Origin of the sequence: Flavobacterium sp. (assembly GCF_024305175.1) — a bacterium.
Taxonomy (GTDB): Bacteria; Bacteroidota; Bacteroidia; order Flavobacteriales; family Flavobacteriaceae; genus Flavobacterium.
In genome coordinates, this window is the sequence record NZ_JAMWYY010000012.1 from 1 (window position 1) to 57,671 (window position 57,671).

At 41.2% G+C, this 57,671-nt stretch carries 53 protein-coding genes and 1 pseudogene (1 of these 54 running past the window's edge); 30 read left to right on the plus strand and 24 right to left on the minus strand.

All coding sequences use genetic code 11. The annotated features are described in order from the left end of the window. The first annotated feature begins 19 nt into the window (after positions 1 to 19). Complete coding sequence (gene cphA / locus Q0K96_RS04540) at positions 20 to 2,653, plus strand: cyanophycin synthetase (RefSeq protein ID WP_297332820.1); 2,634 nt, start codon at positions 20 to 22, stop codon at positions 2,651 to 2,653. Between the two features lie 52 nt (positions 2,654 to 2,705). Here cphA and Q0K96_RS04545 read toward each other — a convergent pair whose 3' ends face one another. Next, positions 2,706 to 3,965, minus strand: coding sequence for an asparagine synthetase B (locus tag Q0K96_RS04545; RefSeq protein ID WP_297332821.1), 1,260 nt, complete (start codon positions 3,963 to 3,965; stop codon positions 2,706 to 2,708). Between the two features lie 235 nt (positions 3,966 to 4,200). On the opposite strand from Q0K96_RS04545, the gene ppsA reads away from it, so the two are divergent. From ppsA to gap, 3 genes are all read left to right on the plus strand, one after another. Next, a complete protein-coding gene (gene ppsA, locus Q0K96_RS04550; RefSeq protein ID WP_297332822.1) occupies positions 4,201 to 6,645 on the plus strand; it encodes a phosphoenolpyruvate synthase in 2,445 nt (814 codons plus the stop codon). 117 nt (positions 6,646 to 6,762) lie between these two features. After that, entirely contained in the window at positions 6,763 to 7,653 is an 891-nt protein-coding gene (gene lipA, locus Q0K96_RS04555; RefSeq protein WP_297332823.1) for a lipoyl synthase, read from the plus strand. A gap of 74 nt (positions 7,654 to 7,727) precedes the next feature. Then, positions 7,728 to 8,735: a type I glyceraldehyde-3-phosphate dehydrogenase gene (gene gap / locus Q0K96_RS04560; protein WP_297332824.1), complete on the plus strand. Its 1,008-nt coding sequence runs from the start codon at positions 7,728 to 7,730 to the stop codon at positions 8,733 to 8,735. On the opposite strand, the gene Q0K96_RS04565 is transcribed toward gap, so the two are convergent. The 3 genes from Q0K96_RS04565 to Q0K96_RS04575 form a co-directional block, all read right to left on the minus strand. Continuing rightward, entirely contained in the window at positions 8,729 to 9,541 is an 813-nt protein-coding gene (locus Q0K96_RS04565) for a purine-nucleoside phosphorylase (RefSeq protein ID WP_297332825.1), read from the minus strand. The two genes, gap and Q0K96_RS04565, sit on opposite strands and share 7 nt — an antisense overlap. Further along, entirely contained in the window at positions 9,513 to 10,541 is a 1,029-nt protein-coding gene (gene lpxK, locus Q0K96_RS04570; RefSeq protein ID WP_297332874.1) for a tetraacyldisaccharide 4'-kinase, read from the minus strand. Before lpxK ends, Q0K96_RS04565 begins: the two co-directional genes overlap by 29 nt. 69 nt (positions 10,542 to 10,610) lie before the next feature. Continuing rightward, on the minus strand, positions 10,611 to 11,021 hold the full coding sequence (locus Q0K96_RS04575) for a hypothetical protein (protein WP_297332826.1): 411 nt from the start codon (positions 11,019 to 11,021) through the stop codon (positions 10,611 to 10,613). Positions 11,022 to 11,219: 198 nt separating this feature from the next. Here Q0K96_RS04575 and Q0K96_RS04580 point away from each other — a divergent pair, with 198 nt between their 5' ends. Together Q0K96_RS04580 and Q0K96_RS04585 are read left to right on the plus strand one after the other, a co-directional pair. Continuing rightward, a complete protein-coding gene (locus Q0K96_RS04580; RefSeq protein ID WP_297332827.1) occupies positions 11,220 to 11,456 on the plus strand; it encodes a hypothetical protein in 237 nt (78 codons plus the stop codon). A gap of 87 nt (positions 11,457 to 11,543) precedes the next feature. Beyond that, complete coding sequence (locus Q0K96_RS04585; RefSeq protein ID WP_297332828.1) at positions 11,544 to 12,638, plus strand: Nif3-like dinuclear metal center hexameric protein; 1,095 nt, start codon at positions 11,544 to 11,546, stop codon at positions 12,636 to 12,638. A gap of 12 nt (positions 12,639 to 12,650) precedes the next feature. On the opposite strand, the gene Q0K96_RS04590 is transcribed toward Q0K96_RS04585, so the two are convergent. Then, a complete protein-coding gene (locus Q0K96_RS04590) occupies positions 12,651 to 13,181 on the minus strand; it encodes a DUF6584 family protein (protein ID WP_297332829.1) in 531 nt (176 codons plus the stop codon). Positions 13,182 to 13,335: 154 nt separating this feature from the next. On the opposite strand from Q0K96_RS04590, the gene Q0K96_RS04595 reads away from it, so the two are divergent. The 6 genes and pseudogenes from Q0K96_RS04595 (at position 13,336) to Q0K96_RS04620 (ending at position 18,029) form a co-directional block, all read left to right on the plus strand. Then, positions 13,336 to 14,115: a hypothetical protein gene (locus Q0K96_RS04595; RefSeq protein ID WP_297332830.1), complete on the plus strand. Its 780-nt coding sequence runs from the start codon at positions 13,336 to 13,338 to the stop codon at positions 14,113 to 14,115. A 40-nt stretch (positions 14,116 to 14,155) separates the two neighbouring features. After that, a complete protein-coding gene (locus tag Q0K96_RS04600) occupies positions 14,156 to 14,998 on the plus strand; it encodes an alpha/beta hydrolase (RefSeq protein WP_297332831.1) in 843 nt (280 codons plus the stop codon). 29 nt (positions 14,999 to 15,027) lie between these two features. Beyond that, on the plus strand, positions 15,028 to 15,852 hold the full coding sequence (rluF, locus tag Q0K96_RS04605; RefSeq protein WP_297332832.1) for a 23S rRNA pseudouridine(2604) synthase RluF: 825 nt from the start codon (positions 15,028 to 15,030) through the stop codon (positions 15,850 to 15,852). After that, positions 15,836 to 16,036 (plus strand): annotated as a pseudogene (locus Q0K96_RS04610) (zinc ribbon domain-containing protein YjdM); the annotation flags it as partial. The gene rluF and the pseudogene Q0K96_RS04610, both read left to right, overlap by 17 nt. 163 nt (positions 16,037 to 16,199) lie before the next feature. Beyond that, positions 16,200 to 17,096 (plus strand): AraC family transcriptional regulator, encoded by an 897-nt coding sequence (locus Q0K96_RS04615; protein ID WP_297332833.1) that lies wholly within the window; start codon positions 16,200 to 16,202, stop codon positions 17,094 to 17,096. 84 nt (positions 17,097 to 17,180) lie between these two features. Beyond that, positions 17,181 to 18,029 carry an SDR family NAD(P)-dependent oxidoreductase gene (locus tag Q0K96_RS04620; protein WP_297332834.1) on the plus strand — a complete coding sequence of 283 codons (849 nt, stop codon included), beginning with the start codon at positions 17,181 to 17,183 and terminating at the stop codon, positions 18,027 to 18,029. A 41-nt stretch (positions 18,030 to 18,070) separates the two neighbouring features. On the opposite strand, the gene Q0K96_RS04625 is transcribed toward Q0K96_RS04620, so the two are convergent. The 3 genes from Q0K96_RS04625 to Q0K96_RS04635 form a co-directional block, all read right to left on the minus strand. Beyond that, positions 18,071 to 18,955, minus strand: coding sequence for a tetrahydrofolate dehydrogenase/cyclohydrolase catalytic domain-containing protein (locus tag Q0K96_RS04625; protein ID WP_297332835.1), 885 nt, complete (start codon positions 18,953 to 18,955; stop codon positions 18,071 to 18,073). An 80-nt stretch (positions 18,956 to 19,035) separates the two neighbouring features. Next, a complete protein-coding gene (gene ffh, locus Q0K96_RS04630; RefSeq protein ID WP_297332836.1) occupies positions 19,036 to 20,376 on the minus strand; it encodes a signal recognition particle protein in 1,341 nt (446 codons plus the stop codon). Between the two features lie 517 nt (positions 20,377 to 20,893). After that, positions 20,894 to 21,361, minus strand: coding sequence for a hypothetical protein (locus tag Q0K96_RS04635; RefSeq protein ID WP_297332837.1), 468 nt, complete (start codon positions 21,359 to 21,361; stop codon positions 20,894 to 20,896). A 218-nt stretch (positions 21,362 to 21,579) separates the two neighbouring features. Here Q0K96_RS04635 and Q0K96_RS04640 point away from each other — a divergent pair, with 218 nt between their 5' ends. From Q0K96_RS04640 to Q0K96_RS04650, 3 genes are read left to right on the plus strand one after another with little or no spacing between them, the layout of a single operon-like run. Further along, a complete protein-coding gene (locus Q0K96_RS04640) occupies positions 21,580 to 22,101 on the plus strand; it encodes an RNA polymerase sigma factor (RefSeq protein WP_297332838.1) in 522 nt (173 codons plus the stop codon). 42 nt (positions 22,102 to 22,143) lie between these two features. Beyond that, entirely contained in the window at positions 22,144 to 23,034 is an 891-nt protein-coding gene (locus tag Q0K96_RS04645) for a FecR domain-containing protein (protein ID WP_297332839.1), read from the plus strand. After that, complete coding sequence (locus tag Q0K96_RS04650) at positions 23,031 to 25,568, plus strand: TonB-dependent receptor plug domain-containing protein (RefSeq protein WP_297332840.1); 2,538 nt, start codon at positions 23,031 to 23,033, stop codon at positions 25,566 to 25,568. Before Q0K96_RS04645 ends, Q0K96_RS04650 begins: the two co-directional genes overlap by 4 nt. A 62-nt stretch (positions 25,569 to 25,630) precedes the next feature. Here the strand turns inward: Q0K96_RS04650 and Q0K96_RS04655 are convergent, their stop codons facing one another. The 5 genes from Q0K96_RS04655 to argS form a co-directional block, all read right to left on the minus strand. Continuing rightward, a complete protein-coding gene (locus tag Q0K96_RS04655) occupies positions 25,631 to 27,013 on the minus strand; it encodes a peptide-N-glycosidase F-related protein (RefSeq protein ID WP_297332841.1) in 1,383 nt (460 codons plus the stop codon). 115 nt (positions 27,014 to 27,128) lie between these two features. Next, complete coding sequence (locus Q0K96_RS04660) at positions 27,129 to 28,787, minus strand: MBOAT family O-acyltransferase (protein ID WP_297332842.1); 1,659 nt, start codon at positions 28,785 to 28,787, stop codon at positions 27,129 to 27,131. A 1-nt stretch (position 28,788) separates the two neighbouring features. Further along, complete coding sequence (locus Q0K96_RS04665) at positions 28,789 to 30,204, minus strand: LysM peptidoglycan-binding domain-containing protein (protein WP_297332843.1); 1,416 nt, start codon at positions 30,202 to 30,204, stop codon at positions 28,789 to 28,791. Continuing rightward, on the minus strand, positions 30,194 to 31,669 hold the full coding sequence (locus Q0K96_RS04670; RefSeq protein WP_363317233.1) for a hypothetical protein: 1,476 nt from the start codon (positions 31,667 to 31,669) through the stop codon (positions 30,194 to 30,196). Before Q0K96_RS04670 ends, Q0K96_RS04665 begins: the two co-directional genes overlap by 11 nt. A gap of 15 nt (positions 31,670 to 31,684) precedes the next feature. Beyond that, entirely contained in the window at positions 31,685 to 33,469 is a 1,785-nt protein-coding gene (gene argS / locus Q0K96_RS04675) for an arginine--tRNA ligase (protein ID WP_297332844.1), read from the minus strand. 184 nt (positions 33,470 to 33,653) lie between these two features. On the opposite strand from argS, the gene Q0K96_RS04680 reads away from it, so the two are divergent. From Q0K96_RS04680 to Q0K96_RS04710, 7 genes are all read left to right on the plus strand, one after another. Next, the gene (locus Q0K96_RS04680; RefSeq protein ID WP_297332845.1) at positions 33,654 to 36,059 is read left to right on the plus strand and encodes a TonB-dependent receptor; all 2,406 of its coding nucleotides are present in this window, start codon (positions 33,654 to 33,656) and stop codon (positions 36,057 to 36,059) included. 238 nt (positions 36,060 to 36,297) lie between these two features. Then, positions 36,298 to 36,759, plus strand: coding sequence for a MarR family transcriptional regulator (locus Q0K96_RS04685; protein ID WP_297332846.1), 462 nt, complete (start codon positions 36,298 to 36,300; stop codon positions 36,757 to 36,759). Positions 36,760 to 36,797: 38 nt separating this feature from the next. Beyond that, entirely contained in the window at positions 36,798 to 39,188 is a 2,391-nt protein-coding gene (locus tag Q0K96_RS04690; protein WP_297332847.1) for a 3-hydroxyacyl-CoA dehydrogenase/enoyl-CoA hydratase family protein, read from the plus strand. Between the two features lie 40 nt (positions 39,189 to 39,228). Further along, positions 39,229 to 39,597, plus strand: coding sequence for a four helix bundle protein (locus tag Q0K96_RS04695; RefSeq protein ID WP_297332848.1), 369 nt, complete (start codon positions 39,229 to 39,231; stop codon positions 39,595 to 39,597). A 27-nt stretch (positions 39,598 to 39,624) separates the two neighbouring features. Next, positions 39,625 to 40,806, plus strand: coding sequence for an acetyl-CoA C-acyltransferase (locus Q0K96_RS04700; RefSeq protein WP_297332849.1), 1,182 nt, complete (start codon positions 39,625 to 39,627; stop codon positions 40,804 to 40,806). A 36-nt stretch (positions 40,807 to 40,842) separates the two neighbouring features. Then, positions 40,843 to 41,208 carry a four helix bundle protein gene (locus Q0K96_RS04705; RefSeq protein ID WP_297332850.1) on the plus strand — a complete coding sequence of 122 codons (366 nt, stop codon included), beginning with the start codon at positions 40,843 to 40,845 and terminating at the stop codon, positions 41,206 to 41,208. Between the two features lie 41 nt (positions 41,209 to 41,249). Further along, entirely contained in the window at positions 41,250 to 43,052 is a 1,803-nt protein-coding gene (locus tag Q0K96_RS04710; protein ID WP_297332851.1) for an acyl-CoA dehydrogenase family protein, read from the plus strand. Between the two features lie 77 nt (positions 43,053 to 43,129). Here the strand turns inward: Q0K96_RS04710 and Q0K96_RS04715 are convergent, their stop codons facing one another. After that, positions 43,130 to 43,285 (minus strand): lmo0937 family membrane protein, encoded by a 156-nt coding sequence (locus tag Q0K96_RS04715; protein WP_297332852.1) that lies wholly within the window; start codon positions 43,283 to 43,285, stop codon positions 43,130 to 43,132. Between the two features lie 20 nt (positions 43,286 to 43,305). Further along, positions 43,306 to 43,899, minus strand: a complete 594-nt coding sequence (locus Q0K96_RS04720; RefSeq protein WP_297332853.1) for a DUF4142 domain-containing protein — start codon at positions 43,897 to 43,899, stop codon at positions 43,306 to 43,308. Positions 43,900 to 44,128: 229 nt separating this feature from the next. On the opposite strand from Q0K96_RS04720, the gene Q0K96_RS04725 reads away from it, so the two are divergent. The 3 genes from Q0K96_RS04725 (at position 44,129) to Q0K96_RS04735 (ending at position 47,371) form a co-directional block, all read left to right on the plus strand. Then, positions 44,129 to 45,379, plus strand: a complete 1,251-nt coding sequence (locus Q0K96_RS04725; protein ID WP_297332854.1) for a hypothetical protein — start codon at positions 44,129 to 44,131, stop codon at positions 45,377 to 45,379. Then, on the plus strand, positions 45,372 to 46,088 hold the full coding sequence (locus tag Q0K96_RS04730; RefSeq protein WP_297332855.1) for a glycosyltransferase family 2 protein: 717 nt from the start codon (positions 45,372 to 45,374) through the stop codon (positions 46,086 to 46,088). The genes Q0K96_RS04725 and Q0K96_RS04730 overlap by 8 nt, the downstream gene beginning before the upstream one ends. 86 nt (positions 46,089 to 46,174) lie before the next feature. After that, entirely contained in the window at positions 46,175 to 47,371 is a 1,197-nt protein-coding gene (locus Q0K96_RS04735; protein WP_297332856.1) for an LETM1-related biofilm-associated protein, read from the plus strand. Between the two features lie 56 nt (positions 47,372 to 47,427). On the opposite strand, the gene can is transcribed toward Q0K96_RS04735, so the two are convergent. From can to Q0K96_RS04755, 4 genes are read right to left on the minus strand one after another with little or no spacing between them, the layout of a single operon-like run. Further along, positions 47,428 to 48,066, minus strand: a complete 639-nt coding sequence (gene can, locus Q0K96_RS04740) for a carbonate dehydratase (protein ID WP_297332857.1) — start codon at positions 48,064 to 48,066, stop codon at positions 47,428 to 47,430. A gap of 12 nt (positions 48,067 to 48,078) precedes the next feature. Further along, positions 48,079 to 49,710, minus strand: a complete 1,632-nt coding sequence (locus tag Q0K96_RS04745) for a SulP family inorganic anion transporter (RefSeq protein WP_297332858.1) — start codon at positions 49,708 to 49,710, stop codon at positions 48,079 to 48,081. 58 nt (positions 49,711 to 49,768) lie between these two features. After that, complete coding sequence (locus tag Q0K96_RS04750; RefSeq protein WP_297332859.1) at positions 49,769 to 50,050, minus strand: hypothetical protein; 282 nt, start codon at positions 50,048 to 50,050, stop codon at positions 49,769 to 49,771. Between the two features lie 58 nt (positions 50,051 to 50,108). Further along, a complete protein-coding gene (locus Q0K96_RS04755; protein WP_297332860.1) occupies positions 50,109 to 50,609 on the minus strand; it encodes a Dps family protein in 501 nt (166 codons plus the stop codon). 118 nt (positions 50,610 to 50,727) lie between these two features. On the opposite strand from Q0K96_RS04755, the gene Q0K96_RS04760 reads away from it, so the two are divergent. Further along, entirely contained in the window at positions 50,728 to 51,675 is a 948-nt protein-coding gene (locus Q0K96_RS04760) for a LysR substrate-binding domain-containing protein (protein WP_297332861.1), read from the plus strand. 52 nt (positions 51,676 to 51,727) lie between these two features. Here the strand turns inward: Q0K96_RS04760 and Q0K96_RS04765 are convergent, their stop codons facing one another. The 4 genes from Q0K96_RS04765 to Q0K96_RS04780 form a co-directional block, all read right to left on the minus strand. After that, on the minus strand, positions 51,728 to 51,925 hold the full coding sequence (locus tag Q0K96_RS04765; RefSeq protein WP_223054253.1) for a hypothetical protein: 198 nt from the start codon (positions 51,923 to 51,925) through the stop codon (positions 51,728 to 51,730). A 141-nt stretch (positions 51,926 to 52,066) separates the two neighbouring features. Beyond that, positions 52,067 to 52,729, minus strand: a complete 663-nt coding sequence (gene mnmD / locus Q0K96_RS04770; protein ID WP_297332862.1) for a tRNA (5-methylaminomethyl-2-thiouridine)(34)-methyltransferase MnmD — start codon at positions 52,727 to 52,729, stop codon at positions 52,067 to 52,069. Next, entirely contained in the window at positions 52,729 to 53,193 is a 465-nt protein-coding gene (locus Q0K96_RS04775) for a hypothetical protein (protein WP_297332863.1), read from the minus strand. The genes mnmD and Q0K96_RS04775 overlap by 1 nt, the downstream gene beginning before the upstream one ends. Further along, positions 53,193 to 53,825 (minus strand): DUF4920 domain-containing protein, encoded by a 633-nt coding sequence (locus tag Q0K96_RS04780; RefSeq protein ID WP_297332864.1) that lies wholly within the window; start codon positions 53,823 to 53,825, stop codon positions 53,193 to 53,195. The genes Q0K96_RS04775 and Q0K96_RS04780 overlap by 1 nt, the downstream gene beginning before the upstream one ends. A 201-nt stretch (positions 53,826 to 54,026) precedes the next feature. On the opposite strand from Q0K96_RS04780, the gene Q0K96_RS04785 reads away from it, so the two are divergent. After that, positions 54,027 to 55,097 carry a branched-chain amino acid aminotransferase gene (locus Q0K96_RS04785; protein ID WP_297332865.1) on the plus strand — a complete coding sequence of 357 codons (1,071 nt, stop codon included), beginning with the start codon at positions 54,027 to 54,029 and terminating at the stop codon, positions 55,095 to 55,097. A gap of 35 nt (positions 55,098 to 55,132) precedes the next feature. On the opposite strand, the gene Q0K96_RS04790 is transcribed toward Q0K96_RS04785, so the two are convergent. After that, positions 55,133 to 55,522 (minus strand): nucleoside triphosphate pyrophosphohydrolase family protein, encoded by a 390-nt coding sequence (locus Q0K96_RS04790; protein ID WP_297332866.1) that lies wholly within the window; start codon positions 55,520 to 55,522, stop codon positions 55,133 to 55,135. A 78-nt stretch (positions 55,523 to 55,600) separates the two neighbouring features. Here Q0K96_RS04790 and Q0K96_RS04795 point away from each other — a divergent pair, with 78 nt between their 5' ends. The 3 genes from Q0K96_RS04795 to Q0K96_RS04805 all read left to right on the plus strand — a co-directional run. Further along, complete coding sequence (locus tag Q0K96_RS04795; protein WP_297332867.1) at positions 55,601 to 55,789, plus strand: hypothetical protein; 189 nt, start codon at positions 55,601 to 55,603, stop codon at positions 55,787 to 55,789. A 108-nt stretch (positions 55,790 to 55,897) separates the two neighbouring features. Then, positions 55,898 to 56,335, plus strand: coding sequence for a hypothetical protein (locus tag Q0K96_RS04800; RefSeq protein ID WP_297332868.1), 438 nt, complete (start codon positions 55,898 to 55,900; stop codon positions 56,333 to 56,335). A gap of 87 nt (positions 56,336 to 56,422) precedes the next feature. Continuing rightward, positions 56,423 to 57,671, plus strand: the 5' portion of a protein-coding gene (locus Q0K96_RS04805; protein ID WP_297332869.1) for a sensor histidine kinase. The gene runs 530 nt beyond the window's last position; 1,249 of the gene's 1,779 nt are visible here — the first part of the coding sequence; it begins with the start codon at positions 56,423 to 56,425; its stop codon lies beyond the right edge, outside the window.

The following is a 57,671-nucleotide window of genomic DNA, read 5'->3' on the forward strand; positions in this document are numbered from 1 at the left end:
CGTTACAATCTATCCAAGCATGAAAATCAGGAAAATTCAGGTGCTTCGCGGGCCAAACGTCTGGAGCAACTACAGGAAAAAACTAATACAAATGCGTTTAGACCTTGAGGAACTGGAACATTATCCTACCGACAGGATACCCGGTTTCAGGGACAGGCTGCAAAAACTTATACCTTCATTAGTAGAACACCATTGCAGCGAAGGCAAACGCGGAGGGTTTTTCCTTCGTGTGGAACTGGGCACCTGGATGGGGCATGTTATAGAACATATTGCGTTAGAGATACAAACAATCGCCGGAATGGATGTGGGCTACGGCCGCACACGCTCTACAAATGAAGAAGGCGTTTATAACGTAGTGTTTGCCTATACTGATGAAGAAGCAGGGCTTTATGCTGCCCATGCAGCGGTAAGGATAGCAGAAGCGGTTATCAGTAATGAAGAATATGACCTTTATGCCGACATAAATAACATGAAGGAGATTTGCGAAAGTAACTGCTTGGGACCAAGTACCAAAAGTATAGTGGAAGAAGCAGTGAAAAGAGGAATCCCTTTCATTAGGCTTGGTAATGATTCTATGGTACAGTTAGGGTATGGTGCTAACCAGATGCGTTTTCAGGCAACCATGACCTGCAAAACAAGCGCCCTTGCAGTTGACCTGGCATGCGACAAGCAGCGTACAAAAGAATTATTAGGCAACGCTGCCATACCTGTGCCTAAAGGAGAATTATGCAGCAACGAAACTGAATTAGAAGAAACTATCAGTGCTATAGGTTATCCTTTGGTTATAAAACCTTTAGACGGTAACCAGGGCAAAGGGGCAACCATCAATATTACTGACCGGGATAAAGCGAGGGAAGCATTTGAACATGCGAAGCAATATAGCCGCAAGGTTATGGTTGAACGTTACATTAATGGATTTGATTTCAGGATACTTGTAATAGATAATAAATATGTAGCGGCAGCCAAGCGCATACCGGCACATGTTACCGGCAACGGGCACAACAGCATACAAACGCTGATTGACCTTGTTAATTTTGATACCAGGCGCGGTAACGGGCACGAAAATGTACTTACAAAGATTAAGGTTGACCACGATACTGAAGTAATGCTGGAAAAAGCAGGCTATACACTGGAAACAGTTCTTGGAAAGAACGAGGTGGTTTACCTGAAATCTACAGCCAACCTTAGCACAGGAGGATCATCTGTTGATGTGACAGAAGATATACACCCCGATAATATTGCCCTTGCAGAAAGGATTGCCCGTATAATTGGGCTAGATATATGCGGTATTGATATTATGGCACAAAGTCTGAGTGAGCCCATAACAGAAAACAGCGGAGCCATATTAGAGGTAAATGCTGCACCGGGTTTCAGGATGCACCTTGCCCCTACCCAGGGCAAACCGCGCAATGTGGCTGCCCCAGTAGTAGATATGCTATTCCCGCAAGGTAAAACCGGGCGTATACCTGTCATATCCATCACAGGCACTAACGGAAAAACCACAACTACCCGCCTAACGGCACATATAGCGCAGAACAGCGGCTTTACTACCGGCTTTACTACTACAGATGGTATATATGTAAATAATAAGCTGATGATGGAGGGCGATACCACCGGGCCTGCCAGCGCTCAGTATATATTAAAAGACCCTTCGGTTGAATTTGCCGTGCTGGAAACGGCACGCGGCGGAATTTTACGTTCGGGTATAGCGTTTGACCAGTGCGATATTGGTATAATAACCAATATAAAAGAAGATCACCTGGGGCTGAATGACATTCATAATTTAGAAGACCTTGCACGGGTAAAGAGCGTTGTAGTACATAGCGTTAAAAAAGATGGCTGGGCTATTTTAAATGCAGATGACGAACACTGCCTTGCCATAGCCGAAGATTTAAAATGCAACGTGGCTTATTTTACACTCGAACCTGAAAGCGAAACTGTTAAACAGCTTATCAGCAATGGCAAAATTATCGCTTTTGTAGAAAATGGCTATATAACCGTTAAAAAAGACGGTAAAGACATTCGCATTGCAAATGTGCACAATGTACCGCTAACACACGGCGGAAAAATAAAATTTATGGTAGCTAATACGCTGGCATCTGCACTTGCTACCTACCTGTGGGGCTTTTCTGTGAAGCAAATAAGCAGTGCCCTGCAAACCTTTACACCGGGCTATGAGCTTACACCCGGCCGCATGAACCTGTTTGAGCTGCGGAGTTATCATGTAATGGTAGATTATGCACATAATCCACATGGTTATGAAGCTATAGAAGATTATATCAAAAACATAGGTGCGCGTAAAAAAATAGGCATTGTATCGGGCATTGGCGACAGGCGTGATGAAGATATTATTGAATGTGCCTTTATAGCGGCCAGGATGTTTGACCACATCATTATAAGGCAGGAAGGAGACCTTCGCGGTAATACCGAAGAGCATATTAATGATATGATGCTACAGGGCTTACAAAAAGCAGGGAGGAATGTAACGCATGAGATAATATCGGATGAGGAGCAGGCGCTGCGCCATGCTCTTTTAATTGCCGAAGAAGGTGATTTTATTACCGCATTTGCCGAAGATATTAACCTGGTGGTAAGTATCATTAAAGAACAGCAGGCCAAAGAAGATAAAGAACGGTTGCAACACACCGCTTAAATAAAAAAAGCCTCCCGAATAGGGAGGCTTTTATTTATATACCTCTACACAATTAAGTCTTAAGTTTCTTTTTCTTGGCGGCAGGAAAAAGCACATTATTCAGTATAAGCCTGTAGCCGGGCGAGTTAGGGTGCAGGTCGAGCACTGTTGGTGCATCTCCTACCCTGTGCTGATAGTCTTCAGGATCGTGGCCGCCATAAAACGTAAACATACCCTTACCTTTAGTACCATGTATATAGCGGGCTTCATTGTTCTGCTTGTTCTCTCCCATCACTAAAATATTAGACTTTACCCTGTCAGCCCGAAAGGCCGTTGTCTGCCCCATAAAACCCTTAACCAGTTGCGTGTGGTTTTGGCACAGCATGGTAGGAACGGGGTCCCACTTGGCAGAATACTCCATAAGCGTAAAATAATCATTATCAGGCAATATACGCCTATCAGTAGTAGTATCAATATCCGAAAACTCATATACTACAGGATTCCGTTCCAGTATAAAATCCTTAAATGCAAAAGCGTTGTTGTAATCTATGCGCGACTGGTAATTCGGGTCGCTGGCATCACCGTCAAACATTGGCTCACAAATATCTACACCTTCTGCAGAAAGCGCAATATCAAAGCTATCGGTTGCAGAGCACATAGCAAACATAAACCCTCCTCCAATAACATAATTGCGAATCTTATCGGCAACCGCCATCTTTTCTTCAGACACCTTACTGTAACCTAATTTTGCCGCAAGTTCTTCCGCTTCCCTTTTCTGCTCAATATACCAGGGTGCATTGCGGTAAGCCCCGAAAAATTTACCATATTGCCCGGTAAAATCTTCATGGTGCAGGTGCAGCCAATCATACAACAGCAGTGCATCGCTCAAAACCTCTTCATCATATATAGTTGTAAATGGTATCTCGGCATAGGTTAATACCAGTGTTACGGCATCGTCCCACGGCTGTTTACCCGGAGGTGAATACACAGCTATTTTTGGAGCTTTCTCTAAAACAACGGTTTCCATGTTCTGAGACGGGCTGCTTATATCATCCATAATGCTGTTTGCCTCAGCATCACTCAGTATTTCATAACTAACCCCCCTAATCTTGCATTCGCGCCTTATTTCTTCGGTATCCGGCAGCAGGAAAGAGCCGCCCCTGTAGTTAAGCAGCCAGTTTGCCTTATAGCTTCTGTCTAATGCCCAGTAAGTAATGCCATAAGCCTTAAGGTGGTTTACCTGGCTGGTTTCATCCATAGGCAGCAGTATCATAGAGGCTTTTGCTCCAAAACAAACAAAGAGTAATAATAGAAACGCAATCTTTTTCATCATCTTTTTTCAGCAGTTTTATTCAAAGATAGCAAAATGTGTAATGTATATATACTTAACTCTGCTAAACCTGTTTTTAGTACTTAACTCTATAGATATTTTATAATGATATTACAGTAGTATTTTTAAGAATAATTTATTATAAATATAAACTAAAACGTTTTCGTAGTCAGAATAAAGCCAATACTTTTGAACATTTTTCAAACAAATCTGATTTCAAACCCAAACACACAACACTATGAATTTTACATTGCCTTTAAAAAGTGTCGGTATAAACGACATTGAAAACGTTGGCGGTAAAAACGCCTCATTAGGAGAAATGCTCCAGAACCTCACACAGCTCGGCGTTAGCATACCCGACGGTTTTGTAGTAACGGTAGATGCTTACCGTGCTTATTTAAACCACAACGGGCTGGAGCAGAAAATTACAGACATAATAAACACCATCAACCACGACAATATTGAGTCGTTGCGCAGGGGCGGTATGCAGGTAAGGCAGGCTTTTCTTAACGGTAAGTTTCCTGCCGAGATGAGGGAGGAAATCATTAACTGCTATCATAAACTGTCGGCGCAATACGGGCAGGATATTACCGATGTTGCAGTACGGAGTTCGGCAACTGCCGAAGACCTGCCGGATGCTTCATTTGCAGGGCAGCAGGAAACCTACCTTAACGTTCGTGGCCCGGAAATGCTTATGGACAGCATAAGGAAATGTTTTGCTTCGTTATTTACCGACAGGGCGATAAGCTACAGGGAGCGTTTTAATTATGACCTGATGCAGCTTGGATTGTCGGTATGCGTGCAAAAGATGGTGCGCAGCGACCTTGGTGCTTCTGGCGTGGCGTTCTCTATAGATACCGAAAGCGGATTTAAAGATGCTGTTATTATTAACGGTACGGTTGGGCTTGGTGAAATGCTGGTGCAGGGTGCTGTTTCGCCTGACGAATTTATAGTATTTAAGCCTGCACTTAAAGAGGGGTATGATTCTATTATAGAAAAGAAACTGGGTAACAAAGACAAAATGATGGTGTATGGCGAAGGCGGAGACGAGCGTGTTACCATTATACCTACTGAAGAAAAAGCAAGGAAACGTTTTTGCCTTACCGATGATAATGTGCTGAAGCTGGCAAAATGGGTAGTAATTATTGAAGATTATTATACCAAGCTGCGCGATAAATGGACACCAATGGATGTTGAATGGGCTATAGACGGGCTTACCAAAGAATTATTTATTGTACAGGCAAGGCCGGAAACAATACACTCACGCAAAGAACACAATACCATAACCGAATATAGTATTGATGATGCAAGCCGCCATGAAAAAGTGATTACTACAGGTATTGCGGTTGGCGATAAAATAGGTTCCGGAAAAGCTACTATAATCTATTCGCTCGATAAGCGTGTAACCGAAGGCCATGAGTTTACTCCCGGCGATGTACTGGTAACGGAGATGACTGACCCGGACTGGGAACCAATAATGAAGAAGGCATCGGCTATTATTACCAATAAGGGCGGGCGCACCTGCCATGCCGCCATTATAGCGCGCGAAATGGGCATACCGGCTATTGTGGGTTGCGGTAACGCTACAGAGGTTATTAAAGAAGGCATGATGGTAACCGCATCATGTGCCGAGGGTGATAAAGGTTTTATTTATGAGGGAGAAGTACCTTATACTGAAACTGAGTATGACCTAAGCCTGTTACCTGAAGTGAAAACAGATATCATGCTTAATGTAGCCTCTCCGGGGCTTGCGTTCCGTTTTTCGCACCTGCCCAATAAAGGTGTAGGGCTGGCACGAGAGGAGTTCATCATTAATAACTATATAGAAGTTCACCCGCTTGCACTGATGCAGCACCGCGACCTTAATGACAGAAGCCTAACCGCTGCAATAGAAAAGAAAATTACAGGCTATGCCAACGAAGAAGATTTCTTTATAGAAAAACTGGCAGACGGCATATCTAAAATAGCGGCTTCGTTTTATCCGCATAAAACCATTGTGCGTTTTTCTGACTTTAAAACCAACGAATATTACAACCTGCTTGGCGGTAAGTATTTTGAGCCGGAAGAAGAAAACCCAATGATTGGCTGGAGGGGTGCTTCCCGTTATTACTCAGATGCCTACAAAGAAGCTTTTGGCTTAGAGTGCCGCGCCATTAAAAAAGCCCGTGAAGAGCGTGGCCTTAAAAATGTGGTAGTAATGATACCCTTCTGCCGTACAGTAGAAGAACTGATAAAGGTAAAGGAAGTGATGAAAGAGTATGGCCTGGTGCGCGGCGAGCACGGGCTGGAACTTTACCTGATGGCCGAAATACCGAGTAATATACTTATGGCTGCAGAGTTCGCACAGCATATAGATGGTTTCTCTATAGGCAGTAACGACCTTACACAGCTTACACTTGGGCTTGACAGGGATTCGTCTCTTGTAGCACACCTGTATGACGAGCGCAACCCTGCTGTTAAACGCATGTTGGAAATGCTGATTTCAACCGCTAAAAAAGCAGGTGTAAAAGTGGGTATCTGCGGGCAGGGGCCTTCGGATTTTCCTGACTTTGCACAATTCCTTGTCGGGCTGGGTATAGACACTATATCGGTAACACCAGATTCTGTTATAAAAACGGTAAATGCCATAGCAAGCGCAGAGGCTTTAATGAATGATAAAGCGGAAGTTTTACAGGTAAACTAAATAGCACTAACAAATATTTTACATAAGCGTACCCAATGGGTACGCTTTTTTATTAGCAGGTAATGGTATGGGCTAATAGATAAATATCCCTTATCTTTGCAGCCTAAAGTTTTTGTTATGGAAACGATACTTGATACAGCAACACCAACAGCCCTTAACGGACAATTTACCCAAAAGCCCAAGTGGCTGAGGGTTAAACTGCCTACGGGTAAAAAATATACAGAACTTCGTGGACTTGTAGATAAATATAAGCTGCATACCATATGCACCTCGGGCAGTTGCCCTAACATGGGCGAATGCTGGGGCGAGGGTACAGCTACCTTTATGATACTGGGTAACGTGTGCACCCGTTCGTGCGGCTTTTGCGGGGTAAAGACCGGAAGACCCGAAACGGTTGACTGGGATGAGCCTGAGAAAGTGGCGCGTTCTATAAAAATAATGAATATTAAGCACGCAGTTATTACGAGTGTTGACAGGGACGACCTTAAAGACGGTGGCTCTATTATATGGGCTGAAACGGTAAAGGCTATTCGCAGGATGAACCCTGAAACCACACTTGAAACTCTTATACCTGATTTTCAGGGTATAGAAAGAAACATAGACCGTATTGTGGCTGTTGCTCCCGAAGTGGTTTCGCACAACATGGAAACCGTGAAAAGGCTAACACGTGAAGTAAGGATACAGGCTAAATATGAACGTAGCCTTGAGGTATTGCGCTACCTGAAAGCCAGCGGAATTAACAGGACAAAGTCAGGCATTATGCTTGGCCTGGGCGAAACTGAGGAAGAAGTGCTGCAAACCATGCGCGACCTTAGGGATGTTAACCTTGATGTGCTTACCATAGGCCAATACCTGCAACCCAGCAAAAAACACCTGCCTGTAAAAGAGTTTATTACTCCGGAACAGTTTAAGAAGTATGAAGAAGTTGGGCTTGAAATGGGCTTCCGCCATGTGGAAAGCGGTGCATTGGTGCGTTCATCTTACAAAGCCCAAAAACATATTCTTTAGCCAAAAGCCGAAAGTCATAAGGTAAAAAGCTAAATGTTATATTAACTCTCGTTTTCGCTACCAATTATACAACAATGAGCAAAACCAAAATAGCCATTAATGGATTTGGCCGTATAGGCCGTAACCTTTTCCGGCTTTTACTGGATAACCCTGATATAGAAGTTACCGTTATAAATGATATTGCCGATACCCGCACTATGGCTCATCTTGTTAAGTATGACAGCATACACGGCATATTACAGGGAGAGATAAGCCATACTGAAAACAGCATTATAATTAACGGCAGGGAGTTTAATTATACCCGTAAAAAAAACATACAGGATATTGACTGGAGCGCTTTTGATGTTGATATAGTGGTAGAGGCTACGGGTAAATTTAAAACCTATGAGGATGCAGAAAAGCACCTTACAGCCGGGGCTAAAAGGGTAATACTTTCGGCGCCGCCCGAAGATGACAGGATAAAAACCGTTGTATTGGGCGTAAACGAACATATACTTGACGGTACCGAAACCATATTAAGCAACGCAAGCTGTACTACAAATAATGCCGCACCAATGATGAAGGTGATAAACGACCTTTGCGGTATAAAAAAGGCTTATATTACTACTGTTCACTCCTATACTACCGACCAAAGCCTGCACGACCAACCACATAAAGACCTTCGCAGGGCGAGGGGAGCAACTCAGTCTATCGTGCCAACTACAACGGGCGCTGCAAAAGCCCTGACCAAAGTATTTCCTGAATTTGAAGGAAAACTCGGTGGCAGCGGCATACGTGTACCGGTACCCGACGGTTCGCTGACTGACATTACCTGTTATGTAAAACGCGAAGTAAGCATTGAAGAAATTAATGCTGCTTTTAAAACTGCCGCCGATAATGAACTTAAAGGTATTCTTGCCTATACCGAAGACCCGATTGTAAGTGTAGATATTTTAGGCAACACCAATTCCTGCCTTTTTGATTCGCAGCTAACCTCTGTAATAGATAAAATGGTAAAAGTTGTAGGCTGGTATGATAACGAGATAGGCTACTCCAGCAGGTTAATAGACCTTATTGCCTACATCAGTAAAAAGAATCAATAAGCCTTAATCAGTTCTGCAATAAGGGTGCGCACTTTCGGTTCGGCTTTTTTGGCTGCCTGTAACACTTCTTCATGGTTTACCTCAGCAATAGTATCTTCATTGCCCATATCGGTAATTACAGATACGCCAAAGCACTCCATATCCATATGGCGGGCTACTATAACTTCCGGCACGGTTGACATTCCAACACAGTCGGCTCCCAGCGTTTTAACCATCCTGTATTCAGAAAGTGTTTCAAAAGTAGGCCCTTGTAACCCGAGGTAAATACCATCTTTAACCTCTATGTTCAGGTTTTTGGCAACTTCTTTCGCTTTGTTGATCATGTTACGGCTGTAAGGCTCGCTCATGTTTACAAAGCGTGGGCCAAAACGCTCATCGTTTTTACCCCTCAGCGGATGCTCGGGCATCAGGTTAATATGGTCATAAATAATAACAATATCCCCAACATGGTAATAGGGGTTTACCCCGCCTGATGCATTGCTTACAATAAACCTGCTAACGCCAAGGTACTTCATTACCCTGACGGGGAAAGTAACCTCCTGCATGCTGTAGCCTTCATAATAATGAAAGCGCCCCTGCATGGCGACTACTTTCTTTGAGCCTACTGTCCCGAAAATAAGCCTGCCTTTATGCCCTGCCACAGTAGAAACAGGAAAGTTAGGTATTTCATGGTATGGCAACGAATGTTCAATAGTAATATCTTCAGCAAAACCTCCCAGCCCCGAGCCGAGTATTACACCATACTCAGGTGCAAAGCCTGTTTTTTGCTTTATGTATTCAACCGTTTGCTGTACTTTTTCCCACATAATCTAATATTGTTTTGTCGAATTGCCCGCCGTTATTTAAAAATACGGTTTTTATGGGCAGGTAATGTAATTTGCCGGCAGGTATCCTGCCTTTAAGCCTCATATAATCTTTTTCGGTGGTAATTATAATCCTGCTTTCAGCAAGAGCTGTAAGCTCCGCTATTTCCCTTTCTGTAAAGTCATGATGGTCTGGGTAGGGCTTGATAATATCATCGCTACCCATTACATAATCGAAAAAGGGCTTGGGCTTGGCAATGCCCGCAACCAGTATATTTTGCTGCTGCTTTACTTCTGTTACTGCTATTTTACCCGTTTCAGAGTATACATGATCATCATAACCAATAGATGTAAAAAACACCTGTTGCGCTTTTAGTGGTTTTAGTTTTTTTATAACAGCCTCCTGCTCCTGCAGCGTTAAAGCACTCGGGCACTTAGTTACAACAATAACATCGGCACGCTTTGCCCCTGCCCTCCTCTCCCGTAAATTGCCTGCGGGCAGCAAGTAATCATCTGCATACAGGTCAGAATAAGCTGTCAGCAAAATATAAAAGCCTGCTTTCAGCCTGCGGTGCTGGTAGGCATCATCAAGTACAATTACATCCGGCTTTTCATTAAGTTCAAGCAATCTGTTTACACCATTTACCCTGTCGGCATCTACAGCAACTGTTATGTCGCTAAACTTAGTATAGAACTGGTAAGGCTCATCACCCATGGTTAAGGCAGTAGCTTTGTTGTCTGCCAGTACAAAACCTTTCGTCTTTCTTTTATACCCCCTGCTTAGGGTAGCAAGTTTATATTTGTCTTTCAACAGGCGAATTAAATATTCGGTCATTGGAGATTTACCTGTGCCGCCTGTACTCAGGTTACCAATAACAATAACAGGGAGCGAAAATGAATAGCTTTTAAACAAACCTTTGTTATAAAGAATATTTCTTATAGCAGTTATAAGTAAATATATCAGGGAAAATGGCAGTAAAATTTTTCGCAAGGCTTTATTAATTGATATGTAAATATAAAAAAAGTGCCCAATATGGACACTTTTAAATTTAAGACAAATTAGTTTTTATAACTATTCTCTTGTAAATACAGTTATAGAATTAAAATTTTGCCCACCCATTTCTTCGGTAGTACTTATTCTAAGTTCACTTCCAGTAAGCTTACTGATTGTTCCTGAAATTGCATCAGCACCGGTACCTACGGTAATAGTGTTGCCACTTCTCGACCATGTATCTGTTTCTATATCAGTTTCACAGTCACTCCAGTGTGATACATCCCTGTAAACACCACCTTCAACAAACTCAACATAGTCTTTCTCACAACCTTCTTCGTGGTCATAATCAATAAATGCCTCCTGACCTCCAACAGCCGTACCTGTCTTAGAAAAATACCATTTTCCTTCAAGTGAAGCGCTTGATCCGCCTCCATCATCGTCGCCACAAGCTGTAAATGTCAAACCTGCAAGAGCAAGAGCAGATACCATTAATAATTTTTTCATAGTAGTAATGTGTTATTGTTAAGATTTTGGCAAACATAATAATATTTTTTTAATAACATAAAAAAAATTAAAATTTGTTTAAGGTTGAAACCAGCTTAATTTATAAATGTTTTAACTTGATGGTTAAGGCCTGTATCTTCTGGATTCTTTACTTTTATAGCTTAACAACATAATATTAATACAATGAAAAAAATTGTTTTTGCGGTATCTGCCTTTACGGTAATGGTCTTATTTTCATGCTCCTCTGACGACAGTAGTTCTAACTGTGCTGTATGTACATTTAATCAGGAAGGAGTTAATATCTCGGAGTCTGTTTGTGAGGGTGAAAATGGTAATGCCTATATAAATGATGAGGACACTACTATAGACTATGAAGAATACATCAGCAGCGCCGAAGATTCCGGTTACGAGTGTAACTAAAATATCACAACTGCCTTACGGCAGTTTTTTATTGACTGTAACAACCGCAAATAAGTATATTTGGAAACCAAACAAAAAAGGTTATAAATGAAAATTACCGATGCAATTGCCCTTCTTGAACGTATGGCACCACTTGCTTATGCAGAAGATTTTGATAATGTAGGGCTGCTTGCGGGAGATAAAAACACTCCGCTTACCGGCATACTGGTTTGCCATGACGCAATAGAAGCTGTTATTGACGAGGCCATTACTAAAAACTGTAACCTTGTAGTGTGTTTTCACCCAATATTGTTTTCAGGGCTTAAGAACATAACCGGGAAAAATTATGTAGAGCGCTCTTTACTTAAAGCCATAAAAAATGACATTGCCATTTATGCAGTGCACACTGCATTAGATAACCACAAGCAGGGTGTAAATAAAATATTCTGCAAAGCGCTGGGGCTAATAAATACAAAAATACTGGTACCGAAGGAAAACTACATCCGCAAGCTGGTTACCTATACCACACCCGAAAATGCCGATGAGCTTCGTAATGCGCTTTTTAACGCCGGGGCAGGCAATATTGGTAATTATGAAAACTGCAGCTTTAACTCGCAGGGCATTGGTACCTACTTAGGAAACAACGAGAGTAACCCCGTGGTTGGAGCAGTAGGCGAATTTATTGAAAGCCGCGAAATTAAAATTGAAGTCACTTTTGAAAAGCACCTTGAAGCTGAAATACTTAAAACGCTTTTCAGCAACCATATTTATGAAGAGGTGGCTTATGAAATATACAGCCTGATGAACCGCCACCAAAATATCGGATTGGGTATGGTTGGCGAGCTTGAAACACCCATGGATGAGGAAGAATTCCTTATAATGGTTAAAGAGAAAATGCAATGCGGCGGCATAAGGCACAGTGCTTTTAAAAAAAAACAGATAAAAAAGGTTGCTGTACTGGGCGGATCTGGCGCGTTTGCCATTAAAAACGCCATAGTAGCAGGCGCTGACGCTTACCTTACAGCCGATTTAAAATATCATAATTTTTATGAAGCTGAAGGAAAAATAATACTGGCAGACATAGGCCACTATGAAAGCGAACGCTATGTAAAAGACTATATAGCAGGTTACCTTCAAGAAATTACAGCGAGTACCCCAGTATATATAACAGAAACTGACACAAACCCTGTAAAATATATTTAGGCAGAGCGTTTACTATAAATTGAAAAGAAATACAAACACAGTAATAACCCCTACAATAAGGCTAATAAACAGGAACAATACAATAAGCTTAAAAAAGTAAGACTGCAATTTCATATACAGCTTATTTTTCATTTTTCGCGTTGGTTTGATATTCTTTTTGCTTGTAAATACAGGTATAGTATGCCCCATAGCTGCGGCACTGCTTTCAAGCTGTTGCAAACGCATTGCTGCATATTTGGGCAAGCCGCTTTTATCACCTCGGTATTTTATATCCTTTAAAGCCTGTACTGGAGAGTAATTTATAGTTTTGTTATAAGCTTCAATGCTTAATTTTATTTCGTCACTAACTGGTTCTGATAAGTACCAATACCTGCCGGCCATATCAAGAAAGCCTGCATTATAATAGAGTTCGGCAAGCATATGCCTTGCACCCATTTCATCAGGGAAAACGTTAATTACATTTTTTAACCTGTTAGCTGCCTTTTGCTTTAAACCTGCTTTCAGCTCTTCTTTGGCTTTATCTAATTGATTCTGAAAGTGCATAAGTAAATTAAAACAGTTATGTTTCCAGTTTATACTGAAAGGTTTTGTTTTATCTGTAATATTTTTTTATCATTAGGTATGTTACGAAAAAAATCGCTAATTTTGCATTCATTTTATTCGGAAGAAAAACAAATATAGTTAAGTACTTACAAATATGGCTACTACCAAGGAAATAAGTGTTGAAGATAAATTAAGGGCACTTTACGATTTACAGTTAATTGATTCAAGAATAGACGAAATAAGGAATGTGCGCGGCGAGCTTCCGCTTGAGGTGGAAGACCTGGAAGACGAAGTGGCAGGACTTACCACAAGGCTTGAAAAACTGAAAAGCGACCTTGAGTCAATTGAAGACCAGATTAAGGAAAAGAAAAATGCTATTGATGAGCATAAGGCTGCCATCAAAAAATACACAGAACAGCAAAAAAATGTGCGCAACAACCGCGAGTTCAACTCACTTTCTAAAGAGATTGAATTTCAGGAGCTTGAAATACAGCTTGCAGAAAAGCACATTAAAGAAATGCGGGCTTCTATAGAGCACAAAAAAGAAGTTATAGAGCAAAGCGAGCAAAAGCTGGAAGACAGGAAAACACACCTGCAGCACAAAAAATCGGAGCTTGATGCTATAATGGCAGAAACTGAGAAAGAAGAAAATTTCCTTATGGAAAAATCTGCTGAGTTTGAAGCGCTGATTGAAGAAAGGCTTTTAAGCGCTTATAAGAGGATTCGCGGCAGCGTGAGGAACGGCCTTGCAGTGGTTTCTATAGAAAGGGGCGCTTCGGCAGGTTCTTACTTTACCATACCACCGCAAACCCAGATGGAAATTGCCAGCCGTAAAAAAATACTTACTGACGAGCACAGCGGAAGGATACTGGTTGACAGCGTGCTTGCCGAAGAAGAAAGAGAAAAAATGGAACAATTGTTCGCTAAGTTATAATACAACAGCCCTCCGCTACGCGGGGGGCTTTTTTTACTACATGCAAAAGGTTCTTACCTATATACTCACAAAAAGTATCGGACTTTATATTAACCTGCTTGGCTACATAGCCCCTAAAAAGGCCAGTACACTCGCCTACAAGTATTTCAGTACGCCACGCGACGGCAGGCTCACTCAGGAACAACTCCCCGATATACTAAAAGAAGCAGAGGCCGAAATGCTCACGCACGACCAGTTTGTGTTCCAGATGTATAAATGGGGCAATGGCGAAAAAAAAGTACTGCTGGTACACGGGTGGGAAAGCAATGCCTCCCGCTGGGAACTCTTTATCCCCTACCTCCTCAAAGACAATTACACCATCATTGCACTTGACGCACCTGCACATGGCCTCTCATCAGGTCAGGAGTTCAATATACCCCGCTACGCCGAGTTTATAGATGTCATAGTGCGCAGCCTTAAACCTGATTTTTTAATCGGCCATTCTGTCGGTGGGGCTACAGCACTCTATTACCAGTCGCACTACCCTAACCGTATTATACAGAAAATGGTAGTTTTAGGCGCACCGAGTGACCTTAACACACTGCTTACCAACTATGCAGGCCTGCTTAGCCTGAACAGCAATGTATTTGTAATGCTTAAAAAACACTTTTTTGAGCATTTTAAAATTAAGATTGATGAATTTTCAGGCAGCCTGTTTGCTAAAAAAATAACCATTCCCGGGCTTTTGGCACATGATACAGATGATGAGGTGGTAAGCTATAAAGAAGGAAAAAAAATAGCCGCAGCGTGGCAAAACGCACAGTTTATCACTACAAACGGGCTTGGCCACAGTATGCACGATGACACGCTGTACAATCAAATCTGCGTGTTTCTTAAAGGCTGACACAGCCTAAAATTCACTATTTTTACAGCATGGAAGACGAACTGAAACGGCTTAATAAATTTATTGCAGAAACCGGCTATTGTTCCCGCAGGGAAGCCGATAAGCTTATTGAAGAAGGTCGTGTAACGATTAACGGCGTATTGCCGGAGCTGGGCACAAAAGTGTCTCCGGATGATGAAGTGCGCATTGACGGAAAACTCATACGAGAAAAAACAGGGCGGCACACCTACCTTGCATTCAACAAACCGGTGGGTATAGAGTGTACCACTAACCAGGATGTAAAAAACAATATTGTTGACTACATTAACTACCCAAAGCGTATTTTCCCCATAGGGAGGCTTGATAAGGCAAGCGAAGGCCTTATTTTTATGACAGATGATGGCGATATTGTAAACAAGATATTGCGCGCGCGCAACAACCACGAAAAGGAATATGTAGTTACGGTAAATAAACCCATTACCGACAGGTTCATACAGCGCATGGGCAATGGTGTGCCGATACTGGATACCGTTACCCGTAAATGCAAGGTAGAGCAGATAAGCAAATATGTTTTCAGGATAGTGCTCACGCAGGGCCTAAACCGCCAAATACGCCGTATGTGCGAATACCTGGGATATGAGGTTACAGCGCTTAAACGCATCCGTATCATTAATATTTCGCTTGATGTTGCCGTTGGGCGCTACAGGGAGCTAACCCCTACCGAAATTAAAGAACTTAACAAGCTGATAGAACCCAGCAGCAAAACAGAAGAGGCCAGCCTGCCAAAGAATGCACCTCGCAACAACAGCAAACCAAACCCTGACAAAAATAAAAACACCAACCAGAACTATGGAAGTAAAAGACAGCAACGGTAATATATTGAATGACGGCGATACTGTAACTGTAATTAAAGACCTTAAAGTAAAAGGCTCTTCGGCGGTTATTAAAAGAGGCACTACCGTAAAGAACATTCGCCTTACCGATGATCCTGCCGAGATAGACTGCCGCGTGAATAAAGTGGCTATGGTACTCCGCACCGAGTTTGTAAAAAAATCATAAAGCGCTGCTTCAAAAGTTTTCTTTACAGGTAATATTGTCATTCTTACGAAGGAGGAATCTCTTGCTAACCCAATAATTGAGATTCTTCACTTCATAAAATTACGTTCGGAATGACACCTTTCAAATAAGTCCTTTTTGTATCTTTGTTTGAAATTTGCATCTTATGAAAACAGAAGGCCTAAAAGAATTTTATGAGCATAAAATGCAGCCACTTCCCGAAAATATGAATGCCACAGCTGGGCACTTTAATATTTTCAGGATAGAAGACTGCCTTTCCGGCACAACCACAATTCAATACGCCCGCCGTGATTACTACAAAATAACACTCATCAGGGGTGTTAACCGCTACCATTATGCCGATAAAAGCATTGAGGTAGATGGTACTTCTATGATTTTCTTTAACCCGAAGGTCCCTTATACCTGGGAACACATTTCGGGCGAGGCAACAGGATATTTCTGCATCTTTACTGAACCTTTTTTTACAGAAAAGCTGCGTGGCAGCCTTCAGGAACTGCCTATGTTTGCCATTGGCGGTAAGCCTTCATATATATTAAACCAGACTGATGAACAGGCAATTGTAGCTGTTTTTGAGAAAATGCTTACCGAAATCAAGTCGGATTATGCTTTTAAGTACGACCTGCTGCGCAGTTACCTCAACGAATTAATACACCTGGCACTAAAAACAGAACCGGCTTCTAATTTATATGACCACCCTAATGCAAATACACGAATTACATCGGTTTTTCGCGAGCTGTTAGAGCGGCAGTTCCCCATTGAGACACCACAGCAGCGCTTTACCATGAAATCGGCCCGCAGCTTTGCCGAGAGCCTGGCTGTGCATGTTAACCACCTTAACCGTGCAGTAAAAGCTACTACAGGCAAAACCACTACCACCATTATAAGTGAAAGGCTTGTAGCTGAAGCCAAAGCACTACTTAGGCATACCGACTGGAATGTGTCTGAAATCAGCAACAGCCTTGGTTTTGAAGAAGCTTCACATTTTAATAATTTTTTCAGGAAACACACCTCTTTAACTCCATCACGATACAGGACTGTTTGATTTTTACAAGTATTGGTTTGCCCTGAGCAATAAGCAGCATACAAGTTGCCCATACCTTTGTATTGTAATTAAAAAACAAACAGTATGGAAAATCAAAAAGCAAAAAAAGTATGGTTTGTAACCGGCGCAAGCAAAGGGTTTGGGCTTGAATTTATTAAGCAGGTATTAGCAAACGGAGATGCTATTGCCGCAACATCACGCAGTTTTGAAGGGCTTAAAAAAGCTGCCGGTACTGACAGTGAGAACTTTCTTCCGCTTGAGGTAGAGCTGACTAATGAAAACAGCGTGAGTAATGCTGTTGCCGAAACCATAGCGAAATTCGGCAGGATAGATTATGTGGTTAACAATGCCGGGTACGGACTTGCAGGCAGCCTTGAAGAGCTAAGCGATGCTGAAGCACGACATAATTTTGATGTAAATGTATTCGGCTCCCTTAATGTTATCAGGCAGGTTATGCCACACCTGCGCAGGCAAGAGTCTGGCCACATTTTTAATATCTCATCTATTGCAGGCGTTACAGGCGGTTTTCCCGGTTTCGGAATTTACTGTGCCACCAAGTTTGCGGTAGTAGGCTTTACTGAAGCCCTTCAGGTAGAAGCTAAACCTTTCGGCATAAAGGTAAGCCTTGTATTACCGGGGTACTTCAGGACGAACTTCCTGGAGTCTGATTCGCTTATTACCCCTGCAAAACAAATGGAAGAGTATAAAGAAGTGCGCAATGTACTATCTATACACCAAAACCAGATTAAAGGCAACCAGCAGGGCGACCCGGTTAAAGGTGTTACAGAGATATTAAAGGTTGCAGGCATTGAGAATGCACCTTTGTACCTTTTCCTTGGGAGTGATGCGCTGCAAATGGCACAAAACAAGATAAGTTTCCTTCACAATGAAACTGAAAACTGGAAACATGTAAGCACCGCTACAGATTTCTAAAATTATAAAAGGGCTGTCCTTCAATCGACAGCCCTTTTTAATTATTTCCTGTATTTTCTTTGCTCCCTCGCTAAAAGCGTATTCTTAAGGAGCATTGCAATTGTCATAGGCCCTACTCCACCGGGAACTGGCGTAATAAAAGATGCTTTTTTGCTTACATTATCAAAATCTACATCTCCGGTAATCCTGTATCCCCTTTCGCTGGTTTCATCCGGCACGCGGGTAATACCCACATCTATAACCACTGCATCATCCTTAATCATTTCGGCTTTCAAGTAGTTGGGCACGCCAAGTGCGGTAATAATAATATCGGCCTGTGTGGTTATCTGGTTAATGTTCTTGGTATGGCTGTGCGTAAGCGTTACGGTACTATTACCCGGAAAGCCCTTGCGCCCCATCAGTATGCTCATAGGCCTGCCCACAATATGGCTGCGCCCTATTACTACTGTATGCTTACCGGCAGTCTGCACATTATAGCGCTCTAACAACTCTAATATACCAAATGGTGTGGCCGGGATAAACGTTGTCATATCCAGCGCCATTTTACCAAAATTCTCCGGGTGAAAACCATCTACATCCTTACTCGGGTCTATGGCCATGATAACCTTTTGAGTATCTATCTGGTCAGGTAAGGGTAGCTGTACTATAAATCCATCTATATTATCATCCTGGTTTAGCTCCTCTATTTTTTTAAGCAGCTCCATTTCAGATGTAGTACTTGGCATCTTAATAAGTGTAGATTCAAACCCTACACGCTCGCAGGCCTTAACTTTACTGCCAACATAAGTAAGGCTTGCCCCGTCATTACCCACTATTACAGCGGCAAGGTGCGGTACCTTCTCGCCGTTTTGCTTCATTTTGTCAACCTGGGCGGCTATCTCGTTCTTGATATCCTCCGAGGTTTTTTTACCGTCTAATAATTGCATTTGTGTTGTGTATATAGTTTTAGAATAGAATACCAATTAAAAAGACGCGGTTACCCGCGCCTTTAGTATATGTTTTGCAGTTACGGCTTCATGCCTTTCATGCCACCCATCATCCGCATCATGTTCCTGGCGCCCCCGCCCTGCATCATCTTCATCATTTTGCTCATTTGGTCAAACTGTTTGAGCAACTGGTTAACCTGCTGTATAGAGGTACCCGATCCTTTTGCTATACGGTTTTTGCGTTTCGCATCAAGTACCGATGGCCTGGTGCGCTCTTCGGGCGTCATAGAGTGTATTATTGCTTCAATGTGCTTAAAGGCATCATCTTCAATCTCTACATCTTTAAGGGCTTTGCCTGCACCGGGTATCATCCCGATAAGGTCTTTCATGTTACCCATCTTTTTTACCTGCTGTATCTGCGAAAGGAAATCGTCAAAGCCGAATTCATTCTTGGCTATCTTCTTTTGTAGCTTGCGTGCCTCTTCTTCATCATACTGCTCCTGTGCACGTTCCACAAGCGATATAACGTCTCCCATGCCCAATATACGGTCGGCCATACGGCTTGGGTGGAAAACATCTATAGCTTCCATTTTTTCGCCTGTACCGATGAATTTTATCGGCTTATTAACTACCGATTTGATAGATATAGCGGCACCACCACGTGTATCACCATCAAGCTTGGTAAGTACCACACCGTCAAAGTTAAGCCTGTCGTTAAACGCTTTCGCTGTATTAACGGCATCCTGACCGGTCATGGAGTCCACTACAAAAAGCGTTTCCTGTGGGTTTATGGCTTTATGAACATTGGCAATTTCGTTCATCATTTCCTCATCCACGGCAAGGCGTCCGGCGGTATCTACAATTACCACATTAAAACCGTTTGCCTTTGCGTGGGCTATGGCGTTTTGTGCTATCTGTACCGGGTTTTTATTCCCTTCTTCAGAGTACACCTCTACCCCTATCTGGCCCCCAACCACATGAAGCTGATTAATTGCCGCGGGACGGTAAACGTCGCACGCTACAAGTAATGGCTTTTTGTTCTTTTTAGTTTTAAGGAAGTTGGCAAGCTTACCTGAAAAAGTTGTTTTACCCGAACCCTGAAGCCCCGACATCAGTATAATAGAAGGATTACCCGAAAGGTTAACACCTGCCGTGTCGCCCCCCATTAGCTCTGTAAGCTCGTCTTTTACCAGCTTTACCATTAGCTGCCCCGGTTGCAGGGTAGTAAGTACATTCTGACCGAGTGCTTTTTCTTTTACAGTATTGGTAAAATCTTTGGCAATTTTAAAGTTAACGTCGGCATCTAGCAATGCACGGCGCACTTCTTTAAGGGTATCGGCAACGTTTACTTCGGTAATCTTTCCGTGGCCTTTTAGTATATGTAAGGCTTTATCTAACTTATCGCTTAAATTTTCGAACATAATCGAGGGTTTCTTTTATAGAAGTGCAAATTTACTAATTTGATTTTTAAGTTTACAGGCGTAGGGCCATAAAAAAACCGGCCTCGGGAAATAGGCCGGCTTTCTTTTGGAAAAAACCTGAATATTTAAAAAAAACACAACTATTTTAATTTTCTGTACTGTGTCCCTGCCGAAAGCCAAACTAAAACTTTGCTTATGGAGAAACAGCTTACTCGGCAAGGGCTAAACAGTATCAGGAATATTTTAATAACTAAAAAGAAATTCCTGCCCTTACCTTTTACCCTCCGGAAAAACCGGCCGCATTAGCCGGTTCTCCTCGGGGCTCTATACATCAGCATTTCTTTTTCATAATATTGTAAATCCTGCAAAAGCAGATATTTTTAATACTTAATGTACTACTAAAACAATCTAATAAACCTTTACCCTACCGGTTAACAAAATTTTAACATATCAAATACTAACAAAAAAAGGGAAGCAACAATTGCTTCCCTCAAAATTTCTAAACTCAAAAATTAAATTAGTTCTTCTCAAAAGTAAGATAATCGGTACCGCCGTTACCACCACTAACGTCGATTAGTTTAATAGTGTTATCATTTATTTCCAGTATATCCCAATCATCTGTCAGGTCTTCAAAAGAAGCCGGCGTAGAAAAAGCAATATTAAAATCAAGGTCGCTACTGCCATTATCATCATCATCACTGCTATTACTGTCGGTAACGCTCCAGCTGCCTGTATAGGTATTGGTGCCGTTGGTTGCAGTTAAAACACTGTTGTTTCCAAATGTAAATGTATAACCCTGAAAATGATTGGTTTCGTTATTACCGTCATCTTCATAAAATGTTACAGTCCATGTCCCGTTTTGTGCCGTGTCAGTCACTTCTGTCAAGCTTCCGTTGTTAACAGTACCATTACTGTCGTCCGAACTGCATGAAACAAGTGATCCTAAAAAAATAAGTCCCGCCGCTAAAAAATTCGCTCTTCTCATAATGTTGAAATTGTAAATAGTTTTGTGTAAACGTAAAAAGGTTATTAATATTCTGCTGTAAAAGTAGTAGGGTTTATAGACATAAAAATGTTAAACGAGTATAAGTAGATAATAGTTTAGAATTAGCGCAATATCATTTAGAATTGTATATGTTAAAAAACAGCCTTACTACATCACACAGAAAAAAATTCATAATTTAACAGCCATATTTATGCGCTATGAAAAAACTTTCTGTTAAAGGTATTTGCGAAGAAATTACGTTTTCGGCATTCTTTAAAGAGCATGCCAAATCGCTGCGCAATTATCTTTATTACAAATTTGGTAACGAAGATCAGGCTGAAGACGTAACACAGGAAGCTTTTGTAAAGCTGTGGCAGAATTGTGCCGATGTGCCGCCCGAAAAGGCCAAATCTTTTTTATATACTGTAGCTAACAACGCATCATTAAACCATATTGCACACCAAAAAGTAGTGCTGCAATATGCACAGAAAAATACCCATGTACATACAGACGGGCACAATCCTGAATTTTTAATGGAAGAAGACCAGTTTCGCGTTAAGCTGCAAAATGCCATAGCAGGATTATCTGAAGCGCAACGTACTGCATTTCTATTACACCGTATAGAAGGGAAAAAGTACCAGGAAATTGCTGACATACTGGGCATAAGCGTAAAAGCGGTAGAAAAGCGCATTCATGGCGCGTTGGTAGAATTAAGGAAACAAATTGACAATATAAGGTAGGGATTTTTACAGTTAAACTGTTATACTCTAAAATGGATGAAAATGAAAGAAGATGTAAAACTGGCGAAATGGCTTGAAGGGAGCATGGATGAGAATGAACTAAGAGAGTTCATGGCTACGCCTGAGTTTGAAACGTACAGGAAAATAAAAGATTATTCTGCTGAGCTTGCCGCACCGAAAACAGATATTGATGCATTATATACAAAAGTACTGCAAAACAGGGAACCGAAGCCGGTAAGGAAACTTACGCCATGGTTTACACGCATAGCAGCCGTATTATTTGTAGTGCTGGGTGTCGGTTACTTTTTCTACGCAACACAGACAACTAACCATATTGCAGCAGCAGGAGAAAGGACAGAATTTTCTTTACCTGATAACAGTACTGTAGTGCTTAACGCTGCATCTGAAGCGGAGTTCCGTACCTGGAACTGGAATAATAACCGTGAGGTACAGCTAACAGGCGAGGCCTTTTTTAAGGTTGCAAAAGGCGAAAAGTTTGATGTAGTAACACCACTGGGCACTGTAACTGTTGTAGGTACGCAGTTTAATGTTAAGGCCAGGGAAGGCCGCTTTTATGTAAGCTGCTTTGAAGGTAAAGTAAAAGTAAGCAGTAAAGGCAGGGATATTATGCTAACTCCGGGGCAAAGTGTTATATTTGAAGACGGTAAAAACATAGCCGAGCCTTCTGCTGACGGAACACAACCGGGATGGATAGTATATGATGTTGCATTTAAATCTGAAAAGCTGGAAAATGTAATCGCTGAAATGGAGCGCCAGTATAAAGTTGATATTGCACTGCCCGCAGGCGATTACAGCCCTTATAATGGACACGTTAAGATGAATGATTTAAACACCGCCCTGCAGCAAATAGAGTTATCCTACCAATTAAAATCTGTAAGGGAAGGTGATAAAATCATACTTACCCGTGAATGAAATTAAGCTTTAGGGAACTGCTTATACTACTGCCGATTTTTTTTTTCGCCTCCAGCACTTTTGGGCAGGGCGAAAAAAAGAGTATTCCCTTAAAGCGCATTCTTGATACCATAGCTGTACAGCACCAGGTAAAATTCAGTTATGCCGAAAATGATGTCTTCGGGCATAGTATTTACCCGCCGGAAGCTGAAATACCACTACGTGCAAAGCTGGTTTATATCAGCAACCGCACAGGGCTTAATTATAAAGAGCTGGGCGAATATATTGTTATCTATAAAGCGAAGCAGCGCGATATAAAAAACTTTTGTGCATACGTTACCGATGAAACCGGCATGCCCATAGAAAATGCATCTGTGCAGGTTAATAACGAGAAAAATATCGTGACAGGAGCAGATGGTTATTTTGAGCTTAATACCACCCTTCCCGAAAAAATAATTATAGGACATATAGGTTATGAGGCTGTAACAGTATCTACTGCCGATTTTACGGGAGACTGCCTCAAAATAGCACTCTTGTTTGATGTAATGCAACTGGACGAGGTTATAACCGAGCGCTTTTTAACTACTGGTATCTCTAAAAAGAAAGACGGAAGTTTTACCATAGAGCCTAAAAAGTTTGGTATTTTACCCGGTGTTACAGAGCCTGATGTGCTGCTGGCCATGCAACAGCTACCCGGCATAATGAGCGTTGACGAAACGGTATCTAATATAAATGTGCGCGGCGGTACACACGACCAGAACCTTTTTATGTGGAATGGCATCCGCCTTTTCCAGACGGGGCATTTCTTCGGGCTCATTTCTGCCATCAATCCAAACATTGCCTATAACATTAAAATTGTACGCAACGGCACCTCTGCTTTTTACGGCGAAAGTGTATCAAGCGCAGTTGATATTTCATCGCATTCAGCAGATGTAGAGGACGGGCAGACCACAATAGGCAGTAACATGATAAATGCCGACTTTTATACCAAAGTTAAGCTTAACGAAAAGTCGGGTATAGAATTATCTGCAAGGCGCTCGTTTACAGACCTGCTTGACTTCCCAACCTATGATAAATATTCGCAACGGATATTCCAGAACACGGTTGTTACCCAACTGCAAAACAGTACAGATATTAATTACAGGGGCGACAAAGAATTTTACTTTTACGATTTTACAGCACAATACCATCGTGAAATTGCCGACAGGCACGAACTATTTATACATTTGATAGGTATTAATAACAAGCTCGATTTTACACAGGGCACTACTACACAAACAAATACTATAACTTCTATCAGTAACCTTGACCAGCAAACATTTGGCGCTTCTGCTGACTTTAACAGCCAATGGTCTGAAACGCACAGTACAAAATTCGGTATATATTCATCCTATTATAATGTAGATGGCACTAACCAGTCTTTCGAAACAGGTACTGTTACCACCCAGGAAAACAAAATACAAGACAGCGGCTTCCGCTTTTCAGACAGTAACCAGTTAACTTCTTTATTCACACTACACACAGGTTACCAGTTTAACCAGACAGAGATTGATAATATTGATATTTCTGATTCTCCGGCTATAGACCGCAGTGTAAACCAGGTACTGCGCACCCATGCGTTTATTGGTGAATTGGAGCATAATCCTGAAGTAGAGAAAATATATGCACGTGCGGGCCTTCGCATTAACTATATAGAGCAACTTAAAACCATTTATATTGAGCCCAGGCTGCAGTTTAATTATATTATAGACCATGCATGGCAGGCAGAGCTGCTTGCAGAGCAGAAAAGCCAGACCACCTCTCAGGTGGTAGAACTGCAAAATGATTTTTTAGGCATCGAAAAAAGGCGATGGGTACTTGCCAATGATATAGATGTGCCGGTACAGCGCAGCAGCCAGGTATCTGTTGGCATAAGTTATAAAGATAAAGGATGGCTGGTATCTCTCGATAACTTTTATAAAAAAGTAAATGGCATAACTACCTATAGCCAGTCGTTCCAGAACCAGTTGGAGCAAATACAGGCCAAAGGCAGTTACAGGGTTTTTGGTTCAGAATTTTTAATACAGCGCCAGTTTAAAAACTTCTACACATGGCTAAGCTACAGCTGGAATGATAACCGTTACAGGTTTGATGACGTGCAGCCCGAAAAATTCTCTAACAATTATGAAATCAGCCATGCCGTAAACACGGCGGCTATATATGAATGGAACAACTTTAAAATAGCAATAGGTTCGCGATGGTTTACAGGCCGCCCAACAACAGATCCGTTACTTAACGTGCCTATATATGATAATGAGGGTAACCCATCTATATTTTATGAATATCCCAATACCGATAACCTCAGCGATTTTTTTCAGGTTAATTTCTCTGCATCATATCTATGGCATATTACACCTAAGGTGCGTGCACAGTTCGGGCTTTCTGTACTGAACATTTTTAACCGCAGTAACATCCTTAACCGTTACTACCGTATAAATGCCGAAGATGAGATTGAGCGTATTAATACTTTTGCTTTGGAGCGCACACCCAATGCACTTATAAGAATCAGCTTTTAATAAATAAAAAAGCCTGCTTTTACAGCAGGCTTTACTTTTTTAGCCGGATTATAACTCAAACATTATTCTTTTACAATTTTGCGGGTAGCTACCTTACCGTTTGTAAATGTAGCCTTAACCACATATATGCCTGATTCAAGCCCCGAAAGGTTTGCCTGTTTGGATGTACCTTTAAACACCTGCTGGCCTAATGTATTTAATACTTCTAAGCTGCTAACTTCGGCGTCAGCCACAACAGTAACAACATCTGCAACAGGGTTAGGATATACGCTAAAATCGGTATTGTCAAAGCTTACGGCTGAAAGCGGCTGTGCAAAGCCCTGCAAGTAAACAGACATCGGGAAATAGCCCTGCCCTCCTGCGAAAACAGCATCCGGAACATCTATTTTAAAGCTATGCTCTCCTGCTGTAAGGTCGCCCAGTGATATGGTTCGGATTGGAATTTTATCACCAGGGCACCAGTTATTCCACGACCATGCAGCATTTGTATCAGGCCTCGGGTATGCAGGATTGGTAGAGCAGTCATAATAAATACAGCTTGGTTGTGTATTATAGTTGAAAAACGGCACACACGATACGCCGCCCGGCTTATAAGTTAACATAAGCTGGTTATCAAAGTAAATAAAATGGTTACGCCTTACATATTCTTCACCGCCAGAATTTGAGCCGTGGTTTGATGTTATCAGATAAAGCTTTGCATTTGGTACATCCTGCTCCAGTGTAAAGTTGATGGTACGCACCGTTTCGCCTAATATATCAGTTCCGTCAAGGGTGTAATTCTTAAGCTCATATTTATACGATAATGGCAAAAAGAAGTTATTCTCGGCAACAAGGTTCGGGTCAAATGTAGATGAGAACTCAAGTGTGCCCATATATACATCATTTCTTCCCTGACAGCCCGGTATTTCTACTGCAGCGCCACCCTGGCCGGGGCCGCCCTGATAGCCATATACCTCAAGCTCAATCCAAATATCATACTGTGATGTTATACTCTCATCATGAAAAATATGCGTAAGGTTATCCACCTGATATACATAAGGAACAGAGTTAGGGTTTGTTACCGTCATATCCATAAACGGGGTAATAAAACGTCCTATCTCGATACGCTCTACCTCATTGTATACGTAAGTATCTGCTCCTTTTGGTGCCAAAACCATATTTACATTCCCTATCCTGTCATAATTATCACAAAGCGGATTAAGGGTAACGGTCATGGTTAATTTGTTGCCGAAAGATGCCAGTTGCTCTTCGGTAAGTTTCTTACCATAAGATGAGTTGCTGTTCCTTATGGCTCCCGGCGGAATTGGCTCGCTTACGGTCGCTTCATACATACCGTAGTAAACAGCCTGGTCAAAAACAGTAAGATTGTATGGTTCCTGAGCCTGCACGCCTGCGGCTGCAAACATGGCAAAACCTAAAAACAAGTTGAGTAGTGTTTTCTTCATAAAGTTTAGTTTTAGGCGTGAAATTTAAGAAATTTTCCAATAAAACCTTAATCATTTACCTATATTAAACTGTACTTTACTATTAAAACAACTTTTTAATGTAAGAATGTTATATTTAAAACTGAAAATATATAAATGGCTGAGGCCCGGCTGAGGCTGCGGCATAAACAAGCCAGTACACAAAGCCCAATATTACTGCCTTACCCGCAAGCGGTGTCCTGTAAAAGGCCTGCTTCATGGCATTGATAATATTTTCGGGTAAAAAGTGCCACACATAACCAATAAACATCAAAATGAATACATTCTTATAACCCATTATGATGGTTTCCCACTGTGCAGGGTTAAAGGTTACTTTACCGATATTCTGAATAACATCAAGCGCAATTGTAAAATCTTTAGCACGGAAAAATATCCAGCAAAACGCAACAAAATGAAATGTTATCACTACCGATATAAAATGCCACAAACGGTTTCCGCCTTTCCCTTTCGGGGTTGGAAAGAATTCAGAAAATAATTTATGTACTGCCAGGCCAATACCGTGCAAAGCACCCCAAACTATAAACCTGAGACTGGCACCATGCCATAACCCGCCCAGCAGCATGGTGGTTAACAGGTTTACATTGGTAACAAGCGTTTTTTGCCTGTCTTTAGCCAAAAGAAATGATAACACAAAAAGTCCGAAGGCACTACCGGCTGTTATTAAAGGCCATATACTTACATTTAAGTTGGCCACACCCCATGCTATAACGGCAATAAAAAATACTGCAGGGAAAAAGAAACCTCCGAAAGAGCCTCTTCGATTACCACCTACTGAGATATATAGAAAATCTTTTAACCATGTTGATAATGAAATGTGCCACCTGCGCCAAAACTCAGTTATGCTTCCCGATTTATAGGGTGTGTGGAAGTTAGGCGGAAGCTCGAAACCAAGCAGCAGCGCTATACCGATAGCCATATCACTATACCCTGAAAAGTCGCAATATATCTGTATGGTGTAGCCATAAGTAGCCATAAGGTTTTCAAAAGCGGTGTAACTGTTGGGCGAATCAAAAACCCTGTCAACAAAGTTTACCGATATATAATCGGATATTACCGTTTTTTTGATAAGGCCGCCAATAATAAGGAAAAGGCCATAGTTTACCTCTTCTTTTGTTATAGTTAGCTTTTCATATATTTTAGGGATAAAATCCTTTGCCCTTACTATAGGGCCTGCCACAAGCTGCGGGAAGAACGACACAAAGAAAAGATAATCAGGGAAACTCTTAGCAGGTGTTATTTCCTTACGGTAAATTTCTATCGTGTAGCTTATGGACTGAAAGGTATAAAATGAAATACCAACAGGGAGTATAACATCATAAAAGGCGAATTTCCCTCCAAACAGGTCATTATAGTTACCTATTAAAAAGTTGGTATATTTAAAGTATGCTAAAAAACTCAGGTTTACTATAACACTAAACCACAGGTATATTTTACGCTGCATCTCCCTTGTTTCCCGGTACAGGAAGTAGCTAAGGGTATAATCTAAAACAGAAGTAAACAGCAACAGCAGGAAATACATACCGCTCGACTTATAGTAAAAGAAAAGCGAGAATGCAATTACATAAAATATACGCAGGTAAAAGGTTTTGCGCAGCAAAAGGTAGATAGCATAAAAAACAACAAACAGCCCTAAAAATAAGCCTGTGTTAAACAGCAAAGGCCGGCCCGGATCATAAGTGAACCAAGCTACTGCATCCTCCCATTTTACCTCCGGTAAAATATTATTCCACTGCATTTTAGTTGTTGGATTTAAAATTATCAAATGCTTTTAAAAAAGCTTCGGTAAACAGTTCGCCCTGCTTTTGGTAACCCTGCACCGAATAATGCACCCTGTCTGAAGACATCATTCCCTTTGCAGCATTTTTATCTACGCCATACAATCCTCCCATTTCTGAGAACATATCCCACGATGCATAATTCTTGTCTGTTTCCTGTGTGAGTATGCTTTTAGCATAAGCAGCCACAAAGGTATTAGGATACCTGCGCTTAAATAATGATGGCGGGGGCGTCATAACCAGCAGGCAGGCACCCGGGTTAGCCGCACGTATATTTTCAATAAATAGATTTAGCTGCTCTGTGTAAGCCTGTGCTTCCATCTTATCAAAAGACTCGTTGGTACCGAGCGCTATCACTATAAGATCGGGCTGCAAAGTTTCTGTCTGTTCAAAAAACAAAGGATATTTATTATAATCAGATGCTTTAGCGCCATTAACACCGATGCTGTGGTACAGAATTCCCGGAGTATCTTTTTCAAGAACTAAACCATTAAGGTGATATTCGTTAAGCCCCTCTCCCGGCAGCAGGTAAATTTTAGAAACAGGCTCTTTACTGTAATAATAATTGGAAATAGTATCTGTAGCCAGTGGCAAAGGGATAAATTCGCTGCGCTTTATCTCTCTTTTTTCCATCTGGCTGGTAGGTATTTTTAATGTTTTACCTGCCCTGATGTTGTCAGAACGTAATCCGTTAAGCTTTTTTATTGCCGAAACACTGGTGCCATATTTATTAGCAATGATGGATAAAACCTCCCCGCTCTTAATTTTATGGGTAATCTTTTTAGGCTCGGAAGATTCCATCACAATGGTTTTAGAACTTGTGGCAATGTCTATACACGGTATATTGTGCGGAGTAATTATCCTGACCGTATTAAAACAATAGCCGGTATCGCGAACGGTAGCTTCTACCACAAAACTTTCTTTTGCTTTAAGCGCAATACCGCTAAGCCCAACCTCCATGCCCTGCTCTGCGGGGTAAATATTGCGGCGGCTGTCCCAACTGATGTTACTGCTGTATTTTACATAAGGGCTGCCGTTAGTTTTAGCCAGCCTGTGCGGAAACGAAAACCCTACACCACCGTTGCCAAAGCGCGCCTGTAATTTTTTACGAATGGTACCTGTAATAATATCGGCCTGTATGTGGCTGTCGCCAATGTGCACAATATTAATGTGTCCCGTCTTCTCTTCTTCCAGAAACCGCAGCTTCTCGAAAAAAAGATTAAGCGCCGAAGTGTTGGTAATGATATTATTATCTCCCATCTCTATGCCCGAAGTATCGGTAACCACACTGTCTATAACCACTTCTGTAGTATCAACCTGCGCAGCCACACCTGTAGCAACAAGCGTAAAAATAAGCAACAGGTATTTATTCAGCATGTATAGTATCTTTTTTGCGGTTAAGGGTATCCTTTTTTATCAGGGGCTTGCGGTTTTTTGGCTTCGGTTTAATACCTTTTAGTTTCTTATACAGCTCATAGCCTTCGCTTAGTTGACCGTAAATAAGCCCGCCTATTTTTTCTGAACCCCTGAAATTAAAGTGCGTATAGTCTTTATTGGCAAGTGCAGGTGCATCTTCCACCCATTTAACCATAGCGCCTTCACCACCCATAAGGCTAAACAGGTTTACATAAGCAGCGTCCGACTGTATGGCGTAACGTTTTTGTGCGAGCGTTAGCGGCACAACAGCACTGTCGGTTTTCATCTCTAAGTCATACTTAGTAGACTTATCAGCGGTAGAAACTACCAGTATAGCAACACCCGGAAAGCATTCTTTAAGATGCTCAACAACCCTTGCCATGCGCTTTTCATACCACTTGTAATTATAAGAGCCGTAGTTAAGCACATTGGTGCCATAGTGAAGTACAATAAGGTCATACCCCAGCTTTTCGTTAAATGCCTGCATCACCTTTTTATTAAAGGTTGTTATTGGCAGCCCTGAGTTACCCCTGTTAGAAAAATTATCTACATGCACACCTTTACCATCGTCAAAATTAAAACCGTAGAAGGGTATGGAGTCGGCAGCAATAAACTCTGCCCTGAACGATTTTAAATCATTAGGGGCAATGCTAATGGTATTCACTACATTATTTGGCTCAAGCTGCTTTATAATAGTGTCGTTGCCCGTAATAATGGCTACCCTGCCCTGCTCGTTCCCCGATTTACCATAAAACAACACCGGCTTGTTTAGCTGCAACAGGTTATGGTAGCGGTTGGCTTTATACTTTACCCAAACAGGGTTAACAGTATCGTGCTTTACAAAAAACACGTGCCCGTTTACGCCAAAAGGGCTTTTAGGGTGCTTTATGTTAAGGTATGAAAGCGTTTTCCAGTTGGAACTGAATTCATGCTTAAGTGTGCTTCGTGATGGTGCCGACTCTGAAGTTATATTTACAAAACCAACCCCCTCACCGCCAAAACGGTCCTGTAGTTGGGTACGGAAGTCTTTCACTATCATGTCGCCATCCGTCATGGAGTCACCAAAATAAGCTATACGCACTTTACCTTGTTGCTTTGTTTCGAGTTGCAACAGCTTTTCGTAGAAAGCTATCAGGTGCTGGTAGCCTTTATATTCTTCAAAAGTTTCGGGAGGAAACTGTATGCCTCTTTCTTTTTTAAATACAATCTTTTTATCCTGAAGGGTATCCTCTACCGCTACAATTTCTGTAGTATCTATATCCTGCACTGCCTCAAGCACCATGCTGTCTATAACAACATTTTTACCTGCGGGGGCCGACTCGGTAAAAATCCTGCGGGGTAAAAATTGCTTAAAAACCATTAATGCCGCTATGGATAGTACCACAATAGCAAATGACTGTATAAAATAAGGCTTGTTGGGTTTCACAAAACTTGCGGTTTATTACATTCTTTCCGGCACACCAATACCCAAAAGGCCAAACGCTGACTTAATGGTATCGCCCACTTTTTTGGAAAGCTGTATGCGGAATATCTTTTCGTTCATCACTTCACTTCCTAATACAGGTACGCTTTGGTAAAAAGAATTGTATTCTTTAACCAGGTCATACGTATAGTTGGCTATAAGCGCAGGGCTGTGGCTATCGGCTGCGTTTTGTATAACATCCGGGTACTGTGCCAGCAGCTTCAGCAGCTCTTTTTCTTTTTCATGCAGGGTAATAGCTTCAGGAGCAAGTGCTACAGAAAAGTCAAATCCGGCTTTCCTTACCAACGACTGTATCCTTGCATATGTATATTGTATAAAAGGCCCGGTGTTTCCTGCAAAGTCTACCGACTCTTTCGGGTCAAACAGTATTCGTTTTTTAGGGTCAACTTTCAGTATGTAATACTTTAAAGCCCCAATCCCTATTATCCTGTGCAGTCTTGCTTTTTCTTCGTCAGAGTAGCCTTCCAGCTTGCCCAGTTCTTCAGATATTTCTTTAGCGGTAGCGGTCATTTCTGCCATAAGGTCGTCGGCATCTACCACGGTACCCTCACGGCTTTTCATTTTACCCGAAGGCAAATCCACCATGCCATAGCTAAGGTGGTACAGGCTGTCGGCCCACTCATACCCCAATTTTTTCAGTATAAGGAAAAGCACTTTAAAGTGGTAATCCTGTTCATTACCCACAGTATATACCATACCGCCCACATCAGGAAAATCTTTAACCCTTTGTATGGCAGTACCAATATCCTGCGTCATATAAACCGCCGTCCCGTCCGAGCGTAATACTATTTTACGGTCAAGGCCGTCTGCCGTAAGGTCTATCCATACAGAGCCGTCAGGATCTTTTTCAAATACGCCCTTCTCTAGCCCTTCCGCCACAACATCTTTACCTAAAAGGTACGTATTGCTTTCGTAGTAATTCTTATCAAAGTCAACACCTATGTTTTTATAGGTTTCGTTAAAGCCCTCATATACCCATCCGTTCATTTGTTCCCAAAGGGCTACAACTTCAGTGTCGCCTGCTTCCCATTTGCGGAGCATTTCCTGGGCTTCAAGCAAAACAGGTGCTGCTTTCTTGGCTTCTTCCTCCGTTTTACCTTCGGCTTTAAGCGCTTCTATTTCTCTTTTATATGCTTTATCAAACTCCACATAATAATTACCCACCAGCTTGTCGCCTTTAACCCCGGCACTATCAGGCGTTTCACCATGCCCGAATTTTTGGTAAGCCAGCATGCTCTTACAGATGTGGATGCCCCTGTCGTTTATTATCTGGGTTTTATACACTTTTTTACCGGAAGCCTTTAGTATCTCAGCCACAGAATAACCTAACAGCACATTACGCACGTGCCCCAAATGCAGCGGTTTGTTGGTGTTAGGCGAGGCATACTCCACCATTACAGCCTTGCCATCTTGCGCCGGTACTTCAAAACCAAAAGACTCGTTGTCTTTTATGGTATTGAACAAGTTAATGTAATAAGCATCGGATATAACAATATTAAGAAAACCCGAAACTACATTAAACCGCTCGGCTATACCCGAATTCTCGGTAAGGTACTCCCCTATTTTATTGCCAAGTTCGGCAGGGTTACCTTTTACCTGCTTTAAAAGCGGAAAAATAACCATGGTAATATCACCTTCAAACTCCCTTCGGGTTGCCTGTAACTCTACTTTTTCAATAGTGATACCAAACAACGCCTGCACGGCCTTTTCGATGTGCGAAGTTAAAATTTGTGATAATGCCATTTTACTTTGTTTTTTAAGCGTGCAAAGATAAACATAATTTACCAACACCCTGAAAGGCGAGCGTTTAAAAAATTTGTTAAGCCTGATGCAAAAAATATTTTTATTTTTTTGTGTGATACCTGTAACAAATGGCTGTTGTTGTTGTCTTATGGGTATCAATCAATCATCAATCAATTAAACGAGCATGTATTTCAGACTACTGTTAGTGTTCCTTTTCGGGAGCATTACTCTTTATGCCCAAAATGCGGGCAGCATTTCAGGAAAAATTAACGACAAAGCAACTGCACAGCCATTGCCCTATGTAAGCATAGTAGTTAAAGAAAACGGCACAACGGTAACAGGAGCCATAACTGCCGATAACGGCACATTCGAGATTAAAAACCTGCCGCTTAAAACCTATACTGTGGAAGTGCAGTTTATGGGCTATAAAACCCAGACATTTACTGCAAAACTTACAGAAACAGACAGGAACACAAGCCTTGGTACAATTGTTATAGAGGAAGAGGCTACTACGCTTAACGAGGTAGAAATAGTAAAAGAGGTTTCTACCATCGAGCAAAAACTCGACCGTAAAGTGATAACTGTAGGGCGCGACCTTACCACCGCAGGCGGTACGGCATCAGAGATCATGAATAACATACCGACGGTAAATGTTGACCAGGACGGCAATATTTCCTTGCGTGGTAACCAGAATGTGCGGATACTGGTAGACGGACGCCCTACCAATATAGACCCTGCGCAGCTTTTAAAGCAAATACCCAGCACCTCTATAAAAAAGATAGAGCTTATTACCAACCCCAGCGCCAAGTACAACCCGGAGGGTATGAGTGGTATCATTAACATTATACTGCACAAGAACACCAACAACGGTTTTAACGGTAACTTTAATGCAGGTATAACCTTTGGTGAAGAACCGAAATATAATAACTCGCTGGATATGAACTACCGTGTGGGCAAAGTCAACTTCTTTAGCAACGTAGGCTCTAACTTCGGGAGATACTTTAATGATGGTAACGTTTTTCGCGAAGATGTAAATTCACGCCAGATCATTGACATCAGTAATGACAACGAAGGCTATCTGGGTAAATTCGGGATGGACTATTATATAAATGATAACAATACGTTGTCTGTTTATACCAACCAAAATTATGGCACCGGGCTTGGCATTGTGGGTGTAGATATTATGTATCCTGACAACTCCGGTTTTAATGATATAAGCCAAATTACACGATACGACAGCGACAACCGTAATAACACCTATAACCTTGCTTATAAGCATAAATTTGCGAAGGAAGGCCACACACTTGATTTTGAAGGTAATTATAACGATGCACGCGGCACTCAGGATGCCGTGTTCTCTACTACAGAAGGAACTGAAACCAGCGAATATAACGACAACATAGTTGATGAAGGCGAAAACATAACCCTGAACCTGGACTATGTAAATCCGATAAATGAAAGATCGACACTCGAACTGGGTGCCGAGGCAAGGATAATAGGTAACGAAAACACCTATGACACTACCTACTCAGGCCCTAACCCAACGCTGCAGGATTCGCACTATACGTATGACATGAACATCTATTCGGCATATGCAACCTTTGGGCAGAAATTTGAGAAGATAAGCTACCAGCTCGGCGCACGCTTTGAAAGCTACAAAGCAGAAGCCAACTTCAACCGGGGAGAAATAACGTTTACAGATGAGTATATAACCGTTTACCCTTCGGCATATTTAACGTATTCGCCCGATCAGAACAATATGTTCCAGTTAAGCTACAGCCGCCGTGTGGACAGGCCGAGCCTTGAGCAGACAAAGCCCATAAGGGAATTTGCAACACCATTGCTTACGTCGTATGGCAACCAGTTCCTCGAACCGCAGTTTACCAGCTCAGTCGAAATGAATTACACCAAGATGTTCGGGGAAGGATCTTCGGTAACGGCAGGTGTTTTTTACAGGTTTATAAACAACGAGATAAGCCGTGTGCTGTTTCCTGACGAAACAACAGAGAACACACAGGACCTTATTATGAGCTTTGATAATTTTGACCGCAATACCTCTTACGGGTTTGATGTTTCCGCTAATTATAAGATTGCAAAATGGTGGGATATACAGCCCGCAGTAGATTTTAGCAGTATTTCACAAAAAGGTGCGGTAGCGCAGCTTGTGCCCGGCACTACAGATGAATACGAGACTGTTATTAAAGAAGTAGATGTAGCTGCATTTAATGCAAGGCTTAACAGTAACTTCAGGGTAAATGACAGGTTAAGTTTCCTACTGTTCGGGTTTTACCGTGGCGCGGTAGATGGTGTGCAGAATGACAGTAAAGAGATGTATAAGATAGACTCAGGCGCGCGGTACACACTTCTGGACAACCAGATGTCTATAAGCGTCAGGTTTAATGATATGTTCAATACCATGCGATATGGTTTTGATGGTACCGACCCTTTCCCTCAAACCGGCGAATTCCGCTGGGAGAGCCGCACCGTTTATTTTGGTATAAACTACCGTTTTGGCGGCGGCAAAAACAGGGCCATGCAACGCAGGCAGCGCGATGATAACACCAAGCAAAGCAGCGGCGGCATGTTTTAATCAAGAGTTTCCTTTCCATCAATCAAGGAACGTTTTTCATACATTTAGTTTAGTTAGTTGTGTACCCCTTAGGCATATGCTTAAGGGGTATTTTATTGGTATAAATTGGGCTTTTATTGCTATATTTACAGGAAAGCATCATTAAACAAATAACATTCTTAATAATTATTTAAAATAAAAACTTAAATTTAATATGCGTGCATACTAAATTTTTCTTATCTTTGAAAAACACAGCTACATGAAAGAGAAGACAATTGACTATATACTGAGGGCCACATGGCAGGCAGTAGCCCGGATGTATAATGAGGAAGCCGGTAAATATGGCGCAACCATGTCTATAGGCTTTGCCCTGTTATCTATTGATAAAGAGAACGGCATATCATCTACCGCCCTGGGGCCACAGATGGGTATGGAGCCAACAAGCCTTACGCGAACCTTAAAATCGATGGAAGACAAAGGGCTTATAGTACGCAAGAAGAACCCCGTTGACGGCAGGGGAGTAATAATAAAGCTCACCCGGCTGGGGCTCGAAAAAAGGGAGCTTTCCAAGAACACGGTTTTAAAATTTAATGAGGTAGTAAAACAACATATATCTCAGGAAAAAATGGATCACTTTATAGAGGTGGCCGAGCTTATAAACAACCTGATTTCTGAAAAGCAGGTGTTTAACAATGAAGAAACAACAGCTAATACCAAATAACAGGCTTATAAGCCTAACCAAAAAACTATAAATGAAACATGAAACGCATAATTAAAAAGGTTGCCGTTTTAGGTTCGGGTATTATGGGTTCAGGCATTGCCTGCCATTTTGCCAACATTGGGGTCGAAGTGCTTTTACTTGACATTGCCCCTAAAGAACTTACCGAAGCGGAGCAGAAAAAAGGCCTGTCGTTACAGGACAAAGCCGTAAAGAACCGCATAGTAAACGAGCATTTGGCAAATGCGCTGAAATCGAAACCCTCTCCTATTTACCACCAAAAATTTGCATCGCGCATTAAAACAGGCAACATGGATGATGATATGCCTAAAATTGCCGAAGCCGACTGGATAATTGAAGTTGTGGTAGAAAGGCTCGACATTAAACAAAAAGTGTTTGAGCAGGTAGAAAAACACCGCAGGCCGGGCACACTGATAACTTCCAACACCTCTGGCATTCCTATCCACTTTATGAGCGAAGGCCGCAGCGAAGATTTTAAAAAGCATTTTTGCGGCACACACTTCTTTAACCCGCCGCGTTATCTTAAACTTTTCGAAATCATTCCGGGCCCTGAAACCTCTCAGGAAGTGCTGGACTTTTTAAATAACTACGGCGAAAAATTCCTGGGTAAAACCTCGGTAGTAGCTAAAGATACCCCTGCATTTATTGGTAACCGTATTGGTATTTATGGCATCATGAGCCTTTTTCACCAGGTTAAGGAAATGGGGCTTACTATAGAAGAAGTTGATAAACTAACGGGGCCTGTTATTGGCAGGCCAAAGTCGGCAACCTTCCGCACGGTAGATGTTGTAGGGCTTGATACGCTGGTACATGTTGCCAACGGGCTATATGAAAATGTACCGGATGATGAGCAGCACGATTTATTTAAGTTGCCGGAGTTCATCAGCAAAATGATGGATAACAAATGGCTGGGCAGCAAAACCGGTCAGGGCTTCTATAAAAAAGTAGATAAAGATATCTTGGCGCTCGACCTTGATACGCTGGAATACCGACCTCAGAAAAAAGCTTCTTTTGCCACTCTTGAGCAAACCAAGACCATAGACAGGCCGATAGACCGCTTTAAAGTTCTTGTGAAAGGCACTGACAAGGCCGGTGATTTTTACCGTAAAAACTTTGCGGGGATGTTTGCTTATGTGTCGCACCGCATTCCTGAAATTACAGACGACCTATATAAAATAGACGATGCCATGAAAGCCGGTTTTGGCTGGGAAAACGGCCCGTTTGAAATTTGGGATGCCGTTGGCGTAGAAAAAGGTATCGAAATAATAAAAGCTGAAGGGCTTGAACCCCCACAATGGGTTAATGATATGCTGGCCTCCGGCAACAGCAGTTTCTATACCGTAAAAGAGGGCAATACTTATTATTACGACCTGCAATCTAAATCGCAGCAAAAAGTACCGGGACAGGATGCCTTTATCATCCTGAACAACATCCGCGAAAGCAAAAAGGTATGGAGCAACAGCGATGCTGTAATACAGGATTTGGGCGATGGTATCCTTAACCTTGAGTTCCGTTCTAAGATGAATACTATTGGCGGTGGTGTGCTACAGGGCATCAACAAAGCCATAGACCTTGCCGAGAAAGAATATGACGGGCTTGTAATAGGCAATCAGGCTGCCAACTTTAGCGTGGGCGCTAATATCGGTATGATATTTATGATGGCAGTAGAGCAGGAATATGATGAACTGAATATGGCCATCAAAATGTTCCAGGACACAATGATGCGTGTGCGCTACTCGGCTATTCCAGTAGTTGTTGCACCACACGGCATGACGCTGGGCGGTGGCTGCGAAATGAGCATGCACGCCGATAAGGTTGTGGCAGCAGCCGAAACCTATATTGGCCTTGTGGAGTTTGGTGTAGGCGTTATACCGGGCGGCGGCGGCTCTAAAGAGATGGCGCTGCGCGCTGCGGATAACTTTCATAAAAATGATGTGGAGCTTAATGTGTTACAGGAATACTTCCTCGCTGTAGCTATGGCAAAGGTATCTACCTCGGCTTATGAAGCTTTTGATACCGGCATACTGCAAAAAGGAAAAGATATTATTGTGGTAAATAAAGACAGGCAGCTTGCCGAAGCTAAAAAGTACGCAAAACTTCTTGCCGAAGCGGGTTACACACAGCCAATAAAACGCACCGATGTAAAAGTACTTGGTAAACAAGCACTGGGTATGTTCCTTGTGGGGACAGACAGTATGGAAGCAGGTAACTACATTAGCGAACACGACAAAAAGATTGCCAACAAGCTGGCCTATGTAATGGCAGGAGGTGACCTGAGCGAATCTACTTTTGTGAGTGAGCAATACCTGCTTGACCTGGAGCGTGAGGCATTCCTTTCGCTATGCGGAGAAAGAAAAACTCTGGAAAGAATTCAGCATATGCTGACTAAGGGGAAACCATTGAGAAATTAAATTAGTATCAAGTATAAAGTATTAAGTACAAAGACAGCAAATGCATCAGTTCGAAAAACTAAAGATATGGCAGAAATCAATGGATATTGCTGAAAAAGTTTATAATATGTCGGTAAATATTCCTACTGATGAAAAATACAATTTGGTACACCAAATAAAAAAATGTGCTGTTTCGATTCCTTCAAATATTGCTGAAGGTTCGGGAAGGAATTCAAAAAAAGAGTTTATTCATTTTTTGGGTATTGCAAACGGCTCTGCATTTGAACTTATTACACAATTGATACTATTAAAGCGACTTAATTATATTGAAGAAAATACAATCACCAACATAGTTAATGATCTTGTAGAAGTCTGTAATATGAGCTTCGCCTTACAACGAAGTTTAAAGCAAGTACTTCAGGATTCTTAATACTTTGTACTTAATTCTTAATACAACATGAAAACAGCATACATAGTTAAGGCTTATCGTACAGCGGTAGGCAAAGCGCCCAAAGGGGTATTCCGGTTCAAGAGGCCGGATGAGCTTGCAGCAGAGACAATCCAGTATATGATGGATGAGCTTCCGCAACTGGATAAGACAAGGATAGACGACGTTATTGTAGGTAATGCCATGCCCGAAGCCGAGCAGGGATTGAACTTTGCCCGCCTTATTTCGCTTATGGGGCTTAAGGTGGAAGATGTTCCGGGTGTAACGGTAAATCGTTATTGTGCTTCGGGGCTTGAAACCATAGCTATAGCCACAGCCAAGATACAGAATGGTATGGCCGACTGTATTATAGCAGGAGGTGCCGAGAGCATGAGCTATATACCAATGGGTGGCTACAAACCGGTGCCAGACTACCAGGCTGCCAAAAACGGGCATGAAGATTATTACTGGGGTATGGGGCTTACAGCAGAAGCAGTTGCTAAAAAATATAATGTAAGCCGTGAAGACCAGGACAGGTTTGGGTATGAGTCGCACCAAAAAGCGCTTAAAGCACAGGCCGAAGGCAAATTCGACAGACAGATAGTACCTATTACCGTTGAGGAAACCTATGTTGATGGTAACGGCAAAAAAGCCACCAGAAGCTATACGGTAACCAAAGATGAAGGCCCGAGGGCTGACACATCTGTTGAGGCGCTTGGCAGGCTTAAACCCGTTTTTGCAGCTGATGGATCGGTAACGGCAGGAACCTCATCGCAAATGAGTGATGGTGCCGCCTTTGTAATGGTTATGAGCGAAGAAATGGTTAAAGAACTTAACCTTGAACCGATAGCAAGGCTGGTAAGCTATGCCGCAGCAGGTGTAGAGCCAAGAATAATGGGTATAGGCCCTGTAAAAGCCATACCAAAGGCACTAAAACTTGCCGATAAAAAACTTGAGGATATCGAGCTGATAGAACTTAACGAAGCCTTTGCATCGCAGTCGCTTGCAGTAGTGCGCGAATTGGGTATAAATACTGACATATTGAATGTTAATGGTGGTGCTATTGCTTTAGGGCACCCACTGGGCTGTACCGGAGCAAAACTATCGGTTCAGTTATTTGATGAAATGAAACGCCGCGGCAACAAATATGGCATGGTAACCATGTGTGTAGGTACCGGCCAGGGTGCTGCGGGGATTTATGAAGTATTTTAACTTTTAATGACTAATAGATAAGAGATAATAGACATCATGAGTGAATATAAACGGCATAACTTTAAAAAGCTGAAAATTTGGGAAAACGGTATGGACTTGGCTAAACTTATTTTAGATACAACCGATACCTTTCCTTCTCATGAGAAATTTGGTTTGAAGTCGCAAATGGACAGATGTGCATTTTCTATCCCGTCAAATATAGCAGAAGGCTCCAGCCGAACTAGCAAATCATTTCGTCATTTTATTGATATATCGCTGGGTTCGTCAATCGAACTTCATACACAAACGCTATTAGCATTTCACAGGAATTACATTTCTGAAGACGTCACAAAAATTATTGAAAATAAAATTGAAGAATTTCAGAGAATGACAATGAGTTTCCAAAACACATTGGCCCCTTAGCAGGTCTTTTATCTATTCTCTATTATCTAAAAAATCTAATCATGGAAACAGAAGAAAAACAAATTACCAGAGGTGGCCAGTTCCTTGTAAAGGAAACAAAAGCCGAAGATATTTTTACTCCCGAGGATTTCTCGGAAGAGCAGTTAATGATGCGCGACTCTGTTAAGGAGTTTGTAGACCGCGAACTGTGGCCTAACAAAGAACGTTTTGAAAAGAAAGATTATGCCTTTACTGAAGAAACCATGCGCAAGGCAGGAGAGCTTGGCTTTCTTGGTGTTGCCGTGCCCGAAGAATATGGCGGACTGGGGATGGGCTTTGTAAGCACTATGCTGGTATGCGATTACATCAGCGGGGCCACAGGTTCTTTCTCTACTGCATTTGGTGCGCATACGGGTATTGGTACTATGCCAATAACCCTTTACGGTACCGAGGAGCAAAAACAAAAATATGTACCAAAACTGGCCTCGGGCGAATGGTTTGGCGCCTATTGCCTTACAGAGCCGGGAGCGGGCAGCGATGCCAATTCAGGCAAAACAAAAGCAGTACTTTCTGAAGATGGTACACATTATAAAATTACAGGGCAAAAAATGTGGATATCAAACGCCGGATTCTGCAACCTGTTCATAGTATTTGCCCGTATAGAAGATGATAAGAATATTACCGGATTTATCGTACAGAATGACCCTGAAAACGGAATTTCGCTTGGCGAGGAAGAACATAAACTGGGCATAAGGGCCTCTTCTACCCGCCAGGTTTTCTTTAACGAGACCAAAGTGCCTGTAGAAAATATGCTGAGTGAGCGTGGCAATGGCTTTAAAATAGCCATGAATGCGCTTAATGTGGGCCGTATTAAACTTGCCGCTGCCTGCCTTGATGCACAGCGCCGCACAATTACTAACTCGGTAAAGTATGCGAATGAAAGGGTACAGTTTAAAACGCCGATAGCCAACTTTGGAGCTATCCGCGCCAAGCTTGCAGAAATGGCTGTAAGCTGCTATGCGGGTGAAAGTGCCAGCTACCGCGCGGCTAAAAATATAGAAGACCGAATTGCGGCACGTGTTGCAAACGGCGAAACCCACCAAGATGCTGAACTTAAAGGTGTTGAGGAATTTGCCATTGAATGCTCTATACTTAAAGTAGCGGTATCTGAAGACATACAAAATTCTTCTGACGAAGGTATCCAGATTTTTGGCGGTATGGGCTTTAGCGAAGATACCCCGATGGAAAGTGCATGGAGAGATGCCAGGATAGCCCGTATTTATGAAGGGACGAACGAGATAAACCGTATGCTTTCGGTAGGGATGCTAATTAAAAAAGCTATGAAAGGCCATGTTGACCTGCTTGGCCCTGCCATGAAAGTAGCGGAAGAGCTTATGGGCATACCGTCATTTGATACTCCGGACTATTCTGAGCTTTTTGCAGAAGAGAAAGAAATGATAGTCAAGCTGAAGAAAGCCTTTTTAATGGTTGCCGGCAGCGCTGTACAAAAGTATGGGCCTGACCTTGAAGAGCACCAGCAACTACTTATGGCCGCCGCCGATATGCTAATAGAAATTTACATGGCGGAATCTGCAATACTACGTACAGAAAAGCTTGCCAAATCTAAAGGTGAGGATAATGCAAAAGAGCAGATTGCGATGGCTAAACTTTACCTTTACCATGCTGTTGACCTTGTTAATACTAAAGGTAAAGAAGGCATAGCTTCTTTTGCCGAAGGCGATGAGCAGCGGATGATGCTTATGGGATTAAAACGCTTTACAAAATATACAAACCTGCCAAACGTGGTTGCACTAAGGGAAACCATTGCTGCAAAAATAGTAGCAGAAAACACATATCCTTTCTAAAACCAGATAATTTAATGACTAAAAAAGCCGCCCCAGTATTTACTAAGGCGGCTTTCTTTTTATGTTTACTGTTTATGTTACAGCCTTTTTCCCCGGAAGAAGTTTAGCAATATCATTACTATTGCTACTAAAAGCAACAAGTGTATAAGGGCACTGCCCACATGATAAGCAAAACTTCCTAAAGCCCAGGCTACAATAAGTATAACGGCAATTATATATAAAAGATTTCTCATAGCAATTTATTGTACTACTATTACATATTGTTGTTATCCATCTGGTCTTTAAGCTGCTTAGCCCTGTCAAGGTGTTGCCTTAAAGTTGGCAGCATGTTGGCAGCCCACATCCTCACTTCTTCGCTATTGGCATTTTCAGATGCATCTTCCATTTTGTCAATAGTTTTCTCATGTCCGTCAACCATCATATCAATATACTTCTTGTCGAAATCCATTCCGGTTTCGTCATTCAGGTCATCATAAGCTTCCTGTCCTTTTTCTGTAAGTGCCATTGGCAGTGATACATTCATTTTCTGGGCAAGCTCTTTTGTTTTATCAGAAGCTTTCTGGTGCTCGGTAACCATCATCTGGCCGTACGCTTTTACATCAGCGTTATTAGCTTTCTGCTGGGCAAGTTTTCCAAGCTCTATCTCTTTCATATCTACTTCGGCAGCCATAACAAGGTATTCTGAGTCATCTTCTTTGGCCTCATTATCATCAAATTTTTCTTCGTTTTGCTCTTCAGCTACTTCAGCAGGATCGTTTTTGTCGTCTTTACATGAAACTATACCTAACGATAGCGACAGCACAGCCGCCCCCATAAAAATTTTACTAAAAAAAGGTGTCTTCTTCATAATTTAAGGTTGTTTAGAATTTATGTTTTTGTTACTTATTCAAACGAAATTAAGCTATATATAGAGGCAGCCATGTTAGCATAATCACAATTATTGTTATGGAAATACTAAATATTTTTGGCAGCTATCTCTCGTTAAAAAATACTTTATACATAGTTTTAAATGCCCTTTCATACTATTTATAAAGCGAATGTTGTTTATTTGCAGGAATTAATGTTGATTCGCTTAAATGGAATTAAAAGGCAGGAATTTTTATTATGTATTAACTACTATTAGCTTACTTTGGGTAGCCTTTTTATATTTTGCCTTAGATGTTAGTGCACAGACTTTTATTTTTCCCGACTCTGATAATTATCGTGAGGCTGCAAGTTTTTTATACCACGATTTAAAATCACACCCGTACCGCCCGTTAGTTATGTCGGCAATAACAGGCATTCCGTACCTGTTTGGCTTAGGAGACAGCGCTGTTTATACATTTAGCTTTTTTGTAAATGTAATTTCATGGCTTGGTTCCTCATTATTGCTCTTTAGCCTGATAAAAAACATACTCCCCGAGCGGAAAGCTTTTTATTTTACATTAGTGTTTTTTACTCTCGTAGGGTGTGCATTTATAGTCTTTCATTTACTCACAGAAGCCCTGTTTACGTTTTGTATGCTGCTTACTTTTTACCTGATAAATAAATGGTATCACACCAAAACGTTCCGTTACCTTGCTTTTGCAATTGCTGTTTTACTGGCATCGGTATTAATTAAACCCGGGGCAAAGTATTTAAGTATTATAGCAATTTTATTTTTTATAAAGCCGCTGTTCAAACATGCTTTAAAACCCTCAGCACTAATTATATATGCATTTGGTATGCTTATTTATATTCAGTGTGCTATGGTAAAAAAAGATTATGGCGACTTCACCATAAGCTATATTGACAATGTTACGCTTTACAACTATATTGGTACAAGGGCATTTCTTTACAGCAAAGGAGAAACTTTTACTAAATATGAAAATCCGAGGATGCCTTACTTATTCAGCCTGAGTTACCATGAGGCAAAAAAAGTTGCGCAGGCAGATGTAAAAGAACAATTAAAGAATAACAAAATTAACCTGGTAAAAGCCTATTTTACTAACCTGTGGAACAACATTACCACCAATAGCACATCTTTAAATGTGTTTAGTAATGTTTACAATAAAAGCTATTACCAGTTTTTAAGACGGGGAATGCTTTTAACCAGCAGAATCCAGAATTTGTTTTTTTCAGTTTCCGGTTTTTTACTTGCAATCCTGTATTTATTTAAGTCATATAAAACCTCACCCTTTTACAGCATAATCAGTTTTTACATACTATACACGCTTCTTATTTCGGGCGTTTCCTGCTTTGAGGGTGACCGTTTTACAATAATCTTCTTTCCTGCCGTACTGCTGTTAATGGCAAAGTTTTACAGTGAAAGATCTAAAACACATCAAAAGCATACTAAACATGTTTAAGCTTTCTGTAATTATACCGGTTTATAACGAAGCCAACACTATACACCTTTTACTCGACAAGGTAAAAAATGTATCTCTGATACATAATATTGCCAAAGAGATAATAATAGTTGACGACTGCTCTTCTGATACTACTTATACTGTTATTCAAGAATATATTGCAGATAATGGCAGTCATGATATGATACTTGAAAAGCATCCTGTTAATAAAGGTAAAGGTGCGGCACTGCATACAGGCATAAAAAAAGCTACTGGCGATTACATTATTATACAGGATGCCGACCTGGAATATGATCCCGAAGAATATAACATACTTTTAAAACCTGTAACAGATGGCTATGCAGATGTGGTTTATGGTTCCAGGTTTATTGGCGGCAACCCGCACCGCATTTTGTTCTTCTGGCACACTATAGGCAATAAGTTCCTTACCTTTTTGTCGAATATGTTTACCAACCTTAACCTTACGGATATGGAAACGTGCTATAAACTTTTTAATGCCGGCATGCTTAAGTCGCTGCATTTAAAAGAAAAGCGTTTTGGTTTTGAGCCGGAGGTTACTGCTAAAATTTCCCGGATTAAGAAGGTCCGTATTTATGAAGTTGGCATATCCTACTACGGGCGTACCTATGATGAAGGAAAAAAAATTAATTATAAGGATGGTTTCAGGGCTATATGGTGTATATTAAAGTATGGCATGCTTAAACTATAACTGAAGATAAGGTGTAATAAATTGATAACCGTAGCTTATCTGTTTGATTAGCTAAAAGTTCATAATTTTGCAGTAAATAAACAACCATGATTAACCCTTCGGCCAGCGGATGGATAGATAAATACTTTGCAAGGCTTAAGATGCTGTTGCCTAAAGATACTGCCCCCCATGATTATTATAAAATGGTAAGGGATACCGGTTTTATTTATGGTTATGTAGCGAGTGCTGACTTTCTGGAAGAAAAGGAAACTAAAGGGTGGACTGCTGAAGAGGCAATTAAAGCTACTTTATTAAACAGCCTGTATGGCATGTACTGTATTACAGAAGATACAGATGCAAAAGCTTTTACAGATAAAGCCATTGCTTTTTATGAGCATATGGCCCCAGAGGGTTACTCTTTCATAAAAAAAGTGCTGCCTGCTTCGCCAAGGTCATATCAGCTGGAAGATGTACTTGATGAGCGTATTAAAACCAATGAGAATATCATCAGCCGTAACTTTTCGCACATCCTTACCAATGCGCTGTTGTTCATGGATGTACTGGCATTCCGCCAATACCTCATCAACGGGCATATACCTGAGAATTACCTGAAAAAGCTGGAGGAGACTGTAGTAGGCCTTGCCTTGGTAGCATTAAACGTAAAGTCGAAAAAAACAACGTATGACGATTTGCTTATAAAGCTGTTTGAGGCTTCTGTACGTTATACAAAGGTAGCCAAAGTAACTGCTAATGATATTGATGCACTTGAGGTTTCTTATTTTGAATCGGAACCCGAAAAGCTGTATCTTTTAGATATTGCAGGCATGGCTATATGGAGTGACGGGGCGGCAGAGCAAAATGAAATCGACTTTTTGTACAGGCTTGCTAACCGGCTAAAACTTGATGAACAGGCTGCTGCCGACAGTATAGCGGGCTTTGATGTGTTTATAAAACTGCACCGTAGCCATATACCCTATTTTAAATATTCTAACCCTGTAAAGCATTTTTATGACCATGCTTCGCAAAACGTAATGCTGCTGATTAACCGCAACAGGAAACGGCTTGTAAAAGAGCTTAGCAATAACGGCGAACTTATGCTGTTGCTTACACACTCTGCACACCGCAACCTTAACGCAACAGAAAAAAAGAAGGTAAAAAAGCAGTTACTTGAAATTTGCAAAACTGTACCGTCTTTAACCATATTCCTGTTGCCGGGTGGTAGCCTGCTGCTTCCGCTGCTCATTAAATTTATCCCGCAGTTGCTACCATCTGTCTTTAATGAAAACCTTGATAAAGAAGAATAAAAAAAGCTGTAACAACTTCAGTTCTTACAGCCATTATATTATTACATTATTAAAGTTTAAAACTTCAGCCTGTCTACCCTGTCAAGGTCATGGTTATCGCCAAGGTTTACTTCCAGATCTCTAACAATACCTGTATCAAGCCCGTAAACCCAGCCGTGCAGGCAAAGCTCCTGCCCGTTGCGCCAAGCTCCCTGCACTATAGATGTCTTGGCAAGGTCATATACCTGCTCTTTTACATTTATCTCTACAAAGGCATTAAACCTGTCATGCTCGTTTACTATAGAGTCTAAATACACCCTGTGGTGCCTGTAAACATCTTTAATATGCCTTATCCAGTTATCTATAATTCCGATAGACTGGTTACCCATAGCAGCCTTAACACCACCGCATCCATAATGTCCGCACACTATAACGTGATTTACCTTTAGCACGTTAACGGCATAATCAAGCACACTCAGCATATTCATGTCAGAGTGTACTACCATATTCGCAATATTTCGGTGTACAAAAACCTCACCGGGCTGTGCCCCAATTATCTCGTTGGCAGGCACACGGCTGTCTGAACAGCCAATCCATAACAATGGTGGTGACTGCCCCTGCGCCAGCTTCTGGAAATAATCAGGGTCTTCAGAAAGTTTATTCTCCGACCATATTTTATTGTTATCAAGAATCTTTTTGTAAAAATCTGTGCTCATGCTTATATTGTATTAGTATATATCCTGTTTTTTATCTCTTGCTTTGCCACTGTCATTATGTGTAACAAAAACGTTCTTATTATCTGTGTTCTGCAACTCATAAGCTGTTTTAAAACCTACAAGGGTAACATCTATATTATCTTCTTTCGCCTTTATAGTGGCAAATTCTTCTATAAGGTCGAGTACATCATACGCTATATAAACCGTTTCAGATGCATCAATAACTACTTTAGAGTTTTCGGGTATTTCATTAAGGGTTGATTTTATGGCTGCCTTATTCAGGAATGACACCTCCTGAGCCAGGTCGATGTGTATAACATCTCCTTCATTATATTGCTCTTTCCTAAAGTTATATGCCCTTTTAAGGTTACCCCTAAGTACAAATATAACGCTGATTATCATTCCGAGGGCAACACCGCGCAATAAATCTGTAACCACAACGGCTATAAGCGTTGCAATAAAGGGTACAAACTGGTATATGCCTTTTTTCCAGAAATGTATAAGCTTTGCAGGCCGCGCCAGCTTATAACCTATAAGCAGCAGCACAGCGGCAAGTGTGGCAAATGGTATTTTGTTTAGCAGCGTGGGTATGGTTAGTACGCATAACAGCAACAGGCTGCCGTGAATGATGGTTGACATTTTTGTGCGTGCGCCTGCACTTGCATTAGCAGAAGACCTAACCACAACAGATGTTATGGGGAGCCCGCCAATAAGCCCGCTGATCATATTACCTATACCCTGTGCCTTAAGTTCACGGTTGGTGTCGGTATAGCGTTTTTGTTCATCCATACGGTCAGACGCTTCAATGCATAGCAGCGTTTCTACCGAAGCGACCACCATAATGGTAACTGCGGTAATCCATACCTGCGGATTAGCAATGGCTGAAAAATCAGGGGTCAGCAACACGCCTTTAATATCCTGAAAAGACTCAGGCACAGGCAGTGTCACTAAGTGTGATTGTCCCAGCGCCAGAGGATTTCCTGTAGTTATAAAAAATTCGTTGATGAGTATCCCTGCTAACACAGCAACTAAAGCACCAGGCAGCATCTTAATTTTTTTGAGCGCTTTTACATTTTCCCACATTATGAGGATAATAAGCGAAACTACTGCAATAATGATTGCGCCAACCTGAAAACGCTTAATAATCTGCGGGATATCAGAAAATGGGTTTCCTCCGTCCAGCCTGAAAAGTGATACTGTACCGTCAAAGCCTATTTCATCATAACCAACGGCATGCTCTAACTGGTTAAGTATGATAATAACACCAATACCGGCAAGCATACCTTCTATAACATTTGAAGGAAAGTAATTAGACAGGCTGCCAGCCTTGACAAATCCCATTACTAACTGCAGCACGCCCGAAAGCAAGACCGCAAGAAGAAAAGCCTGGAAAGAGCCTAAAGTTGCAACAGCAGTAAGCACTATAGCAATAAGCCCGGCAGCAGGGCCGGAAACACTGATGTTTGAATTACTTAGCGGACCTATTATAAGGCCGCCTATTATACCTGCAAGGATACCCGAAAGCGGTGGCGCCCCGGATGCAAGCGCAATACCCAGACACAACGGCAGGGCAACTAAAAAAACAACAAGCCCTGAAGGAAAATCGGCCTTCAGGTTTGCAAAAATATTCTCTTTTTTTGACATAACCGAAATTTAAAATACTGTAAATAAGCTGCAAAAGCAGCAATTAATTTTATTTTAATTATGCCGGTTCGGGAGGGGGTATAAAAATATCTCCACAAACACTTATATGCCTGCGGAGATTATATGAATTTATTTTTAATGTTTTATTCACTTTAGCAAATAGTGCAATAGCATTATTATGCAGTGATATGTTTACAGCCTGAAGCACACTTTCATTATCTTCTTCACTTATATTATATGCAAAGGAGAAATCCGAATCTTCCTCAAGAGCGCTAACAACTGTAGGCATCACAAGGAAGAACAGGAAGAATAAAAGTGTTATATTAACTGCTGCCTTCATGCATACGAAGATAGCAATTTTTACTTCAGCAGGTAAACAGATGTTAAAGAGTTTTACTTTAAATTTCCTCTTCGCACCATGCCTTCATCATCCACATGGTTTTTTCCTGTTCTTTAATAAAATCACTCATCATAGAGTTGGTGCCCTCGTCATTAATTTTATCCGATTCTTCGAGTATTACCCTTTCAATCTTAAGCAGGTCGCTCAAAGAAGCTATAACAAGCTGAACGGCATCTACATCTTTGCTTATGTCTTTACCTACTTGCAGCCTATTGTTGGCTATATAATCTTCAAAAGTATGCAGTGGTGTGCCGCCCAGTGTTAGCACCCTTTCTGCAACCATATCAATTTTTAGCTGCGCATCATTATAAAGCTCTTCAAACTTTATGTGCAGGTCAAAAAACCTTTTACCGCGTATGTTCCAGTGAATGCCGCGCAGGTTTTGGTAATAAACCTGAAAGTTAGATAACAGTATGTTTAATTCGGCTGCTATTACGCCTGCTTCTTTTACCGGAAGGCCAAGAATATTTGTAGCCTCTGATTGTTTTTTTGTTTTCATATATTATAAATTTTGTTGTGTTTGTAAGTTTTTTACATCATAAATTTAAACAAATTTACCCATTAATAATATAGACTATATCAATAGTTTTTATAATTTTATCATAAAAATTTATATCATGACTATTACACAGCTTCAATATGTACTTGCGGTAGCAGAACATAAAAACTTTACGCTTGCAGCAGAAAAATGTTTTGTTACGCAGCCCACGCTGAGTATGCAGATACAAAAGCTGGAGGAAGAGTTAGATATTCAGATTTTTGACCGTGGTAAAAAACCTATACAGCTTACTGCTGTAGGTGAGCAGATAGTGAGCCAGGCTAAGAATATTGTAAACGAATCGGGGCGTATTAAAGATATTGTTGACCAACAGAAAGGGTACATTGGCGGTGATTTTAAAGTAGGGATAATACCTACTATAATGCCTACTTTGCTGCCCATGTTTATGAGCAACTTTATAAAAAAGTACCCAAAGGTAAACCTTATAATTGAGGAACGTACTACAGAGGAAATCATCAGGATGATAAAGAACGGGCAGCTTGATGCCGCGATTGCAGCAACCCCGTTGCATGAAGAAACCATTAAAGAAATTGTGCTTTATTATGAGCCTTTTGTAGCTTATGTACCGGAAAATATCCCTGCATACAATAAAAAAGAGTTTGAAGTGGAAGACCTTGATTTGAACCTGCACAATGTATTGTTGTTACAGGACGGGCATTGTTTCCGCCATAACATATTAAACCTTTGCAAGGCAAAAGGGCTTGGCAATGATAATCATTTCCAGATTGAAAGCGGCAGTTTTGAGACGCTTGTAAAGCTTGCTGACGAAGGTTTAGGGATGACACTGCTACCCTACCTGCACACCCTTGACATGGGAGATAAGGCAAGCAGGAAGCTCCGCCACTTTAAAGAGCCGAGGCCATCGCGCGAGGTTAGCCTTATTTACTCTAAAAAAGAGCTTAAGCTCCATATTATAGAAGCTTTAAGAAGTACTATTGCCGGAGTGGTAAGGGGTGCTATAACCTTCCAGAATGTAGAAATTACAAGCCCGCTGCAAAAAAAATAAGTGCGGCCTGGTATATAAAAGCACAAAGAGGAGCCAATGGCTCCTCTTTTGTTTATTGTTCTACATTAGTAAGGCACGCTTGCAGTTCAGGCTTCCCGTTAGTAAAAGTTTTCAGCCATTCCAGCAATTGATCAATCTCATAAGGCAAAAGGCTCTTTAATGCTTTTTCTACTTCTTTACAAAACAGTTTAGGGTCAAAACTTACGTTTACCAAAACCTGTTTCGTGTAACTAAACATACTTCTGGGCATAATTCTTTTACAAATTATTAAATTAGTGTTAGTAGGTGATAAGAACGTATGTAAATGTAATAAATAATTTGATACAAATATCAGCAATATGATAATTTTTACTCTGTTAAATTTTTAATATAATAATTTTTTAACTCAAAATTAAGGTTTTGTTGCTGTAAGCATTTCTCTTTTGCCGGGTGGCCCGGGTAGTTTTTCAGTTACAAAACCCACTTCCTGCATCGCTTTTTTTATTACAGTACGGCAGGCATATGTTACCAGTATTCCTCCCGGTTTCAAAGCGTTATACATCTTGCTGAATATCGTTGCACTCCACAACTCGGGCTGCGCATGATAACCAAAAGCATCAAAATAAACGATATCATACAAAGCTTCGTCGTATATATCTTCAAAACGCATTTGTCGCTTTAAAAGTGTAAAGGTTTTGTTAATTTTAACTTCTTCACCCCATGCTGCGCTATGCATAGTGTTAAAAACCGCTGTATGTTCTTCAGCATTCAACTGTACTACATAGTTAAGCTTTGCCGCTTCACCGGCTGCAACAGGATATGCTTCTATGCCTGTATAATGAATTTCCTGATTATTTTTAACAGACTCCAGATACGTTATAAAAGCATTTAGCCCGGTACCGAAGCCCATTTCTAATACAGAAACAGGCCGGCCATTTAAATGTGCCAGCCCGTTCTTTATGAATACATGATAAGCTTCCTGTATGGCCCCGAACTTAGAATGATAGGTTTCATTTAGTTCCGGAAGGTAAATTGTCACAGAACCATCAGAAGTAGTTATGATTTCTCTCTCCACTATTTTATATACAATTTTTTTATGCGCGGTATAGGCCCTCCGCATTTTTGCTCGTGGCATTGCACACAGGCTGAAACAGCATCGTTAAAATGTTTCTTGGCATTATCCGGATCTTTATAAATAAGCTCCTGTGCTTTAATAAAATTGGCTGCCTGCTCTTTAAAGAATGAATCATTTTCGCTTTCATCTGTCATGGCAGAAGCATGAATCTTAAGGAAATGCTGCGGAAAGTTACCAAGCGTATCGCCGCTTACAATACGTTGCTTCAGCATCATGTTCTCTGCATACATCTGCTCCATCAGCGCTGCCATTTCCGACATTTCATACATCTTAAGCTCCTCTTTACCCTGCGCTGTAGTGTCGGCTGCTACAGCAGTGGCTTCACCTTCCTTCTCTGCCTGCGTTTCTTTTTTACATGCTGTAATAAGCAACAGGCAAAGCATTAGTGCTGATATACTTTTCATTATTGGGTTATCAGTACGCCGTTAGCTTCAAAACCATAAGTAAGCTTTGGCTGGGTTATTTTATCAATTTCAGCCTGGCTCTTGCCTTCGTCTTTAGCATAGTGCTTAAGCTCTGCCACAGATATTTCGCTTACAAACGCCTTACCGTTTACAACCGCTTCCCTGCTGCCTGCATTAAGCGGCACAAAAAAGCCGTAATCTTTAAAACGCACAAAAGATTCTTTGCCTGTCGGCATATCAAGTGTCATCCAGCAGCCTTTCTTCTGGCAAACATTTTTAATGGTCGATTTAAATTTTACATTAATAGTATCGCCCGGCTTTAATGAGCTGTATTTTTTAAGCATCTGCTCTTTTGTAAGGGCATTGTCAGCTATCATCTTGTCTCCGAAAGCAGCATATTTAACAGATGGTTTTGCAGCATTATTTTCTGTAGTTACCGTTTCATCGCTACCTGCAGCTTCGGCTCCAGCATCTGCACCTGTTTCAGCCCCTTCAAGCGTGTCAACATTTACCGTTACGGTGTCTTTAGGGGTTTCTATTATTGTACCTTCACTCTCTACAGTGGTTTCTTTATCCTCTTTGCAGGCTGTAAATACCGCGAGGGCGGCAGCCAGTATCATTACTTTCTTCATTTTTAAAAGAATTAAAATTTTATCTGACAAATTTATAAATTTCTGCAAATACACGGCCTGAAAATCAGCATTTACAGCATTAAAGTCAAATATAATTATTACACCCATAACTAAATTTGCCTGCCATCCCCCACCCAACATGGTTTTTTTATTAAATTTGCGCATAACACAACTTAATTATTTACCACCAAATTTATCTTGATGAGCAATTCAGCTACAAACGATATCATTATTAACAAGGCCGAAACTACTAAAATAGGCAATGTTGATTTCGAAAACCTCACCTTTGGCAATACGTTTACAGACCATATGCTGATATGCGATTATAAACAGGGCGTGTGGGAAAAACCGGTTATTAAGCCTTACGAACCATTTTTGATAGACCCGTCTGCTAAAGTGTTCCATTACGGGCAGGCTATTTTTGAAGGTATGAAAGCCTACAAAGATGCACAGGGAGATGTGTGGCTTTTCAGGCCCGATGAAAACTACAGGCGTTTTAATAAGTCGGCTGCAAGGCTGGCCATGCCCAAAGTGCCCGAAGATGTTTTTATGGAAGGCATGAAAAAACTGATAGATATTGACCGTGAATGGGTAAAACACGGTGAAGGAAGTTCTTTATACATCCGCCCGTTTATGATAGCAACCGGGCCGGGAGTAATTGCAGCGCCGGCACAGTTTTACCGTTTCATGATAATACTTTCACCTGCTAAGGCCTATTATTCCGGCGAGGTTAAGGTTATCATTGCAGAACATTACAGCCGCGCTGCAAACGGCGGCATTGGCGCTGCAAAGGCAGCAGGTAACTATTCAGCACAGTTTTACCCTACCAAACTGGCTAATGAAATGGGCTTTCAGCAGATTATATGGACGGATGATGCCACACACACCAAGCTGGAAGAAGCCGGCACCATGAATGTATTTTTCAGGATAAACGATACTTTATATACTGCACCAACAAGCGAGAGGATACTTGATGGGGTAACCCGAAAAAGCCTTATAGATATTGCCAAGCGTGAAAATATAAATGTAGAGGTACGTTCTGTTCTTGTTGACGAACTTATAGCCGCCGCCGAAAATGGCTCTTTAAAAGAAATATTTGGTGCGGGCACAGCTGCAGTAGTTAACCCTATAGTAGGCTTTAGCTATAAAGATAAGTATTATGAATTGCCAAAGCAGGAAAACCCTGTTGCGCCACGCCTAAAGAAAATGCTTACCGATTTGCAATATAAACGGGCTGAAGACACCTTTGGGTGGACAATGAAGATAAACTAAATAAAACAGAGGCAGCCAATCGGCTGCCTTTTGTTTTAATCTTCCTGTAATATTGATGCAAAATCGGGTTTAAAGTAGCCGGGGCCTTTCATAACCTTACCATCTTCGCGATATATCGGTTTACCGTCGGCGCCAAGCTTGCTCATATTGCTGCGCTGTATCTCATTAAAAACATCTTCTATTTTGTGCTGCAAGCCATGTTCCAGTATAGTACCGCACAATATATACAGCATGTCGCCCAGTGCATCGGCAATCTCGGTAACATCGTTATTTTGCACAGCTTCAAGATATTCTTCGTTTTCTTCTTTCATCAGGTTATACCTAAGCATATTTACGCTATCGCCCAGGCTTCCTTTTGGCTTATCGCTCACGCCAAGCCCGAATGCAGTATGAAATTCTTTTACGGCTTCTAATTGTTTCTTCATAATCTGTATCACTATTTAATGCATTAAAAATACTTTTTATAAGTACTATGTTGTAATTTTGCGTAAAAAGATTTCAACATGTTTACAGAGGGCCAGTTAATATTTGCCGCATTTTTTGTAGTAGCATTTGTAGCGGCAATGATATATGTTTACCGCAAAGATTTAAAATTGCACAAAAAACACTATAAAGGCAGCTACAAAGTACTTATTGGTTTCATGGCATTTATAGCAATTTTGTTTTTTATAAAATTCTACCTTAAAGGATAAGCGGTACTAAAATGCTGACAAAATATGAAATGTAAATCCCCTTTGATGGGGATTTTTTTTTACCTTGACCGTCAGAAATTTGCCTATTAACCAAAAAACCTATTCATTATGATTAACATTGTCTATTATGGAGCCGGCACCTACACTGATGGTACAGGTTCTGCAAGGTACAGCGTTGTATTGCCCAGGCTCGACAACGGAAGCTATGAATTTCCCGGCATTTACAACTTTTCAAAAAATGGCGTTGACAGGGTGCTCATACACATGCAGATTAAGGATATTACTCCGGATACAGACTTATCTGAAGATCTTAGCAACCTGATACTGCACGATATCAGCTTTAACCTGAAAAGCCTTCACAGTGATTCACCAAGCTCTAATATAAGCCTGACGGGTGATGTAGAGATTATACTGTGCCATGATGACGAATTTAACCTGCAAAAAGAAATAGAAAGGTATTATGATACCGAAATGCTGAATGAGAAGGCGGATGATAAAACGGTTCCAAAAAGAGTGGGCTACGGAACATTAAAAATAAAGTTATAAAATAATTTATAGAGCAATGCTGCCTTTATGTATTATTTTGGCAGCATTGTTTTTTAGCAAAATATTTGTTATTTAATTGGAATAAGTATGGCAGGACGTTTTTATATCTATCTGTTTTTACTGCTTTTATCCTGTCAGTACAGTAGTGCTCAGTACAGCAAGCAACTGCTGCTTGCAGAAGACTATTTTGATAAAAATATGCACTACACGGCATTAGACATGCTCGAGAAAATGGATGTGAATAAGCTGTCTAAAGCAGATAAGGCTTTTCGCAGCTACCTTTTAGCATCAGGATATACCTATGTGGGCCATGAGGATAAAGCTTTTGAGTATTACCTTAAAGCAAAAGCACAATACAAAGAAGCTGACAGTATAGATAAGGCCATGGACATTAATATTGACATTGCCTATTTAATAAGCGCCCAGGATTACAATAAAAATAATTACATAAAATACATTGAAGAATACCAACAATATGTAACTAAGCAAAAAGATACTATTAAGATTGCAAAAGGTTACTGCAATATGGCAGTATGGATGCTTGATAATAAAGAGAATGAGCGTAGCCGTGACTATTACCTAAAAGCACTAAAACTTGCAGAAGAAAGAAACAATATTGATTTACTCGCACGCATATACCATAATGTGGCGGTTGTATATAATGAAAGGCTTCAAAAGCCCGATTCTGCACTATACTACCTGAAAAAAGACCGTGAAATTGTAAATCAATCGGGCACTATTGATGATCTGTGTTCCAATTACATAAATGTTGCTTCATCTTATCATCATAAACAGGATTACGATAAAGCTATAGAATACCTGCATCTTGCCGAATCGCTGCCTATTCAAAAATATACACTAAGGACAAAGCAATATATTTATGAATTCTTAGCAGGAAACTATCAATTTAAAGGCGATATAAAAAATGCTTATAAGTATTTGGTATTAAACAAACAATTTGCCGACAGTTTAAAATCTGAAGAACAAAACATTGCCATAAACGATATACAGACAAAATATAAGACTAAAGAAAAAGAACTGGAAAATCAGTTACTACGGAGTGATAACGAAACAAACAGAATACTTATTTACACCTTTACCGGCTTATTGGCCGCAAGCCTTGTTATAGGATTGCTGGTTTATAAAAACGCAAGGCGGAAAGAAAAAATATTAAAGCAGGAAAAACTTATAGAGCAGCAAAAGCTTGAAAAAGCTCTTAAAGATTATGAACTGCAAAGTATAGACCTTATGCTTGAGGGGCAGGAAAAAGAGCGCCAACGCATAGCAAATGACCTGCATGACAACCTGGGCAGTATGCTTGCCGCCCTGAAGCTGA

Bases quoted from the DNA above. Each gene is read 5' to 3' on its own strand.
- Q0K96_RS04710 (WP_297332851.1), top strand. From the start codon at position 41,250: ATGGAAACAGAAGAAAAACAAATTACCAGAGGTGGCCAGTTCCTTGTA.
- Q0K96_RS04545 (WP_297332821.1), bottom strand. From the start codon at position 3,965: ATGATGAAAAAGATTGCGTTTCTATTATTACTCTTTGTTTGTTTTGGA.
- Q0K96_RS04760 (WP_297332861.1), top strand. From the start codon at position 50,728: ATGACTATTACACAGCTTCAATATGTACTTGCGGTAGCAGAACATAAA.
- Q0K96_RS04725 (WP_297332854.1), top strand. From the start codon at position 44,129: ATGGAATTAAAAGGCAGGAATTTTTATTATGTATTAACTACTATTAGC.
- Q0K96_RS04735 (WP_297332856.1), top strand. From the start codon at position 46,175: ATGATTAACCCTTCGGCCAGCGGATGGATAGATAAATACTTTGCAAGG.
- Q0K96_RS04600 (WP_297332831.1), top strand. From the start codon at position 14,156: ATGCAAAAGGTTCTTACCTATATACTCACAAAAAGTATCGGACTTTAT.
- rluF (WP_297332832.1), top strand. From the start codon at position 15,028: ATGGAAGACGAACTGAAACGGCTTAATAAATTTATTGCAGAAACCGGC.
- Q0K96_RS04680 (WP_297332845.1), top strand. From the start codon at position 33,654: ATGTATTTCAGACTACTGTTAGTGTTCCTTTTCGGGAGCATTACTCTT.
- can (WP_297332857.1), bottom strand. From the start codon at position 48,066: ATGAGCACAGATTTTTACAAAAAGATTCTTGATAACAATAAAATATGG.
- Q0K96_RS04690 (WP_297332847.1), top strand. From the start codon at position 36,798: ATGAAACGCATAATTAAAAAGGTTGCCGTTTTAGGTTCGGGTATTATG.
- Q0K96_RS04685 (WP_297332846.1), top strand. From the start codon at position 36,298: ATGAAAGAGAAGACAATTGACTATATACTGAGGGCCACATGGCAGGCA.
- Q0K96_RS04585 (WP_297332828.1), top strand. From the start codon at position 11,544: ATGAAAATTACCGATGCAATTGCCCTTCTTGAACGTATGGCACCACTT.
- Q0K96_RS04620 (WP_297332834.1), top strand. From the start codon at position 17,181: ATGGAAAATCAAAAAGCAAAAAAAGTATGGTTTGTAACCGGCGCAAGC.
- Q0K96_RS04730 (WP_297332855.1), top strand. From the start codon at position 45,372: ATGTTTAAGCTTTCTGTAATTATACCGGTTTATAACGAAGCCAACACT.
- Q0K96_RS04755 (WP_297332860.1), bottom strand. From the start codon at position 50,609: ATGAAAACAAAAAAACAATCAGAGGCTACAAATATTCTTGGCCTTCCG.
- Q0K96_RS04565 (WP_297332825.1), bottom strand. From the start codon at position 9,541: ATGTGGGAAAAAGTACAGCAAACGGTTGAATACATAAAGCAAAAAACA.
- Q0K96_RS04790 (WP_297332866.1), bottom strand. From the start codon at position 55,522: ATGAAGAAACAATTAGAAGCCGTAAAAGAATTTCATACTGCATTCGGG.
- Q0K96_RS04780 (WP_297332864.1), bottom strand. From the start codon at position 53,825: ATGAAGAAAGTAATGATACTGGCTGCCGCCCTCGCGGTATTTACAGCC.
- ppsA (WP_297332822.1), top strand. From the start codon at position 4,201: ATGAATTTTACATTGCCTTTAAAAAGTGTCGGTATAAACGACATTGAA.
- gap (WP_297332824.1), top strand. From the start codon at position 7,728: ATGAGCAAAACCAAAATAGCCATTAATGGATTTGGCCGTATAGGCCGT.
- Q0K96_RS04715 (WP_297332852.1), bottom strand. From the start codon at position 43,285: ATGAGAAATCTTTTATATATAATTGCCGTTATACTTATTGTAGCCTGG.
- Q0K96_RS04800 (WP_297332868.1), top strand. From the start codon at position 55,898: ATGATTAACATTGTCTATTATGGAGCCGGCACCTACACTGATGGTACA.
- Q0K96_RS04595 (WP_297332830.1), top strand. From the start codon at position 13,336: ATGGCTACTACCAAGGAAATAAGTGTTGAAGATAAATTAAGGGCACTT.
- Q0K96_RS04615 (WP_297332833.1), top strand. From the start codon at position 16,200: ATGAAAACAGAAGGCCTAAAAGAATTTTATGAGCATAAAATGCAGCCA.
- lipA (WP_297332823.1), top strand. From the start codon at position 6,763: ATGGAAACGATACTTGATACAGCAACACCAACAGCCCTTAACGGACAA.
- Q0K96_RS04695 (WP_297332848.1), top strand. From the start codon at position 39,229: ATGCATCAGTTCGAAAAACTAAAGATATGGCAGAAATCAATGGATATT.
- Q0K96_RS04590 (WP_297332829.1), bottom strand. From the start codon at position 13,181: ATGCACTTTCAGAATCAATTAGATAAAGCCAAAGAAGAGCTGAAAGCA.
- Q0K96_RS04745 (WP_297332858.1), bottom strand. From the start codon at position 49,710: ATGTCAAAAAAAGAGAATATTTTTGCAAACCTGAAGGCCGATTTTCCT.
- Q0K96_RS04705 (WP_297332850.1), top strand. From the start codon at position 40,843: ATGAGTGAATATAAACGGCATAACTTTAAAAAGCTGAAAATTTGGGAA.
- cphA (WP_297332820.1), top strand. From the start codon at position 20: ATGAAAATCAGGAAAATTCAGGTGCTTCGCGGGCCAAACGTCTGGAGC.
- argS (WP_297332844.1), bottom strand. From the start codon at position 33,469: ATGGCATTATCACAAATTTTAACTTCGCACATCGAAAAGGCCGTGCAG.
- Q0K96_RS04700 (WP_297332849.1), top strand. From the start codon at position 39,625: ATGAAAACAGCATACATAGTTAAGGCTTATCGTACAGCGGTAGGCAAA.
- Q0K96_RS04650 (WP_297332840.1), top strand. From the start codon at position 23,031: ATGAAATTAAGCTTTAGGGAACTGCTTATACTACTGCCGATTTTTTTT.
- Q0K96_RS04635 (WP_297332837.1), bottom strand. From the start codon at position 21,361: ATGAGAAGAGCGAATTTTTTAGCGGCGGGACTTATTTTTTTAGGATCA.
- Q0K96_RS04655 (WP_297332841.1), bottom strand. From the start codon at position 27,013: ATGAAGAAAACACTACTCAACTTGTTTTTAGGTTTTGCCATGTTTGCA.
- Q0K96_RS04665 (WP_297332843.1), bottom strand. From the start codon at position 30,204: ATGCTGAATAAATACCTGTTGCTTATTTTTACGCTTGTTGCTACAGGT.
- Q0K96_RS04645 (WP_297332839.1), top strand. From the start codon at position 22,144: ATGAAAGAAGATGTAAAACTGGCGAAATGGCTTGAAGGGAGCATGGAT.
- Q0K96_RS04625 (WP_297332835.1), bottom strand. From the start codon at position 18,955: ATGCAATTATTAGACGGTAAAAAAACCTCGGAGGATATCAAGAACGAG.
- Q0K96_RS04750 (WP_297332859.1), bottom strand. From the start codon at position 50,050: ATGAAGGCAGCAGTTAATATAACACTTTTATTCTTCCTGTTCTTCCTT.
- ffh (WP_297332836.1), bottom strand. From the start codon at position 20,376: ATGTTCGAAAATTTAAGCGATAAGTTAGATAAAGCCTTACATATACTA.
- Q0K96_RS04580 (WP_297332827.1), top strand. From the start codon at position 11,220: ATGAAAAAAATTGTTTTTGCGGTATCTGCCTTTACGGTAATGGTCTTA.
- Q0K96_RS04785 (WP_297332865.1), top strand. From the start codon at position 54,027: ATGAGCAATTCAGCTACAAACGATATCATTATTAACAAGGCCGAAACT.
- Q0K96_RS04765 (WP_223054253.1), bottom strand. From the start codon at position 51,925: ATGCCCAGAAGTATGTTTAGTTACACGAAACAGGTTTTGGTAAACGTA.
- Q0K96_RS04660 (WP_297332842.1), bottom strand. From the start codon at position 28,787: ATGCAGTGGAATAATATTTTACCGGAGGTAAAATGGGAGGATGCAGTA.
- Q0K96_RS04640 (WP_297332838.1), top strand. From the start codon at position 21,580: ATGAAAAAACTTTCTGTTAAAGGTATTTGCGAAGAAATTACGTTTTCG.
- Q0K96_RS04775 (WP_297332863.1), bottom strand. From the start codon at position 53,193: ATGAAAAGTATATCAGCACTAATGCTTTGCCTGTTGCTTATTACAGCA.
- Q0K96_RS04575 (WP_297332826.1), bottom strand. From the start codon at position 11,021: ATGGTATCTGCTCTTGCTCTTGCAGGTTTGACATTTACAGCTTGTGGC.
- Q0K96_RS04720 (WP_297332853.1), bottom strand. From the start codon at position 43,899: ATGAAGAAGACACCTTTTTTTAGTAAAATTTTTATGGGGGCGGCTGTG.
- Q0K96_RS04795 (WP_297332867.1), top strand. From the start codon at position 55,601: ATGTTTACAGAGGGCCAGTTAATATTTGCCGCATTTTTTGTAGTAGCA.